Origin of the sequence: Streptomyces sp. WAC05292 (assembly GCF_003949955.1) — a bacterium.
Lineage (GTDB): Bacteria > Actinomycetota > Actinomycetes > Streptomycetales > Streptomycetaceae > Streptomyces > Streptomyces globosus.
In genome coordinates, this window is sequence record NZ_RPSE01000021.1 from 1 (window position 1) to 41,188 (window position 41,188).

Here is a 41,188-nt window from a genome sequence, read left to right on the forward strand (position 1 = left end):
GTCTTCCTCCGGCTCCGGTGACCTGCGGGGGCGGGGGCGGCCCGGCGACGGGTCGCGGAGGTACGAGGCGTCGCCGCCCGGCGTGGGGCCCGGCTCCGCGGAGGGGTCCCGGCGCCGGAGGTAGCGTTCGAATTCCCGGGCGATGGCGTCCCCCGACGCCTCCGGCAGGTCGGCGGTGTCCCGCGCCTCCTCCAGCGTCTGCACGTACTCGGCGACCTCGCTGTCCTCGGCGGCGAGTTGGTCCACCCCGAGCTGCCACGCCCGCGCGTCCTCGGGCAGCTCGCCGAGCGGGATCCGTACGTCGATGAGGTCTTCGAGCCGGTTCAGCAGGGCCAGGGTGGCCTTCGGGTTGGGTGGCTGGGAGACGTAGTGGGGGACGGCGGCCCACAGGGACACGGCGGGCACCCCGGCGTGTGTGCAGGCTTCCTGGAGGACGCCGACGATGCCGGTGGGGCCCTCGTACTTGGTCTCCTCCAGGTGCATCGTCCGGGCGAGGTCGGGGTCGGAGGTGACCCCGCTGACGGGGACCGGACGGGTGTGCGGGGTGTCGCCGAGCAGGGCGCCGAGGATGACGACCATCTCGACGCCCAGTTCGTGGGCGAAGCCGAGGAGTTCGTTGCAGAACGACCGCCACCGCATGGACGGCTCGATGCCCCGTACGAGTACGAGGTCGCGCGGCTTGGGGCCGCCGATCCGCACCACGGACAGCCGCGTCGTCGGCCACGTGATCTTCCGGACGCCGTTGTCCAGCCACACGGTGGGCCGGTTGACCTGGAAGTCGTAGTAGTCCTCGGCGTCGAGCGCCGCGAAGACCTCGCCCTTCCACTCCCGGTCCAGGTGCGCGACCGCACCGGACGCCGCGTCGCCCGCGTCGTTCCAGCCCTCGAACGCGGCCACCATGACCGGGTCGATCAGCTCGGGCACGCCCTCAAGCTCGATCACCCAGGTCTCCTTCCGAAGTTCCTTGCGTACGTGGGTCAGCCTAAGGCTTGCGGGGACGGCTTCCACAGCCCACGACGGAGGGGCGGTTCCCCTCGGAACCGCCCCTCTTCCCCACCGCGCGGGAGGCTATGCCTTGCGGCTCAGCATCTCCTCGACGCGGCCGCGGACCTCGGCGCTGTCGAGGCCGCGGATGGTGACGGTGGTGCGCCGGCGCAGCACGTCGTCGGCGGTCTCGGCCCATTCGAAGTCGCGGGCGTAGGCGACCTGCGCCCAGATCTCGGGGCCGTCCGGGTGGATGCGCTCGGCGAGGGCCGGGTCCTCGTTGGCGAGGCGGGCCACGTCGAAGGCGAGGGAGCCGTAGTGGGAGGCCAGGTGGCGGGCGGTCAGCGGGTCCATGCGGGCGCCGGGCTCGCGGTCGACGAGCAGGCGGTGGGCGACCGCGTTCGGGTTGGCGACGCCGGGCAGCGGGACCCGGCGGACCAGCGACTTGACGGGCTCCATGTCGTCGGTGAGGGGGCTGCCGGGCAGCTTGGCCAGCTTGTCCATGACGACGCGGCCGATGTGGCGGTACGTGGTCCACTTGCCGCCGGCCACGGACAGCATGCCGCCCGCGCCCTCGGAGACGACGGTCTCGCGCTTGGCCTTCTCGACGCCGCCGGGGCCGCCGGGCAGGACGCGCAGGCCGGCGAAGGCGTACGTCATCAGGGAGCGGTCGAGGTCGGCGTCCTTCACGGAGAAGGCGGCCTCGTCCAGGATCTGCTGGATGTCCTTCTCGGTGGCGCGGACGTCGGCCGGGTCGCCCTCGTACACCTCGTCGGTGGTGCCCAGCAGCAGCTGGTCCTCCCACGGCAGGGCGAAGGTGATGCGGTACTTGTCGATCGGGGTGGCCATGGCGGCCTTCCAGGGCGACTTGCGCTTCATGACGATGTGCGCGCCCTTGGACAGGCGGATCGACGGCAGCGCGTGCTTGTCTTCCATGCGCCGCAGGTGGTCCACCCACGGGCCGGTGGCGTTGAGCACGACGCGGGCGTCGATGCCGAACTCGGTGCCGTCGAGGCGGTCCTTGAGCTCGGCGCCGGAGACCCGGCCGCGCGTCGTGCGCAGGCCGGTGACCTCGGCGTGGTTGAGGACGACCGCGCCGGACTCGACGGCCGCGCGGACCGTCATGACGGCGACGCGGGAGTCGTTCATCTGGTGGTCGTAGTAGACCGCGACGGCCTTGAGGTTGTCGGTCTTCAGGCCGGGGTTGTCGGCGACGGCACGGGCGGGGGATATGACCTTGCCCATGCCGTCGCCGAAGGCCGAGAGGGCGGAGTAGGCGAAGACGCCCGCGCCCAGCTTGGCCGCGCCCACCGGGCCGCCCTTGTAGACCGGCAGGTAGAAGGTGAGCGGGTTGACCAGGTGCGGGGCCACGTCCTTGGCCAGCACCCGCCGCTCGTGGTGGTTCTCGGCCACCAGCTTGACCGCGCCGGTCTGCAGGTAGCGCAGGCCTCCGTGGACGAGCTTGGAGGAGGCGGAGGAGGTGGCGCCGGCGAAGTCGCCGGCGTCCACCATGGCGACCCGCAGGCCCGACTGCGCGGCGTGCCAGGCCACCGAGGTGCCCAGGATTCCGCCGCCGATGACCAGCAGGTCGTACGTGGCCTTGGCCAGCTGCTCGCGGGTCTCGGCGCGGCCCGGGTTCGAGCCGGCGGTCGGGTGCGTTCCCAGGGCGGGGACGCTCTGCAGGGTGCTCATGTCTCTTCAGCTCCTCATCGGTTCGTCGGCTGGTGCGGTCAGCCGGCGTTTTCCTCGTCGATCCAGCCCATGGACCGCTCGACGGCCTTGAGCCAGTTCTTGTACTCGCGGTCCCGCTGGTCGGCGGGCATCCGCGGGGTCCACTCGGCCGCGCGGCGCCAGTTGGCGCGCAGGGCGTCGGTGTCGGGCCAGAAGCCGACGGCCAGGCCGGCGGCGTAGGCCGCGCCGAGGCAGGTGGTCTCGGCGACCATCGGACGGACCACGGGGGCGTCCAGGAAGTCGGAGAGCGTCTGCATCAGCAGGTTGTTGGAGGTCATGCCGCCGTCGACCTTCAGGGCGGCCAGCTCGACGCCGGAGTCCTTGGTCATGGCGTCGGTGATCTCGCGGGTCTGCCAGGCGGTGGCCTCCAGGACGGCGCGGGCGATGTGCGCCTTGGTGACGTACCGGGTCAGGCCCGCGATGACGCCGCGGGCGTCGGCGCGCCAGTAGGGGGCGAACAGGCCGGAGAAGGCGGGGACGAAGTAGGCGCCGCCGTTGTCCTCGACGGAGGAGGCCAGCGTCTCGATCTCGGCCGCGGACTTGATCAGGCCCATCTGGTCGCGCATCCACTGGACGAGCGAGCCGGTGACGGCGATGGAGCCCTCCAGGGCGTAGACCGGCTTCTGGTCGCCGATCTGGTAGCCGACGGTGGTCAGCAGGCCGCTGTAGGAGTTGATGATCTTGTCGCCGGTGTTCATCAGCATGAACGTGCCGGTGCCGTAGGTGGACTTGGCCTCGCCCTCGGAGAAGCAGGTCTGCCCGAAGAGGGCGGCCTGCTGGTCGCCGAGCGCGGAGGCGACGGGCACGCCCGCGAGGACGCCGTCCTTGACGTGCCCGTACACCTCGGCGGAGGAGCGGATCTCGGGGAGGACCGCGAGCGGGACGTCCATGGACTCCGCGATGCGCTCGTCCCAGGCGAGGGTGTGCAGGTTCATCAGCATGGTGCGGGACGCGTTGGTCACGTCGGTGACGTGGACGCCGCCCTGCGCTCCGCCGGTCAGGTTCCAGATGACCCAGGAGTCCATGGTGCCGAAGAGGATGTCGCCGGCCTCGGCGCGCTCGCGCAGTCCCTCGACGTTGTCGAGGAGCCAGCGGACCTTCGGGCCGGCGAAGTACGAGGCGAGCGGCAGGCCCGTCTCGCGGCGGAAGCGGTCCTGGCCGACGTTGCGGCCGAGCTCCTTGCAGAGGGCGTCGGTGCGGGTGTCCTGCCAGACGAGCGCGTTGTGCACCGGCTCGCCGGTGTTCTTGTCCCACAGCACGGTGGTCTCGCGCTGGTTGGTGATGCCGATCGCCTTGACGTCGGCGGAGGTGATCTCCGCCTTGGCGATGGCGCTGGCGACGACCTCCTGGACGTTGGCCCAGATCTCGGTGGCGTCGTGCTCCACCCAGCCGGGCTTCGGGAAGATCTGCTCGTGCTCCTTCTGGTCGACGGCGACGATGCGGCCGTCGCGGTCGAAGACGATGCAGCGGGAGGAGGTGGTGCCCTGGTCGATCGCTGCGATGAAGGGGCCGGTGCTGCTGGTCATGGTGGCTGCTCCTGGCAGGTCGTGAGGAGTGCGGATTCAGTGGGGCGGTGCGGATCCTACGAGCGCGGGGCCGTGCTGATCAGGCGAACGCGATGTTGTAGAGACCGCCGGCGAGCACGGCGCCGACGAGCGGGCCGACCACCGGGATCCAGGAGTAGCCCCAGTCGGAGCCGCCCTTGTTGGGCAGCGGCAGCAGGGCGTGGACGATGCGGGGTCCGAGGTCGCGGACCGGGTTGATGGCGTAGCCGGTGGGGCCGCCGAGGGAGAGGCCGATGCCGACGACCACGAAGGACGTGATCAGGACGCCTATGACGCCGAGGCCCTTGCCGTCGTCCTGGAGGCCCTGGGTGAGGATGGCCAGGACGAGGACGGCGGTGCCGATGATCTCGGTGGTGAGGTTCTGCACCACGTTGCGGATCTCGGGGCCGGTGGAGAAGACGCCGAGGACGGGGCCCGCCTGGTCGTGCGGGTGGGGGTCCTCGGGGCCGAGCTTGGCGTCGCGGATGTTCTCGGGGTCCGCGAGGTGGGCGCGGAACTGTCCGTAGTAGGTGATCCACATCAGGACGGCGCCGAGCATCGCGCCGAGGAGCTGTCCGGCGAAGTAGACGGGGACGTCGCCCCACTCGCCGTTCTTGACGGCCAGGCCGACGGTGACCGCCGGGTTCAGGTGCGCGCCGGAGAGGGGAGCGGAGACGTAGGCGGCGATCAGGACGGCGAAACCCCAGCCGAAGGTGATCGACAGCCAGCCTGCGTTCCGGGCCTTGGAGCTCTTGAGCGTGACGGCGGCGCAGACACCACCGCCGAGCAGGGTGAGCAGGGCGGTACCGATGGTCTCGCCGAGGAAGATGTCGGAGCTGGGCACCCGCGACTCCTTTGTCTTGCGTCCAATGGTGGGCGGACACGGGGTCCCGCCCGTGGTCCGCGCACTCGGTGAGTGCTTCACCGGTCCTTGGCCTGTCCACACCCTAACGCGTATTGCCGGTAGGTGTTCGACAATGCCGACCGATGAACGGCAGTTTTCCGCCCTGGTGAAGAACGCGTCAAGGGTTGGCCAGGCCAAATGCCGGATCGTTACCGCGCCGTGGGATCGGCCACATCAAGCCACTCTTCGGCCGGAATATGGCGAAAAGAGGGCAGAAAGCGGCCATGAAGTGGCCTGAAGGGGGTCAGGAAGCGGCTAGAAGCGGCCGGCGCCGAGGTCGCGCGAAACGGCCCGCGCGCAGTCCCGTACGGACGCCACCAGCGCGGCCCGGGGCTCGCCGCCCTCCCCGCACACCCGCTCCACGGCGCCGGCGACCGCCACCGCGCCCACCGGCATCCGGCGCCGGTCGTGGATGGGCGCCGCCACCGAGGCGATGCCCTCCCAGGTCTCCTCGACGTCGGCCGCCCAGCCGCGCGCCCGGGTCAGGTCGAGGACCTCCTCGAAGCCGGCCGCGTCCGTGACGGTGCGGGGCGTGAACGCCTCGCGCTCCGCCTCCACGGCCTCGGTGTGCGCGACCGGGTCGTACGCGGAGAGCACCTTGCCGAGGGCCGTCGAGTGGAGCGGCTGCATGGCGCCCACCTCCAGCACTTGACGGCTGTCGTCCGGGCGGAACACGTGGTGCATGATCAGCACCCCGCTCTTGTGCAGCACGCCCACGTAGACGCTCTCGCCGCTGGCCCGGGCCAGGTCGTCCGTCCACACCAGCGCCCGCGCCCGCAGCTCGTGCACGTCCAGGTAGCTGTTGCCCAGCCGGAGCAGCTCCGCGCCCAGCTGGTAGCGGCCGGAGGCGGCGTCCTGCTCGACGAAGCCCTCGGCCTGCAGGGTGCGCAGGATGCCGTGCGCCGTGCCCTTGGCCAGGCCCAGGGAGGAGGCGATGTCCGACAGGCCCAGGCGGCGCTCGCCGCCCGCCAGGAGCCGCAGCATCGCAGCGGCTCGTTCGAGCGACTGGATGTTCCGTGCCATGGCGCAGCCTCCTGCTGACGTAGTTCGACAATGCTGAACACTATCGGCCCATGCCGACCTTCCGCATGGTCAGGCGACGTGTTCAAGCCGCAACGTGTCCTGGACCCGCCCCGCCGACCCCCGCGGACAGCATGCAGTCCGCCACGTGGGACACCCGCACCGGGGCTCCCGCTGCGCGGTTACCCTGACCGCGTGCACCCTTGGAACGGCAAGGGTGCAAAGCCGACAGCCGTCGCATCCCAGGGAGCTCTCCATGGCCTCGTTGCCCAATCCGCCCGCCGACACCCAGAACCGGGCCGATGCCCTCCGAGAGGCGCTCGCGACCCGCGTGGTCGTCGCCGACGGTGCCATGGGAACGATGCTCCAGGCCCAGGAGCCCACCCTGGAGGACTTCCAGCAGCTCGAAGGCTGCAACGAGGTCCTCAACGTCACCCGCCCCGACATCGTGCGCTCCGTCCACGACGCCTACTTCGCCGTCGGCGTCGACTGCGTCGAGACCAACACCTTCGGCGCCAACCACTCCGCGCTGGGCGAGTACGACATCCCCGAGCGCATCCACGAGCTCTCCGAGGCAGGCGCCCGCATCGCCCGCGAGGCCGCCGACGCCGCGACCGCCGCCACCGGGCAGCAGCGCTGGGTGCTGGGCTCCATCGGCCCCGGCACCAAGCTGCCGACCCTGGGCCACATCGCGTACGCCACCCTCCGCGACGCCTACCAGGCCAACGCGGAGGGCCTGCTCGCCGGCGGCTCCGACGCCCTCCTCGTCGAGACCACCCAGGACCTCCTGCAGACCAAGGCCTCCGTCATCGGCGCCCGCCGCGCCATGGAGGCCCTCGGCGTCTCCGTCCCGCTCATCTGCTCCGTCACCGTGGAGACGACCGGCACCATGCTGCTCGGCTCCGAAATCGGCGCCGCGCTGACCTCCCTGGAGCCGCTCGGCATCGACATGATCGGCCTGAACTGCGCCACCGGCCCCGCCGAGATGAGCGAGCACCTGCGCTACCTCGCCCGCAGCGCGCGCATCCCCCTGTCCTGCATGCCGAACGCGGGCCTGCCGGTCCTCGGCAAGGACGGCGCGCACTACCCGCTGTCGGCGAGCGAGCTCGCCGACGCCCAGGAGACCTTCGTCCGCGAATACGGCCTCTCCCTGGTCGGCGGCTGCTGCGGCACCACCCCGGAGCACCTGCGCCAGGTCGTCGAGCGGGTCCGCGGCCTGGCCCCCGCCGTCCGCGAGCCGCGCCCCGAGCCGGGCGCCTCCTCGCTGTACCAGACGGTGCCCTTCCGCCAGGACACCTCCTACATGGCGATCGGCGAGCGGACCAACGCCAACGGGTCGAAGAAGTTCCGCGAGGCCATGCTGGAGGCCCGCTGGGACGACTGCGTCGAGATGGCCCGCGACCAGATCCGCGAGGGCGCGCACATGCTCGACCTGTGCGTGGACTACGTCGGCCGCGACGGCGTCGCCGACATGCGGGAGCTGGCCGCCCGCTTCGCGACCGCCTCCACCCTGCCGGTGGTGCTGGACTCCACCGAGGTCGACGTCATCCGGGCCGGCCTGGAGGCCCTGGGAGGCCGCGCCGTCATCAACTCGGTGAACTACGAGGACGGCGACGGCCCCGAGTCCCGCTTCGCGAAGGTCACCCGCCTGGCCCAGGAGCACGGCGCGGCTCTGATCGCCCTCACCATCGACGAGCAGGGCCAGGCCCGCACCGTCGAACACAAGGTCGCCATCGCCGAGCGGCTGATCGAGGACCTCACCGGCAACTGGGGCATCCACGAGTCCGACATCCTCATCGACTGCCTCACCTTCACCATCTGCACCGGCCAGGAGGAGTCCCGCAAGGACGGCATCGCCACCATCGAGGCCATCCGCGAACTCAAGCGCCGCCACCCCGAGGTGCAGACGACCCTCGGCCTGTCGAACATCTCCTTCGGCCTCAACCCGGCCGCCCGCGTCCTGCTGAACTCCGTCTTCCTCGACGAGTGCGTCAAGGCCGGCCTGGACTCGGCGATCGTCCACGCCTCGAAGATCCTGCCCATCGCCCGCTTCGACGACGAGCAGGTCTCCACCGCCCTCGACCTCATCTACGACCGCCGCGAGGGCGACTACGACCCGCTGCAGAAGCTGATGGCCCTCTTCGAGGGCGTCAACACCAAGTCCCTCAAGGCCGGCCGCGCCGAGGAACTCCTCGCGCTGCCCCTGGAGGAGCGCCTGCGGCAGCGCATCGTCGACGGCGAGAAGAACGGCCTGGAGGCCGACCTCGACGAGGCCCTGCAGACCCGGCCCGCCCTCGACATCGTCAACGACACGCTCCTGGAGGGCATGAAGGTCGTCGGCGAGCTCTTCGGATCCGGCCAGATGCAGCTGCCGTTCGTCCTCCAGTCCGCCGAGGTCATGAAGACGGCGGTGGCCTACCTGGAGCCGCACATGGAGAAGTCGGACGCGGAGGGCAAGGGCACCATCGTCCTGGCCACCGTGCGCGGCGACGTCCACGACATCGGCAAGAACCTCGTCGACATCATCCTCTCCAACAACGGCTACAACGTCGTCAACATCGGCATCAAGCAGCCGGTTTCGGCGATCGTGGAGGCCGCCCAGGAGCACCGCGCCGACGTCATCGGCATGTCCGGCCTCCTCGTGAAGTCCACCGTGATCATGAAGGAGAACCTGGAGGAGCTGAACCAGCGCAAGCTGGCCGCCACGTACCCGGTCATCCTCGGCGGCGCCGCCCTCACCCGCGCCTACGTCGAACAGGACCTCCACGAGATCTACGAGGGCGAGGTCCGCTACGCCCGCGACGCCTTCGAGGGCCTGCGCCTGATGGACGCCCTCATCGCCGTCAAGCGCGGCGTCCCCGGCGCCGCCCTGCCCGAGCTCAGGCAGCGCCGCGTCCCCAAGCGCGACACCCCGCTGCCGGAGGCCGCCGAGCCGGAGGAGCCCGCGGGCCGCTCCGACGTCTCCGTCGACAACCCGGTTCCGACGCCGCCGTTCTGGGGCACCCGCGTCGTCAAGGGCATCCCGCTGAAGGACTACGCCTCCTGGCTCGACGAGGGCGCCCTCTTCAAGGGCCAGTGGGGGCTGAAGCAGGCCCGCGCCGGCGGCCCCACCTACGAGGAGCTCGTCGAGACCGAGGGCCGGCCCCGGCTGCGCGGCCTGCTGGAGCGCCTGCACACCGAGAACCTGCTGGAGGCGGCCGTCGTCCACGGCTACTTCCCGTGCGTCTCCAAGGGCGACGACCTGATCATCCTCGACGAGGCCGGCAACGAGCGGACCCGCTTCACCTTCCCGCGCCAGCGCCGCGGCCGCCGCCTGTGCCTCGCGGACTTCTTCCGCCCCGAGGAGTCCGGCGAGACCGACGTCGTCGGCCTCCAGGTCGTCACCGTCGGCTCGAAGATCGGCGAGGCCACCGCCAGGCTGTTCGCGTCGGACTCCTACCGCGAGTACCTGGAGCTGCACGGCCTCTCCGTCCAGCTCGCCGAGGCCCTCGCCGAGTACTGGCACGCCCGCGTCCGCGCCGAGCTCGGCTTCGGCGGCGAGGACCCCGCCGACGTCGAGGACATGTTCGCCCTGAAGTACCGGGGCGCCCGCTTCTCCCTCGGCTACGGCGCCTGCCCAGACCTGGAGGACCGCGCCAAGATCGCCGACCTGCTCCGGCCCGAGCGGATCGGCGTCCACCTGTCGGAGGAGTTCCAGCTCCACCCGGAGCAGTCCACCGACGCGATCGTCATCCACCACCCCGAAGCGAAGTATTTCAACGCACGCTGACGCAGACCGACGTACACTGGTCGGTCCCAAACAGGCCGGTCGCCTGTTCCCCGGGGAGCGCCCCGCGCTGGAACAGGCGACCGGCCTTCTCGTCCCCACCGAGAGGCGCGCGCATGACCAGTACCGTTCCCGTCTCCATCGCCCGCACGGCCGACGGCTCGGCCCTCCAGGCGGTGCTGCTCGACATGGACGGGACGCTGGTCGACACCGAGGGCTTCTGGTGGGAGGCCGAGGTCGACGTCTTCGCGGAGCTCGGCCACCGCCTGGAGGAGTCCTGGCGCGACATCGTCGTCGGCGGCCCCATGACCCGCAGCGCCGGCTTCCTGATCGAGGCCACGGGCGCCGACATCGGCATCGGCGAGCTCAGCGTCCTGCTGAACGAGCGCTTCGAGGCCCGCATCGCCGAGCAGGTGCCGCTGATGCCCGGGGCCGAGCGGCTGCTGTCCGAGCTCGCCCGACACAACGTGCCCACCGCCCTCGTCTCCGCCTCGCACCGGCGCGTGATCGACCGCGTCCTGGGCTCCCTCGGCCCCGAGCGCTTCGCCCTGACCGTCGCCGGCGACGAGGTCCCGCGCACCAAGCCCCACCCCGACCCGTACCTGCTGGCCGCCCGCGCCCTCGGCGCACACCCCTCCCGGTGCGCCGTCATCGAGGACACCGCCACCGGCGTGGCCGCCGCGGAGGCGGCCGGCTGCCGCGTCGTCGCCGTCCCCTCCGTCGGGCTGATCGCGCCCGCGCCCGGGCGGACGGTGGTGGGCTCGCTGGAGGACGTCGACCTCGCCTTCCTGCGCTCCCTCATCACCCCGATGAACTGATCCGCCACGCTGCGTGGCAGCACGCGGCACCGCAGCCCGCGAGCGGACTTCCGTTCCTTGGCTGACGCGCCGAAATCCCATCCATTCCCTGGCGCCGGGCCCGGGTGACCTTCGTCACCCGCAACGCCCCTTACGGACCGTTAGGGACCCCGGGTCCGGTTCCCTTGTGTCCGGATTGATGATCTCCTGACCGCATCTGCGATGGCCTCGGCACTGACAGGCAGTCCCCTCCCATCACCGTGCGATTACACCCCAAGTCCGGCCAGTTCAAGCCATCCGGTCCAAGGCCACTAATGTCGACGCGGGCACTCCGCACCGCAGCAGTCCCGGACACACACCCCTGTGCCGGGTACGTGTGGACCGATCGTCACAAAACCGGCCCGATCGTTCCGCCCAGAACGGGCGACCGCCGCGAAGTGCCCTCTACGCCGCTTTGAACAAGTGCCGGTCAAGGGAGTACTTCCAGCATGAACCGCAAGACCCTGGTGCTGACGGCCGCGGCCGGACTGCTCACCCCCACCCTCGCTGCCTGCGGCAGCGCGACGGGCGGCGGAGCGGGAACCGGAGCGATCGTCGTCGGCACCACCGACCGGTACGAGGCGGCGGACTACGCCCCCGCACCGTTCGACCCGGCGTACGCCTACGACGCCGGAGCCTGGAACGTCCTGCGGCAGACCGTCCAGACCCTGATGCACACCCCCCGAGGCGGCGGCCAGCCCGTCCCCGAAGCGGCCTCCGCCTGCCACTTCACCGACACGGGCAACGAGAGCTACCGCTGCACCCTGCGCCCCGGCCTGAAGTTCGCGAGCGGCGAGCCGCTCACCGCCAAGGACGTCAAGTTCTCCATCGACCGCGTCCGCGCGATCAACGCCGAGAACGGCCCCGCCTCGCTCCTCTCCACCCTCGACACCGTCGAGGCCAAGGGCGCCGACACCGTCGTCTTCCACCTGAAGACCCCGGACGCGACCTTCCCGTACAAGCTCTCCACCCCGGCCGCCGGCATCGTCAGCGAGAAGGCCTACGACGCCGGGAAGCTCCGCGAGGGATTCACCGTCGAGGGCTCCGGCCCCTACACGATGAAGGCCGAGGTCAAGGGCAACCGCCTCGTCCGCGCCGTGTTCAGCAAGAACCCCCACTACAAGGGCGACCTCAAGCTGCAGAACGACAAGGTCGAGCTGCGCACCTTCGACGACACCGCCGCCATGGGCAAGGCGCTCACCGACGGGCGGATCCACATGGTCTCCCGCACCCTGTCGCCGACCCAGATCAACGAGTTCTCGGCGAACCCGCCCAAGGGCGTCCGCCTCGTCCCGATGCCCGGCCTGGAGATCCGCTACATCGGCTTCAACACCGAGGCGCCGGTCGTCAAGGACAAGGCCGTCCGCCAGGCCCTCGCCGCCGCCGTCGACCGCAACGCGATCGTCTCCAAGGTGTACGGCAAGACAGCGCAGCCCCTGTACTCGCTGGTCCCCACCTCGGTGACGGGCCACGTCAACTCCTTCCGCAACAAGTACGGCGAGGCCAACACGGCCAAGGCCGCGCAGCTGCTGAAGGACGCCGGCATCAAGACGCCGGTCAAGCTGACGCTCACCTACACCAAGGACCACTACGGCGACGGCACGGCCGCCGAGTTCGAGATCCTGAAGAACCAGCTGAACTCCACCCAGCTGTTCGACATCACCGTCCAGGGCGCCGACTGGACCGAGTTCCGCCCGGCGCAGAAGAAGGGCGACTACGCCGCCTACGGGCTCGGCTGGTTCCCCGACTACCCGGACGCCGACAACTTCCTCGCTCCCTTCCTGGAGCAGGACAACTTCCTGGGCACGCCGTACGCCAACAGCACGGTGCGCACCAAGCTCATCCCCGAGTCGCGCAAGGCCGCCGACCGCAACGTCGCCGCCCCCGCGATCACGGAGATGCAGGACATCGTCGCCGAGGACGTGCCCGTCCTGCCGCTGTGGCAGGGCAAGCAGTACGTCGCCGCACGCGACGGGATCACCGGAGTGGAGTGGTCGGTCAACGCCATCTCCGACCTCCAGCTGTGGGAGCTCGGCCGCGGAGTCAGCGGCTGAGACCGGCAGGACCGGCGGCGGGTGTCCGCGGGCCGGTGCATCGATTCAGCAAGACTGTGAAGGACGTTCGCGTGATGAGACGTAACCAGTGGTTGGCAGCCCCGCTCGGCGCAGCCACCGCCGCAGCGCTGCTCAGCGGTTGCGGTTCGACCGACGGCTCGCCCGCCGAAGGCGGCAAGGGCGTGGTCATGGGCATATCCGACAAGGTGAAGTCCACCGACCCCGCCGCGGGCTACGACCCGGGCTCCTGGCTGCTCTTCAACAACGTCTTCCAGTCGCTGCTGAGCTTCCCCAAGGGCGCCACCACCCCGGAGCCCGACGCCGCGCAGTCCTGCGCCTTCGAGGGCGGCGACAGCAAGGTGTACAAGTGCACCCTGAAGCCGGACCTGAAGTTCAGCAACGGCCACCGCCTCACGTCCGAGGACGTGAAGTTCTCCTTCGAGCGCACGCTCAAGATCAACGACCCGAACGGCCCGGCCGTCCTGCTGTCGTCGATCGCGGGCATCGACACCCCCGACGACAAGACCGTCGTCTTCCGCCTCAAGACGTCCGACGCGACCTTCCCCAGCAAGATCGCCTCGGGTGCGGGCTCCATCGTCGACCACACCGAGTACCCGGCCGACAAGCTCCGCACCGACGGCAAGGCCATCGGCTCCGGCGTCTACAAGCTCGACTCGTTCAACGAGAAGAGCGCCAACTTCTCGGTCAACGAGGCCTACACCGGCAAGGCCAAGCCGAAGAACACCGGCGTCACGCTGAAGTTCTTCAACCAGGACCAGGCCGCCCTGAAGAAGGTCCTCGAAAGCGGCGACGTCGACTTCGCCTTCCGCGGCCTGGCCGCCAAGGACATCGCCGGCCTCGCCTCGACCAAGACCGGCAACAACAGCATCGAGGTCGTCCAGGGCACCGGCGCCGAGGTCCAGCACCTCGTCTTCAACATGAAGGACGAGGTCGCCGGCAAGCTCCCCGTCCGCAAGGCCATCGCCTTCCTCGTGGACCGCGAGGCGCTCGTCAAGGACGTCTACGAGGGCACCGCGACCTCCCTGTACTCGGTCGTCCCCGCCGGCATCGGCTCCCACAACACCGCCTTCTTCGACCGCTACGGCGGCAGCCCGCAGCCGAAGAAGGCCGAGGCGGTCCTCCGCGCGGCCGGCATCAAGGACAAGGTGAAGATCACCCTGTACACGACGCCGACCCGCTTCGGTCCCGCCACGGACCAGGAGATGGCGCTCATCGCCAAGCAGCTGAACGACAGCGGCCTGTTCGAGGCCGACGTCAAGTCCGTCGAGTACGAGCAGTACGAGAAGGACATCGCGGCCGGCAAGTACGGCGTCTACATCCGCGGCTGGGTGCCCGACTACCCGGACGCCGACAACTTCACGCAGCCGTTCTTCGGGCCGAACAACGTCCTGAACAACAACTACGACAACAAGGAGATCTCCCAGACGATCATCCCGGCGACCTCCGCCAAGGCCGACCGCAGCGCGGCCACGCCGGACTACACCCGCCTCCAGGACATCGTCGCCGACGAGATCCCGCTCCTGCCCCTGTGGCAGAGCAAGCAGTACGCGGTGACCCGCCAGAACGTCACCGGCCTGCAGTGGTCGCTCGACGCCTCCACCGTCTTCCGCTTCTGGGAGATCAGCAAGGGCTGAGCAGCCCCCGCAGACACGGCGACGGCCCGTGCCACCCCCTCCGGGGCGGCACGGGCCGTCGCCGTGCTTGTGGGGGCGGGGGAGCGGCTAACGGGCGGCGCCCGGGCGGACCAGGCCGCTCTCGTACGCGTACACCGCCGCCTGCACCCGGTCCCGCAGGCCCAGCTTCGTCAGCACGTGGCCCACGTGCGTCTTGACCGTCGTCTCGCTGACGAACAGGTCCGCCGCGATCTCCGCGTTCGACAGGCCCTTGGCCACCAGCTTCAGCACCTCGACCTCCCGCTCGGTCAGCGTCCCGAGCGAGTCCGGGACGCGCTCCTCGCCCGACGGCAGGTGCACCGCGTACTTGTCCAGCAGCCGCCGCGTGATGCTCGGCGCGAGCATCGCCTCGCCACCCGCCACCACACGGATCGCCTGCACCAGCTCGACCGCCGGCGCGTCCTTCAGCAGGAAGCCGCTCGCCCCCGCCCGCAGCGCCTCCACCACGTACTCGTCCAGGTCGAAGGTGGTCAGCACCAGCACCTTCGCCGGGCCGTCCCGGCCCGGTCCCGTGATCTGCCGGGTCGCCTCGACCCCGTCCATCCGCGGCATCCGGATGTCCATCAGCACCACGTCGGGCTGGAGCGCGCGCACCTGGTCCAGCGCCTGGAGGCCGTCTCCGGCCTCGCCGACCACCGCCAGGTCCGGTTCGGCCTCCAGGATCATCCGGAAACCGGTGCGCAGCAGCGGCTGGTCGTCGACCAGGAGGACGCGGATCGCCACAGGGGACACCTCGTGTTTCGGTTGGGCGGCTTCGGCGCGGACGCCCTCATTGTGCCCTGATCGGACGATCAGGAGTCCGCCGTCCGGTCCGGGCCGTCCGCCGGACGCGGCACCGCGGCCCGCGGCACCACCGGCAGCGGATAGACCGGGGGAGTGCCGCCGAACTCCGGACACACCGCCCGGTGGTCGCACCAGCCGCACAGCTTCGTCGGCCGCGGCCGCCAGTCGCCCGTCTCCGTCGCCTCACGGATCGCCTCCCACAGCGCGTGCAGCTTGCGCTCCACCCGCTCCAGGTCGGCCGGCACCGGGTCGTAGGTCAGCACGTCGCCGCTGCCCAGGTACACCAGCTGCAGCCGCCGCGGCACCACCTGCCTGAGCCGCCACACCACCAGCGCGTAGAACTTCATCTGGAACAGCGCGCCCTCGGCGTACTCCGGACGGGGGGCCTTGCCCGTCTTGTAGTCGACGATCCGGACCTCGCCCGTCGCCGCCACGTCCACCCGGTCGATGATCCCGCGCAGCCGGAGCCCCGACTCCAGCTCCGCCTCCACGAAGAACTCCCGCTCCACCGGCTCCAGCCGCGTCGGGTCCTCCAGCGTGAACCACCGCTCGACCAGCGCCTCGGCCTCCGCCAGCCAGCGCGCCAGCGCCTCGCCGCCATCCCCCTGCGGGAACAGCTCCGCCAGCTCCGGCTTCGCCTCCAGCAGCCGCTCCCACTGCCCCGGAACCAGCGCCTTCGCCCGCGGAGCCGTCCGCTCCGCCGCCGGGTGGTCGAACAGCCGCTCCAGCACCGCGTGCACCAGCGTGCCCCGCGTCGCCGCCGCGCTCGGCTTCTCCGGCAGCCGGTCGATCACCCGGAACCGGTACAGCAGCGGACACTGCATGAAGTCGCCCGCCCGCGAGGGCGACAGCGAAACGGGGGCCGCGGCGCCCGGCGCCGCACCGGCATCCGCAGCGCCGGGAAGGGGACCGGGGCTCGTCATCATGCACAGAACCCTACGGCCCGCCGCGGACAGCCACACGCATACCATCGACGCCGGGCCCCCTCGCACTGCATGATCGGAGCATCACACCGCGCTACCGCGGGAGCCCCGGCCGCACCCACCCGGCCCGTGGAACACACTGGACAGCACCAGCCGGGGGGCACCCCGCCCCGGACAGCACCGACCGAAGGACAGCCGTGGCAGAAACCGACCACAACGGCGAGCGCCCGGACAAGCGCCCCGGACCGGGCGGCGGAATCCTCATGGGCCGCCCCTTCGGCGTCCCCGTCTACGTCTCCCCCAGCTGGTTCCTCGTCGCCGCCCTCATCACCTGGGTCTTCGGCGACCAGCTCGACCGCGTCCTGCCCGACCTCGGCCCCGCCCGCTACCTCGTCTCCCTCTTCTTCGCGGTCGCCTTCTACGGCTCCGTCCTCGTCCACGAGCTCGCCCACACCGTCGCCGCCCTGCGCTACCGGCTCCCCGTGCGCCGCATCCAGCTCCAGTTCTTCGGCGGAGTCTCCGAGATCGAGAAGGAGTCCGAGACCCCCGGCCGCGAGTTCGTCCTCGCCTTCGTCGGCCCGCTCCTCTCCCTCCTCCTCGCCGGCGCCTTCTACCTCGGCATGAACGCCGTCGAAGCGGGAACCGTCCCCGGCGTCCTCCTCGCCGGCCTGATGATCTCCAACCTGCTCGTCGCCGCGTTCAACCTGCTGCCCGGCCTCCCCCTCGACGGCGGCCGCATGCTCCGCGCCGTCATCTGGGGCATCACCGGCAAGCCCATGGCCGGCACCGTCGCCGCCGCCTGGGTCGGCCGAGGCCTCGCCGTCGCCGTACTCCTCGGCCTCCCGATGATCACCCACACGGGCATCCTCGGCACCCCCGGCGAAGAGGCCGGCGGCATGAGCACCGTCATGGACGCCCTCCTCGCCGCGATCCTCGCCGCGATCATCTGGACCGGAGCCGGCAACAGCCTCCGCATGGCCCGCCTGCGCGAGCACCTGCCCGAACTCCGCGCCCGCGCCCTCACCCGCCGCGCCGTACCCGTCGAGCACGCCACCCCGCTCTCCGAGGCACTGCGCCGCGCCAACGCCCACGGCGCCCGCGCCATCGTCGTCGTCGACGGCCAGGGCGAGCCCAACGCCATCGTCCGCGAGAGCGCCATCGCCTCCGTCCCCGAACACCGCCGCCCCTGGGTCGCCGTCAGCTCCCTCGCCCAGGACCTCACCGACGGCATGAAGGTTTCCGCAGAGCTCGCCGGCGAGGAACTCCTCGACCGCCTGCGCGCCACCCCCGCCACCGAGTACCTGGTCGTCGAGGCAGGCGGTGAGGTCTACGGCGTCCTGTCCACCCTGGACGTCGAGAAGGCCTTCGTGAAGGCCATGGCACGGCCCCGCCCCTGAAGCCAATACACTGGTCACATGTCCGAACCGACCGGTGCCGCCCGCCGTCGCGGGCCCTTCAAGGTCGGGGACCAGGTCCAGCTCACCGACCCCAAGGGACGCCACTACACGTTCACGCTCGAAGCCGGGAAGAACTTCCACACCCACAAGGGTTCCTTCCCGCACGACGAGCTGATCGGCGCTCCCGAGGGCAGTGTTGTCCGTACCACGGGGAACGTCGCGTACCTCGCGCTGCGACCCCTGCTCCCCGACTACGTCCTGTCCATGCCCCGCGGCGCCGCCGTGGTCTACCCCAAGGACGCGGGCCAGATCCTGGCCTTCGCCGACATCTTCCCCGGCGCCCGCGTCGTGGAGGCGGGGGTCGGCTCCGGGTCGCTGAGCAGCTTCCTGCTCCGCGCCGTCGGCGACCAGGGCATGCTCCACAGCTACGAGCGCCGGGCGGACTTCGCCCAGATCGCGCAGGAGAACGTCGAGCGCTACTTCGGCGGCCCGCACCCCGCGTGGCAGCTGACCGTCGGCGACCTCCAGGACAACCTGTCCGACACGGACGTCGACCGCGTCATCCTCGACATGCTCGCCCCCTGGGAGTGCCTGGACGCCGTCTCCAAGGCCCTCGTGCCCGGCGGCATCCTCTGCTGCTACGTGGCCACCACCACCCAGCTCTCCAAGACCGTCGAGTCCATCCGCGAGATCGGCTGCTTCGCCGAGCCCCAGCCGTGGGAGTCGATGATCCGCAACTGGCACGTCGAGGGCCTGGCCGTGCGCCCCGACCACCGGATGATCGGACACACCGGCTTCCTCGTCACCGCCCGCCGCCTCGCGGACGGCGTCGAGCCCCCGATGCGCCGCCGCCGCCCCGCCAAGGGCGCGTACGGCGAGGACTACGAGGGACCGGGCAGCGGCTCGGGCGGCTCCTCCGACCGCGGCTGACCGCCACACGGGACCGCACCCGCACAACACGAAGGCGCTGCGGCGCAGTTCCCCGGACCGACAGGGAACTGCGCCGCAGCGCCTTTCCGTTGCCCCTGCGGGCCCGCGCCGCCACCGGGAGGGCTTCCCGTACCGGCCCGGCCGGACCCGCCCGTTCCGTCCCGGTGTGAGGTGTGGCACGATGCTGGCTCCCCGTCATCCCCCGCTCAGGAGACCCCCCGCGTGCCGCACCGCACCGCCGCGCCGGAACCCGCGCACCGCAGCAGCAGGCCCGTCCACTGGCTCGCCACGGCCTGCGCCCTGGCCGCCGCCGTCGCCGCCGCGGGGCTGCTCCAGCCCGCCGCCGCCGGCCCCGCGACCGGTGCGGAAGCCCGTACGGCACCCGGCGGCGCTGCCGCCCCGCAGGCCGCCGCCCCGGACGCCGCGGCAGCCGCCTACCCCCTCGACTGCAAAGGCGCCCCCGTGGCCGTCACCGCCACCGCGCAGGGCGACCTCGACGGCGACGGCCGGCCCGAGACCGTCGCCGCGGTCCGCTGCGACGCCGGCTCCGGCACCCCGCCGCACGCCCTCTACGTCCTCACCGCCGGCCGGGAGCCCGGGGCGGCGCCGCGCATCGTCGCGACTCTGCTGGAGGCCGCCGCCCGCAACAGCGCCGACGACCTCACCGTCCGGGACGGCGTCGTCACCGCGCGGCTCCTCGGCTACTCCTCGCCCGAGGTCCCCCGCTCCAGCCCCGACGTCCACCGGCTCGCCAAGTGGCGCTGGACCGGCGGGAAATTCCGCCAGGAGCTGACGAACATCTCCACCGGGAGTGTTTGAACCGTCACTCGGCGTCAGGGCCGTACACCTCGACGCCGTCCGAGACGCGCCGCACGTGGATGCAGTCGCCCGGGCACTCCTTCGCCGAGTCCACCACGTCCTGGAGCAGCGGCAGCGGAACCGGAGTGGTCGCCCCCGGGTCCACCAGGAGCTCGTCCTCCGGGCTCTTCACATAGGCCAGACCGTCGATGTCCAGCTCGAACACCTCCGGCGCGTACTGCACGCAGATGCCGTCACCGGTGCAGAGGTCCTGGTCGATCCAGACCTCGAGCGGCTCGCCCGCCTGCCCGGCGCCGTCTGCGCCACCGGCGGTTGCCTCCTGCTGCACGGTCATATCCCCTGCCGTTCCCTGCCCTGAGTGACCCGTTCCCGCCACATGCCGCCGGCAAGTCGCGCCAGCTCTGACGGGTGTTGAACGCTTCGACCTTACAACCGGCCGCTTTCCGATGTTGAAGGGTGGGTATTTCCCTGGCGTGAGGGAGTACGCAAGGGTGAAGATCGGACACACCCCTACCGTCTTTGTGATCTAGGGGTTTCAATCACCACCAGCCCAGGTAGGGTCAGGAAGCGTCCAGCTCCCCTTGGAGGAGGTGAGGACCGTGGCAGCCCACGACGACGACATCAACCGCGGCATCCGGCCGGGGCGGGGGTCCGATGACCCCGCCGGCCAGGTTGCCTATCTCGAGCAGGAAATCGCCGTCCTGCGACGTAAGCTCGCCGACTCTCCGCGGCACACGAGGATTCTCGAAGAGCGGATCGTCGAGCTCCAGACAAACCTGGCCGGCGTCTCCGCACAAAACGAGCGACTGGCAAATACGCTCCGTGAAGCGCGCGACCAGATCGTGGCGCTCAAGGAGGAAGTGGACCGGCTCGCGCAGCCGCCGGCCGGATTCGGTGTTTTCCTCCAGGCGAACGAGGACGGCACCGTCGACATCTTCACGGGGGGCCGCAAGCTCCGCGTGAACGTCAGCCCCAGCGTCGACCCGGAAGAGCTCCGGCGCGGCCAGGAGGTCATGCTCAACGAGGCCCTCAACGTGGTCGAGGCCATGGAGTTCGAGCGGGCCGGGGACATCGTCACCCTCAAGGAGATCCTCGAGGACGGCGAGCGCGCCCTGGTGATCGGGCACACCGACGAGGAGCGGGTGGTCAGGCTCGCCGAGCCGCTGCTGGACGCCACCATCCGCCCCGGCGACGCCCTCCTGCTCGAACCCCGCTCCGGCTACGTCTACGAGGTCGTCCCGAAGAGCGAGGTCGAGGAACTCGTCCTCGAAGAGGTCCCGGACATCGACTACGACAAGATCGGCGGCCTGGGCGACCAGATCGAGCTGATCCGCGACGCGGTCGAGCTCCCCTACCTCCACCCGGACCTGTTCAAGGAGCACGAACTGCGGCCGCCGAAGGGCATCCTGCTCTACGGCCCGCCCGGATGCGGCAAGACGCTCATCGCCAAGGCCGTCGCCAACTCCCTTGCCAAGAAGGTCGCCGAGGTGACCGGCCAGCCCGCCGGGAAGTCCTACTTCCTGAACATCAAGGGCCCCGAGCTCCTCAACAAGTACGTCGGCGAGACCGAGCGGCACATCCGCCTCGTCTTCCAGCGGGCCCGCGAGAAGGCCAGTGAGGGCACCCCCGTCATCGTCTTCTTCGACGAGATGGAGTCCCTCTTCCGCACCCGCGGCTCCGGCGTCAGCTCGGACGTGGAGAACACCATCGTCCCGCAGCTGCTCGCCGAGATCGACGGCGTGGAGGGCCTGGAGAACGTCATCGTCATCGGCGCCTCCAACCGCGAGGACATGATCGACCCGGCGATCCTGCGGCCCGGCCGCCTCGACGTGAAGATCAAGATCGAGCGCCCGGACGCCGAGGCCGCGAGGGACATCTTCGCGAAGTACCTCAAGGCCTCGCTGCCGCTGCACGCCGACGACCTCGCCGAGCACTCCGGCTCGCCCGAGGCCGCCGTCCACAGCATGATCCAGACGGTCGTCGAGCAGATGTACGCGGAGTCCGAGGAGAACCGCTTCCTCGAGGTCACGTACGCCAACGGCGACAAGGAAGTCCTCTACTTCAAGGACTTCAACTCCGGAGCCATGATCCAGAACATCGTGGACCGGGCCAAGAAGATGGCGATCAAGGCCTTCCTGGAGCACCAGCAGAAGGGCCTGCGGGTCGCCCACCTCCTCCAGGCCTGTGTGGACGAGTTCAAGGAGAACGAGGACCTGCCCAACACGACCAACCCGGACGACTGGGCCCGGATCTCCGGCAAGAAGGGCGAGCGGATCGTCTTCATCCGCACCCTCGTCACCGGAAAGCAGGGCGCCGACACCGGACGCTCCATCGACACGGTGGCGAACACCGGTCAGTACCTCTGACCGGAGGGCGGCTGCGGGTGCCCCCACCGGGCACCCGCAGCCGACTGCGTTACCGGCCGCTTTTCAGCCGTGACAGGGCGGAGCCGATGACGGAAATGATCTCCCGAGCGGCGTGGAGTGGTTCTAGGCTCGTCCGTACCGCCGCATCCGCAACAGCAGTGCGGTGACGGGCACCGCACACGCACCGGACCACCAGCGGTACTTGAGCGCCGCTCCCGAACGGGGGCGCCGCCGGGCAAGGAGGGCCGCATGACCGTACGGCGAGTAATGGGGATCGAGACGGAGTACGGGATCTCCGTCCCCGGTCACCCGAACGCCAATGCCATGCTCACCTCGTCCCAGATCGTCAACGCCTACGCGGCGGCGATGCACCGGGCGCGACGCGCCCGCTGGGACTTCGAGGAGGAGAACCCGCTGCGGGACGCCCGCGGCTTCGACCTCGCCCGCGAGGCCGCCGACAGCAGCCAGCTGACCGACGAGGACATCGGCCTGGCCAACGTCATCCTGACCAACGGCGCGCGGCTCTACGTCGACCACGCGCACCCCGAGTACAGCTCGCCCGAGATCACCAGCCCGCTCGACGCGGTGCTCTGGGACAAGGCCGGCGAGCGGATCATGGCCGAGGCGGCCGTCCGGGCGGCCCAGCTGCCCGGCGCCCAGCCGATCCACCTCTACAAGAACAACACCGACAACAAGGGCGCCTCCTACGGCACGCACGAGAACTACCTGATGAAGCGGGAGACCCCCTTCTCGGAGATCGTGCGCCACCTGACGCCCTTCTTCGTCTGCCGCCAGGTGGTCACCGGCGCCGGCCGCGTCGGGATCGGCCAGGACGGCCGCGAGCACGGCTTCCAGATCAGCCAGCGCGCGGACTACTTCGAGGTCGAGGTCGGCCTGGAGACCACGCTGAAGCGGCCCATCATCAACACCCGCGACGAGCCGCACTCCGACGCGGAGAAGTACCGCCGCCTCCACGTGATCATCGGCGACGCGAACCTCTCCGAGATCTCCACCTACCTCAAGCTGGGCACGACGGCCCTGGTCCTGTCCATGATCGAGGACCAGTTCATCACCGTCGACCTGGCCGTGGACCAGCCGGTGCGCACCCTGCACCAGGTCTCCCACGATCCGGACCTGCGCCACCTGATCACGCTGCGCAGCGGCCGCACCCTGACCGCCGTACAGCTGCAGATGGAGTACTTCGAGCTGGCCCGGAAGTACGTCGAGGAGCGCTTCGGGGCCGATGCCGACGAGCAGACCAAGGACGTGCTGGCCCGCTGGGAGGACGTCCTCGGGCGCCTGGAGCGGGACCCGATGAGCCTCTCGGGGGAGCTCGACTGGATCGCCAAGCGGGAGATCCTGGAGGGCTACCGCCGGCGGGACGGGCTGGACTGGGACGCGGCCCGGCTGCACCTGGTCGACCTCCAGTACGCGGACGTCCGCCCCGAGAAGGGCCTGTACAACCGGCTGGCGGCCCGCGGGAAGATGAAGCGGCTGGTGTCCGAGGAGGACGTGGAGCGGGCCGTCGGCAAGCCGCCGGAGGACACCCGGGCCTACTTCCGGGGGCGCTGCCTGGAGCAGTACGCGGACGACGTGGCCGCAGCCTCCTGGGACTCGGTGATCTTCGACCTGCCGGGGCGCGACTCCCTCCAGCGCGTCCCGACGCTGGAGCCGCTCCGGGGCACCCGCCAGCACGTCAAGGAGCTCCTGGACCGCTGCCGCACGGCGGAGGACCTGGTGCGGGTTCTCAGCGGGAACTGAACGGCCGGGTCCCGGTGATCCCGGGGCCCGGATGGGGGCTGAAATCCCCCGCTCCAGGGAATCATGGAGACACCCGGACGTTGTGAAAGTACCGGGACGAACGCCGGGCCCGCCTTGTAGGGTCCGACGTAGGGTCTGATCTTGAGGGATCCCGATCCCGGGGTCCCTCGTCACGAGCGCGCGAACCGAGCGGGGTGAGGTAGACATGGCGACCAAGGACACCGGCGGCGGACAGCAGAAGGCCACTCGCTCGACCGAGGAGGTCGAGGAGCAGGCCGCGGAAGCGCAGTCCGACCTCAAGGAGCGGCAGGAGAAGCTCTCCGACGACGTCGACTCCGTGCTGGACGAGATCGACGACGTACTCGAAGAGAACGCTGAGGACTTTGTTCGAAGCTTCGTGCAAAAGGGTGGCCAGTAAGGCCTTTTGACCTTCGAATCGAAGGTCTGGGGGGTGTGCGGTGCAGTGCACCACGAGCGGCTTGGCGGGCGGTGCGGGGCAGCGGCCCCGCACCGTCCGACCGCAGGCGGCGCCACCCCTGCCGTGCGGAGCAGCGGATCGCGGGGTGGATCCCGATCTTCGGGCGGGTAAGGTCCGAGGCGTACCGCGCTCCGGCCGCACGGCGGCAGCGGGGCAGTTCAAGGGTCGGCCGGACGCCGCGAGGCGTGCAGCCGCTTACGTGGAAGGAAACCTGTGGAACCCAACACTCGTGGCACAGGGCGTCTGCCGGCAGCCTTCCTGACGCCGGGGTCGTCGTCCTTCATGGACTTCCTGGGCGCGCAGGCGCCCGAGATGCTGCCGGGCAACCGGAAGCTCCCGGAGGGGATCGTCGAGGCGCCGCACGGCACGACCATCGTCGCCGCCACCTTCCCCGGCGGGGTCGTCCTCGCCGGCGACCGGCGCGCGACGATGGGCAACATGATCGCGCAGCGGGACATCGAGAAGGTGTTCCCGGCGGACGAGTACAGCGCGGTCGGCATCGCCGGCACCGCCGGCCTGGCCGTGGAGATGGTCAAGCTGTTCCAGCTGGAGCTGGAGCACTTCGAGAAGGTGGAGGGGACGACCCTCTCCCTGGAGGGCAAGGCCAACCGGCTCTCCACCATGATCCGCAGCAACCTCGGCATGGCCATGCAGGGCCTGGCCGTGGTCCCGCTCTTCGCCGGCTACGACGAGGGCAAGGAGAAGGGCCGCATCTTCTCCTACGACGTGACCGGCGGCCGCTCCGAGGAGCACGGGTACGCCGCGACCGGTTCCGGTTCGATCTTCGCGCGGGGCTCGATGAAGAAGCTCTACCGCCCCGACCTGACGGAGGAGCAGGCCACCACGCTGGTCGTCCAGGCGCTGTACGACGCCGCCGACGACGACTCGGCCACCGGCGGCCCCGACCTCTACCGCAACATCTACCCGATCGTCACCGTCATCACCGACGAGGGCTTCCGGCGGCTGACCGAGGACGAGTCCCAGGAGATCGCCCGCAAGGTCACCGACCGCCGCCTCCAGGAGCCGGACGGCCCGCGCGCCGCCCTGCTCTGATCCGCCACAGTCCTCCAGGAGCCCAGAAGAAAGGGACGGTCAGCCGGTGTCGACTCCGTTCTACGTCTCTCCCCAGCAGGCGATGGCCGACCGGGCGGAATACGCCCGCAAGGGCATCGCCCGCGGTCGCAGCCTCGTCGTGCTGCAGTACGCCGACGGCATCGTGTTCGTCGGCGAGAACCCGTCCCGCGCGCTGCACAAGTTCAGCGAGATCTACGACCGGATCGGCTTCGCGGCCGCCGGCAAGTACAACGAGTACGAGAACCTGCGGATCGGCGGCGTCCGCTACGCCGACCTGCGCGGATACACGTACGACCGCGACGACGTGACGGCCCGTGGGCTCGCGAACGTCTACGCGCAGACGCTGGGCACCATCTTCTCCAGTGCCGGCGAGAAGCCGTACGAGGTGGAGCTGGTCGTCGCCGAGGTCGGTACGACGGCCGCGGGCGACCAGATCTACCGGCTGCCGCACGACGGCTCGATCGTGGACGAGCACGGCTCGGTCGCGGTCGGCGGGAACGCGGAGCAGATCAGCGGCTTCCTCGACCAGCGGCACCGGGACGGGATGACCCTGTCCGAGGCGCTGAAGCTGGCCGTGCAGGCGCTGTCGAGCCAGGCGAACGGCGCCGAGAAGACCATTCCGGCCGAGCGGCTGGAGGTCGCGGTGCTGGACCGCACCCGCTCGCAGCAGCGCAAGTTCAAGCGGATCCGGGGCCGGCAGCTGTCGCGGCTGCTGGAGGCGGACGTTCCGGCGGCGGCCCAGGCCGATGCCGTCTCGAACGACGAGGCTCCCGAGGACGCCGAGGAGTAGGAGTTGCGGCCCCGCGGCCGAGTGGTCGCGCGGGAAGACAGCAGTACGGGCGCGGGCCGCCCGGGTCCGTCCCGCGGGAGGGGCGGACCCGGGCGGCCCGCTTCCGTTCCTCAGGGGCGGGCGGCAGTCGGCGGCGGGGCCGTGGAGCCCCGTACGACCAGCTGGACGGGGATGTCGGGGGCGGTCCAGCCGCTGCCGTCCAGCACCGCGAGGAGGGCGGACATGCCCTGTTCGCCGACCTGCTCGGCGGGCAGCCGCACGGTGGTGAGCTCCGGTTCGACGGCGGTCGCGAGGGCGAGGTCGTCGAAGCCGGTGACGGAGAGGTCCTCGGGGACGCGCAGGCCGAGGCGGCGGGCTGCCTTGCAGGCTCCGGCGGCCAGGAGGTCGTCGTCGCAGACGACGGCGGTGGGGCGCTCCCCGGGGGCGGCCAGGGCGGCCTCCATGGCCGTGCGGGCGTCGGGGACGGACAGCGGGGCCCGCACCGTGCGCAGCTCGGCATGCGGGCCCAGGAGGGCGGCGAGGGTCTCGGCGCGGACGTCGAAGGTCCAGCTGTCGACGTCCGCGGCGAAGTGCAGGAAGCGGCGGTGGCCGAGGCCGAGGAGGTGTTCGGCGACCTGGCGGACGCCGTCGGCCACGGCGAGGTTGACGCGGGCGGCGGCCCGGCCGCCGGAGGGGTCGCTGTCGAGCATGACCAGGGGCAGCTCGGCGCCGCCGATGGCGTCGAGGGCGCCGGCGGCCATGGAGGAGGCGATGACTCCGTCGAGGGCGGCCCGGGCCGAGGGGAAGGGGTCGCGGGCGGGGCCGATGCCCTCGGGGGACGGGTAGAGGACGACGCCGAAGCCGTGCTCGGAGGCGACGCGGGCGGCGCCGGTGTAGACGCGGGCGAAGAACTCGCTGGTCAGGGCAGGGACGACGAGCAGGGCGGTGCGGGTGCTGCCGAGGCGCAGGTTGCGGGCGGCGAGGTTGGGCCGGTAGCCGAGTTCGGCGGCGGCCTCGCGGACGAGTCCCGCGGTGCGCTCGGAGACGCGGCCGCGCCACTTGCCGCCGAGGACGAGGGAGACGGTGGCCTGGGAGACCCCGGCCGCGCTCGCGACGTCCCGGCTGGTGGGTCTCGTCACACGGAGCTCCTGGAGTACGAGGTCGGCGGGGTGCGGCCCGCCGACCGGGTGGACCCGCGGGCTGCCGCCATGGTACGTATGACGCGTCTAGTTATACGTATTACCCCGGCGGGATCCGGGCAGAAGGGGGCAGAAGATGGCCGCGGGATACGCGGAGCTGCTCAGGACCCGGCACGCCGCGCGGCTGCTGGCGGGTACGCTCGTCGGCCGCCTGCCGAACGCCACCGCGGCGATCGCGATCGTGCTCTTCGTCCGCGCCGAGGGGGGCAGCTACAGTCTCGCGGGCGCCCTCGCCGCGGTCTACGGCGTCGCGAACGCGGTGGGCCAGCCCCTGCTCGGCCGGGCCGTCGACCTCTTCGGGCAGCCCCGCGTGCAGTTGCCCGCCGCCGTGGTCTCCGCGCTGGGCACTGCCTGGCTGGCCCTTGCCGGCACCGGCTCGGCCGCGGTCGCGTACGGCGCCGTCGTGGTCGCCGGCTTCTTCACCCCGCCGCTGGAAGGCGGCCTGCGAGCCCTGTGGCCCTCGGTGCTCGGCGGCCGCGAGGACCGCGTGCACGCCGCGTACGCCCTGGACGCCGTCGCGCAGGAGGTCATGTACACGGTCGGTCCGCTCCTGGTCACGCTGTCCGTGGCCCTGTGGAGCCCGGCCGGGGCCCTGCTGGTCATCAACGCCCTCGGTGTTCTCGGGGCCCTCTCCGTCGTGCTCAGCGAGCCCTCCCGCACCTGGCGCTCCGAGCCCCGCGAGGCCCACTGGCTGGGCGCCCTGCGCTCCCGGGGCCTGCTGGCGCTGCTCGGCGCCTTCTTCTTCGTCGGCACGGCCCTCGGCTCCATCACGGTGGCCGCCATGGCGTACGCCGACGGCCACGGCGGCCAGGGCGTCTACGGCTGGCTGATGGCCGCCCTGGGCCTGGGCGCCCTGCTCGGCGGCGTCGCATACGGGGCGCGGCAGTGGAGCGGCCCGGCCGAGCGGCGGCTGCTGTGGCTGGTGGCCTTCCTCGCGCTGGGCTACCTGCCGCTGCTGCTGACCCCGGGCCCGGTGGCCATGACGGCGCTCACGGCCCTGGCGGGCGTCTTCCTTGCGCCGACCATCGCCTGCGCGTTCATCGTCGTCGACCGGCACGCCCCGGCGGGCACGGTGACGGAGGCCTTCTCCTGGCTGGTGACCTTCTTCGGCGTGGGCGCGGCGGCGGGCACGGCGGCGGCCGGTCCGGCCGTGGAACTGGGCGGGGTGACGTCCGGGTTCGCGGTCGCCTGCGGGGCCGGCGTCGCCGCTCTGGCGGTGCTGACGGCCACTCAGCGGATCCTGTCCGCGCCGGGCCGGTCCCGGACCGTGACGGGCTCCGCGGAGCCCGTCAAGGGGGCCGGCGGGGCGCTGCTCGTCGACAATTGATCGAAACGGCGTTCTCGAACCCGGTTTCAGGAGAGGTCCAGAGGCGTAATGTTCAGTCATGGACCGCCGCATTTTCGGGCTGGAGAACGAGTACGGCGTCACGTGCACGTTCAGGGGACAGCGCCGACTGTCTCCTGACGAAGTGGCGCGCTACCTCTTCCGCCGTGTCGTGTCATGGGGCCGCAGCAGCAATGTCTTCCTGCGGAACGGCGCCCGCCTGTACCTCGACGTGGGATCGCATCCGGAATATGCAACTCCTGAATGCGACAACGTGACCGAACTGGTCACCCACGACAAGGCCGGCGAGCGCATTCTCGAGGGCCTCCTCGTCGACGCCGAGCGCCGTCTGCACGAGGAGGGAATCGCAGGCGACGTCTACCTCTTCAAGAACAACACGGACTCGGCGGGGAACTCGTACGGCTGCCACGAAAACTATCTGGTGGCGCGGCACGGGGAATTCTCCCGCCTCGCGGACATCCTGATTCCGTTCCTGGTCACGCGGCAGCTGATCTGCGGGGCGGGCAAGGTGCTCCAGACGCCGCGGGGCGCGGTGTACTGCGTCAGCCAGCGGGCCGAGCACATCTGGGAGGGCGTCAGCTCCGCCACGACGCGCTCGCGCCCCATCATCAACACCCGCGACGAGCCGCACGCGGACGCCGAGCGCTACCGCCGCCTGCACGTGATCGTCGGCGACTCGAACATGTCCGAGACGACCATGCTGCTCAAGGTCGGCTCCACCGACCTGGTGCTGCGCATGATCGAGGCGGGCACGGTGATGCGGGACCTGACCCTGGAGAACCCGATCCGGGCGATCCGCGAGGTCAGCCACGACACCACCGGCCAGCGCAAGGTGCGGCTGGCGAGCGGCCGCGAGGCCTCCGCCCTGGAGATCCAGCGCGAGTACTACGACAAGGCGGTGGACTTCGCCGAGCGCCGCGGGATCCGCACCGGCACGGTGGACCAGGTGCTGGAGCTCTGGGGCCGCACGCTGGACGCGATCGAGCAGCAGGAGCTGGGCCGGATCGCGACGGAGATCGACTGGGTCATGAAGCACCAGCTGATCGAGCGCTACCGCGCCAAGCACGGCATGACCATGTCGAACCCGCGGGTGGCGCAGATAGACCTCGCCTACCACGACATCCACCGCCGGCGCGGCCTGTACTACCTGCTGGAGCGCAAGGGGCAGGCGGCGCGGATCTGCAACGACCTCAAGATCTTCGAGGGGAAGTCGGTTCCCCCGCAGACCACGAGGGCGCGGCTGCGCGGCGACTTCATCCGCCGGGCGCAGGAGCAGCGGCGCGACTTCACGGTGGACTGGGTGCACCTGAAGCTGAACGACCAGGCGCAGCGGACCGTGCTGTGCAAGGACCCGTTCCGGGCGGTCGACGACCGCGTCGAGAAGCTGATCGCCGGTATGTGACGTACCACCGATCCGGCCCGGGGCCCCGTACGGATCTCGTACGGGGCCCCGCGCACGCCTTAGAGTGGCGACGACCGTTGCCGTCTGAGATCTGAGGAACACGTGCGCCGACTTGCCGGCCTGCTGGTCGTACCCCTTCTGCTGCTGTCGACAGCAGCCTGTGGCGACAGCGGCTCCGACTCCGCCGACACCAAGGCCGAGATGAAGAACGGGGTGCCCGCGATCACCAAGGGCGCCAAGTTCGGTGAGACCCCGACCCTCTCCAAGGGCGAGGGCCAGCCGCCGAAGGAACTGAAGGTGGAGACCATCAGCGAGGGCACCGGCCCCGCGCTGAAGAAGGGCGACGTCGCCCAGGTCAACTACCTCGGCCAGGTCTGGGACGGCACCGAGCCGTTCGACCAGAGCTTCGGCAAGGGCAAGCCCTTCGAGGTGACGATCGGCGCGGGCGCCGTCATCAAGGGCTGGGACCAGGGCCTGGAGGGCCGCAAGGTCGGGAGCCGCCTCGAACTGGTCATCCCGCCGGACCTCGGCTACGGCGAGAAGGGCTCCCCGCCCAAGATCAAGGGCGGCGCCACGCTCGTCTTCGTCGTGGACATCGTCAAGGGCACCAGCATCCCGGCCTCCGCCGCCGGCAAGGAGGTCCCCCAGGGCGACAAGGCCCTGCCGCAGATCGGCACCAACACGGACGGCAAGGAAGTCTCCGTGGCCGTCCCGAAGGACGCCGAGCCGCCGGCCAAGCTGGTCTCCAACTACGTGCTGGAAGGCGACGGCCCGGCCGTCAAGGACTCCGACAGCGTCGTCGTCAAGTTCCACGGCAAGACGTGGAAGGACGACAAGACCTTCGAGAGCACGTACGCCCTCGACCAGACCGTGACGTGGCCCATCGGCGACATCTCCGTCAAGGGCCTGAAGGAGGGCCTGGTCGGCAAGAAGGTCGGCAGCCGCATCCTCCTCGTCATCCCGCCGGACCAGGGCTTCGGCGACAAGCAGCAGGGCACGATCCCCGCGAACTCGACGCTCGTCTTCAGCCTCGACATCCTCACAGTGATGTAAGACTGTCCCGGTTGTCCCTCCAGCCACCGCTGGAGGGGCCCGTTCACCGTTTTGAGGAGCAGTTCCGTGAGCGACAAGCTCGAGAAGCCCGAGATCGACTTCCCCGAGGGCCCGGCCCCGGCCGACCTCGTGATCGAGGACATCTGGGAGGGCGACGGCGCCGTGGCCACGGCCGGTTCCAAGGTCTCCGTGCACTACGTGGGCGTCGCCTTCTCCACCGGCGAGGAGTTCGACGCCTCCTGGAACCGCGGCGCCCCGCTCCAGTTCATCCTGGGCATCGGCCAGGTCATCAAGGGCTGGGACAAGGGCGTCGAGGGCATGAAGGTCGGCGGCCGCCGCAAGCTGACGATCCCCGCCCACCTCGCCTACGGCGACCACAGCCCGACCCCGGCCATCAAGCCGGGCGAGACGCTGATCTTCGTCTGCGACCTGATGGGCGTCTGACCCGTCACCCGCAGCACAGCAGGGGCCCCCGCCGCGAGGCGGGGGCCCTCGCTTTTGCCGGGGAGCGCCGGGGCGGTACGGTCAACGGTCACGGAACCCGCACCACGCGGGAGCAGGAGAAGGGCGGAAGGGCGTCGATGGCGATTGCCAAGGCCGAGCGGCTGATGAACCTGGCGCTGTGCCTGTTGGGGACCCGTCGGCCGCTGAGCAAGCGCGAGCTCCGCGGTTCCATCGAGGCGTACATGGAAGCGGGCAACGACGAGTCCTTCAACCGCATGTTCGAGCGGGACAAGGACGATCTGCGCGAACTCGGCCTGGTCATCGAGACCGTGGAGAACCTCGACGGCGAGACCGGCTACCTGGCGCGCCGCGACAGCAACCGCCTCCCGCCGGTCTCCCTGGACGCGGAGGAGGCCGCCGCCCTGGGCCTGGCCGCCAAGGTGTGGCAGCAGGCCCGCCTCGCCGGCGCCGCCAGCGGCGCGCTGCAGAAGCTGCGCGCGGGCGGCATGCCCGAGGCGGACAACCCCTTCGAGGGGCAGCACAGCGCCATCGAGCCGCGCATCCCGGTCCACGAGGCGGCGTTCGAGCCGCTCATGCTGGCCTGCCGCGACCGCCGGCCCGTCGTCTTCGACTACCGCAAGTCCACCGCCGCCCGGCCCGAGACCCGGCAGGTGGAGCCCTGGGCGCTCGAATGCTGGCGCGGCCACTGGTACCTCGCCGGACACGACCGCGACCGCGGTGCGGAGCGGGTCTTCCGGCTCTCCCGCATCACCGGCAAGGTCCGCTCCCGGGCCGGCAGGTACACCGCCGACGTGCCCGACGTGGTCACCGTGCGCGAGACCGTGGCCGCCTGGGCGGGGGAGAGCGCGGAGCGGTCCGCCGTCATCCGGCTCCGGGCGGGCGCCGGCTACCCGCTGCGGGCGAAGGCCACCGCCGTCCGTGAGGGCGCCGACGGCTGGGACGAGCTGGAGATTCCGTACGGGCACGGGCTCGACGCCTGGCTCGTCGAATTCGGGCCGGACGTCGTGGTGGTGGAGCCGGCCGACCTGCGGGCCGACGTCGTGGACCGGCTCCGCGCGGTCGCCGCGGGCTGAGAACCGCCCGTCCGTCCGCGGCCGGCCGATCCGTCCGGCCGCGCCGAGGAGCCCGCACCGCCTGCGCGCCGGGCCGCCGCACCGGCCGCCACCCGCGCCCGCACCGTACGCACACCGCACCCCGCCTCCCGCGGGTGCCCTGAGGGGGAGACCTACCAGCATGGCCGCCAACGCCATCGACCAGACCCGCCGGATGCTGTCCCTGGTGACCTACCTGCGCGAGCGCCCCGGAGCGCACGTCGCCGACGTCGCCCGCGCCTTCGGCATCACCGAGGACGAGCTGATCTCGGACCTCGACGTGCTGCCCATGTGCGGGACCAGCTTCCGCGGCGGCGACCTCCTCGACATCGACACCGACGGCGAGCGCATCTGGTGGCACAACGCCGACGCCTCCGGCGAGTCCACCGCCGAGCCGCTGCGCCTCGCCGCCGACGAGGCGACCGCCCTGCTCGTCGCGGCCCGCGCCGTCGCCACCCTGCCCGGCCTGCGCGAGAGCGACCGCGACGCCCTGCTACGCGCCACCGCCAAGCTGGAGGCCGCGGCCGGCGAGGCCGCCGGGGCCAGCTCCCGGCTCTCGGTGACCTTCGAGGCCGAGGGCGGCGTCTTCGCGGACGTCGACCGCGCCATCTCCGAGCGCCGCCGGCTCTGGCTGCGCTACTACTCGCCCGCCCGCGACGAGCTCACCGAGCGCACCGTCGACCCGATCCGGCTCTTCGCCGTGGGGCACACGTACATGGAGGGCTGGTGCCACCTCTCGGAGGCGCGCCGCACCTTCCGCCTCGACCGGGTGGCCGAGATCCGCCTCCTCGACAAGCGCTCCGAGCCGCCCGCCATCGAGCCGCGCGACCTGTCCGTCGGGCTGGTGCAGCCGGCCGCAGAGGACCCCGAGGTCGTCGTCGAGGTCGGTCCGGCCGGCCGCTGGGTCGCCGAGTACTACCCCCACGACAGCGCCGAGGAGCTGCCCGACGGCGGCCTGCGCATCACCCTGCGCAGCCCCGACCCGGCCTCGCTGCGCCGCCTCGCGCTGCGCCTCGGCCGCGACGGCCGGATCGTGTCGCCGGAGGCCCTCGCCGACAGCGCCCGGCAGGCGGCCCGCGAGGCGCTCGCCGGCTACGGCGAACCGGCCTGAGCCGCATCGCGCCGCGCGGCGGCGCGGGCGGTGGGGCCGCAGTGCAGTGAAGACGTACGGGTGAGGGGAGCGCCGAGGATGTCGCCAATGTCTGGGCCGAGGGGCGGGCACGCGGGTGCCGGGTCGCCGGGCCGGTCCGCCGCGGCGGCCGGACCGGTCGCGTTCAAGGCGGCCTGCACCGAGTGCCGGGCCCGCTTCGAGCTGGACGCGGCCGCCCTGCGGCTGGTCATCGGCGGCAGCCGGCGGACCACGTTCTACTCCTTCACCTGCCCCCGGTGCGGGTCGACCGTGCGCAAGCCGGCCGGGGAGCGGATCGTCGAGCTCCTGACCGGCGGCGGCGTGAGCACCCTGCGCAGCGTGTGACGCCGCCGGTGGCCTAGGCTCGTCCCCATGCTGTGGCCGATGCTCGCAATCGCCCTGGGATTCCTCGGGCTCACCGTCCTCGCCGTGATGGCCCTGCGGGTCTTCGCCGAGGTGCGCCGGCTCTCCGGCCAGGTCGCCCTGGCCAGCCGCCGCATCGCCGAGGCCTCCGGGGACCTGGAGCAGGCGGCCTCCGACCTGGCCCGGGCGGGTCGGACGGCGGGCCGCTGACCGGCGGGCGGCGCACGGCCGGACGCCGGAGGGCCTCTGGCATGCACGGATCAGCCCGTACCGTCCGTCGGGGCGGTGCGCAAGACGGGATACGCCGGGGGATTGCCGGACGTTAACCCCAGGGGGTTACGATCCTTGCAGCGGCCGTGTCGGATCACCCTGCGCGTCCGCCCGACCACAACCAGCCGTCCGGTGAGAAGGAAGACACACATGATCGGCAATCTGAAGCCCCTCGAGATCCTTCTGATCATCGCTGTCATCGTCCTGCTGTTCGGCGCGAAGAAGCTTCCCGAGATGGCCCGCTCGCTCGGCAAGTCGGCCCGCATCCTCAAGAGCGAGGCCAAGGCCATGAAGAACGAGAACGCCGCCGACGACGCCGCGCGCACCGCCGACCCGGCGCCGCAGCAGGCCGCCCCGCGCACCATCAAGGCCGCGCCCGGCGACGTGACCAGCTCCCGTCCCGTCGGCGAGCCGAACCACACCGCCCAGGGCTGATTCCCCGGAACCGGCCGCGGTCACGACCGGGCCGCGATCACGGGACAACGGTCATCGATGCGAGACGAGGGACGTGGGTTGCTCAAGTCTGCCCGCAAGCAGGAGAAGCAGGACAAGCAGGCCAAGGACGCCGAAGGGCGCATGCCGCTGGTCGAGCACCTGCGTGAGCTGAGAAACCGCCTGCTGAAGTCGGTCCTGGCGATCCTCGTGATCACCATCGCGGCGGCCTTCTTCTACAAGGACGTCATCGACTTCCTGCTGAAGCCGATGCTGGACTCCGTCGGCTGCACCAACGGCGTGGTCTCGCAGCGCAACGGCCGGCCCTGCGCCGACATGACGGTCAACGGCCTCATCGCCCCCATCTCCATCGCCCTCAAGGTCTCCCTCATGGCCGGCGTGGTGCTCTCCGCCCCGGTCTGGCTGTACCAGCTGTGGGCGTTCGTCGCACCCGGCCTGCACAGCCACGAGAAGAAGTACGCGATGGGCTTCGTCGCCCTCGGCGCGCCGCTCTTCGGCGCCGGCGCCGTCCTCGCCTACCGCCTGCTCCCGCAGACCGCGACGATCCTCCTCGACTTCACCCCCGAGCACGCCCGCAACCTGCTCCCGGTCGACGACTACCTCGACCTGGTCACCCGCATGGTCATCGTCTTCGGCCTCGCCTTCGAGCTGCCGCTGCTGCTGATCCTGCTGAACTTCACCGGCGTCGTCACCGCCAAGCGCCTCGCCGGCTGGTGGCGCGGCATGATCCTCGGCATCACGGTGTTCGCCGCGTTCGCGACGCCCACCGGCGACCCGCTCACCATGCTCTCCCTCGCCGCGCCGATCGTCGCCCTGTACTTCCTCGCGCTCGGCGTCTGCCTGGTCAACGACCGCAGGCGGCGCCGCAACGACCCCAACGCGCGGCTCTCCGACGACGAGGCCGCCGACCTGGACCTGACCCCCGCCCCGATCGGCGCCGTCGAAGCGGTCCCGGCCCCGGCCGCCCTGCCCGAGCAGGCCGACGGTGGCACCCGCCGGGTCAACGGTTACGACGACGCGACCTGACAGGTACATTCACCGGGGTGACCGCCGAGATCACCCTCTTCGTCAACCCGGCCGCGGGCCGCGGCCGGGGCGGGCACGCCGCGCAGCCGGCCGCCGCCGCGCTCCGAGCCGCGGGGTTCCACGTCCGCACGGTCGTCGGCACCGACGCCGGGGACGCCCTGGCCCGGCTGCGCACCGCCGTCCGCGGCGGCACCGGAGCGGTGGTCGCCGTCGGCGGCGACGGCGTGGTCTCGCTCGCCCTGCAGGCCCTCGCCGGGACGCTCGTCCCGCTCGGCGTCGTCGCGGTCGGGACCGGCAACGACTTCGCCCGCTCCCTCGGGCTCCCCGTCCGCGAGCCCGCCCGCGCGGGCCGGCTGGCCGCCGAGGCGCTCAAGGGGAGCCGCTTCCGCGAGATCGACCTGGGCCGGGCCGCCGGCACCTGGTTCGGCACGGTGCTGTGCTCCGGCTTCGACTCGCGGGTCAACGACCGCGGCAACCGGATGCGGCTGCCCGCCGGCCGCTTCAAGTACGACCTCGCCATGCTGGCCGAGCTGGCCGCCTTCCGGCCGTTCCCGTACCGGATCACCCTCGACGACGGCCCCGCCCTGGAGACCGAGGCCACCCTCGTCGCCGTCGGCAACGGGCCCTCCTACGGCGGCGGGATGCGGATCTGCGCCGACGCCGCCCCCGACGACGGGCTCTTCGACGTCGTGGTCGTCGGCGACTGCAGCCGCACCACCCTCCTCACCGTCTTCCCCAAGGTCTACCGGGGCACCCACCTCGGCCACCCCGCCGTCACCGTCCACCGCGCGGCCAAGGTCACGCTGGAGTCCCCGGGGCTGACCGCCTGGGCCGACGGCGAGCCCGTCGCCCCGCTCCCCGTGACCGCCGCCTGCGTCCCCGGAGCCGTCCGCGTCCTCGTGTGACCGGGGCCCGCCGCCGAGGGTGCGGGAGGCCCCGGAGCGGGCATAAAGATCGCGACTGTTGTCCGAGGCGACGGGTAGGCTCGACTACAAGATGACCGAGGAACTCTCACCCGCCGAGCGGTACGCCGCCGCCCGGATCCGCGCCGCCGAAGAGGCCACCGCGCTGGCCCCCTTCCGCGAGCTGTACGACTTCGACCTGGACGGCTACCAGGTCGACGCCTGCAAGGCGCTGGAAGCCGGCAAGGGCGTGCTGGTCGCCGCCCCCACAGGCTCCGGCAAGACCATCGTCGGCGAGTTCGCCGTCCACCTGGCCCTGCGGCAGGGCCGCAAGTGCTTCTACACGACGCCGATCAAGGCGCTGTCGAACCAGAAGTACACGGACCTCGTCAAGCGCTACGGCGCCGACAAGGTCGGCCTGCTCACCGGCGACAACAGCGTCAACTCCGAAGCGCCCGTGGTCGTCATGACGACCGAGGTGCTCCGCAACATGCTGTACGCGGGCTCCCAGTCGCTGCTCGGCCTCGGCTACGTCGTCATGGACGAGGTCCACTACCTCTCCGACCGGTTCCGCGGCGCGGTCTGGGAGGAGGTCATCATCCACCTCCCCGAGTCGGTGACCCTCGTCTCCCTCTCCGCCACCGTCTCCAACGCGGAGGAGTTCGGCGACTGGCTCGACACCGTCCGCGGCGACACCGAGGTGATCGTCTCCGAGGAGCGGCCCGTCCCGCTGTGGCAGCACGTCATGGCCGGCCGCCGCATCTACGACCTCTTCGAGGAGGAGACCGACCACGGCGGCCGCGGCTCCGCCCGCCGCGAGGTCAACCCCGACCTGCTCCGCATGGCGCGCGAGGAGAACAGCCGCACCTACAACCCGCGGGACCGGCGCCGCGGCAAGATGGTCCGCGAAGCCGACCGCGAGCGCGAACGGCGCTCCCGCAGCCGCATCTGGACTCCCGGCCGCCCCGAGGTCATCGCCCGCCTCGACGGCGACGGCCTGCTCCCCGCCATCAACTTCATCTTCAGCCGCGCCGGCTGCGAAGCCGCCGTCCAGCAGTGCCTCTTCGCCGGACTCCGCCTGAACGACGAGGCCGCCCGCCTGAAGGTCCGCACCCTCGTCGAGGAGCGGACCGCCTCCATCCCCGCCGAAGACCTGCACGTCCTCGGCTACTACGAATGGCTCGAAGGCCTGGAGCGCGGCATCGCCGCCCACCACGCCGGCATGCTCCCCACCTTCAAGGAGGTCGTGGAGGAGCTCTTCACCCGAGGCCTGGTCAAGGTCGTCTTCGCCACCGAGACCCTCGCACTCGGCATCAACATGCCCGCCCGCACGGTCATCCTGGAAAAGCTCGTCAAGTGGAACGGCGAGCAGCACGCCGACATCACCCCCGGCGAGTACACCCAGCTGACCGGCCGCGCCGGCCGCCGCGGCATCGACGTCGAGGGCCACGCCGTCGTGCTCTGGCAGCGCGGCATGGACCCCGCCCAGCTCGCCGGCCTCGCCGGCACCCGCACGTACCCGCTGCGCTCCAGCTTCAAGCCGTCGTACAACATGGCCGTCAACCTCGTGCAGCAGTTCGGCCGGCACCGCTCGCGGGAGCTCCTGGAGACCTCGTTCGCGCAGTTCCAGGCCGACCGCTCCGTCGTCGGGATCTCCCGCCAGGTCCAGCGCAACGAGGAGGGCCTCGACGGCTACCGGGAGGGCATGACCTGCCACCTCGGGAACTTCGAGGAGTACGCGCAGCTGCGCCGCGACCTGAAGGACCGCGAGACGGAACTCGCCAAGCAGGGCGCGGCCCAGCGCCGCGCACAGGCGGCTTCCTCCCTGGAGCGGCTCAAGCCGGGCGACGTCATCCACGTCCCGACCGGCAAGTTCGCGGGGCTCGCCCTCGTCCTCGACCCGGGCGTTCCGGCCGGGCGGGTCCACGGGCACCGCGGCCACGAGTACGCCGAAGGGCCGCGCCCGCTCGTCCTGACCGCCGAGCGGCAGGTCAAGCGGCTCGCCTCCATCGACTTCCCCGTCCCCGTCGAGCCCATCGACCGGATGCGGATCCCGCGGACCTTCAACCCCCGCTCCCCGCAGTCCCGCAGGGACCTGGCGTCCGCGCTGCGCGCCAAGGCCGGGCACGTCACCGTCGAGCGAAGCCGCCGCGGCCGCTCCGCCGCCGCCGACGACCGCGAGATCACGCGGCTGCGCGCCGCACTGCGGGCACACCCCTGCCACGGCTGCGACGAGCGCGAGGACCACGCCCGCTGGGCCGAGCGCTACCTGCGGCTGGCCCGTGACACCAAGGCCCTGGAGCGGCGCATCGAGGGCCGCACGAACACCATCGCCCGCACCTTCGACCGCATCCACGCGCTCCTGACGGAACTCGACTACCTGCGCGAGGACGAGGTGACCGAGCACGGCAAGCGCCTGGCCCGGCTCTACGGCGAACTCGACCTGCTCGCCTCCGAGTGCCTCCGCGCCGGCGTGTGGGAGGGCCTGACCCCCGCGGAGCTGGCTGCCTGCGTCTCGGCGCTGGTCTTCGAGGCCCGGCAGTCCGACGACGCGGTCGCCCCGAAGGTCCCGGGCGGGGCCGCGAAGGCCGCGCTCGGCGAGATGGTCCGCATCTGGGGCCGGCTCGACGCGCTGGAGGAGGAGCACCGCATCAACCAGGCCGAGGGCGTCGGCCAGCGCGAGCCCGACCTGGGCTTCGCGTGGGCCGCGTACCAGTGGGCGTCCGACCGGAGCCTGGACGAGGTGCTGCGCGAGGCCGACATGCCGGCCGGCGACTTCGTGCGCTGGTGCAAGCAGGTCATCGACGTCCTCGGGCAGATCGCCGCGGCGGCGCCGCCCGCCGGACAGGGCGGCAGCACCGTCGCGCGCAACGCCCGCAAGGCCGTCGACGCACTGCTGCGGGGTGTAGTGGCCTACAGCTCGGTCGGATAGACCCCTTTGGGGCTTCCTCCGAAGCGGACGTGGCGGGATCTGATCTCCTGCCGTGATCGTTCCGGGGCGGCCCCGTGCGACGATCGGGCCATGACCAGGGCGATCGGCGAGGGGCCGAAACGGGTCGGCCGGCCGCGCGCGGACCGGCGAAGACCGCACACGGGGCGGCCGCCGCGCGAGGAACTGCTGTGCGCGGCGGCCGAGTTGTTCACCGTCCGCGGGTACGCGGCCACCACCACCCGGACGGTGGCCGAACGGGCCGGACTGCGCCAGGCGACGCTCTACCACTACTTCGGCGGCAAGGAGGAACTCCTCGCCGAACTGCTGGAGTCGACGGTCGCCCCCTCGCTGCGGCTGGCCCGGCCGCTCCTCGCGGACCGCGCCCGGCCCGCCGCGGAGCGGCTGTGGGAGCTGTGCCGCTCGGACGTGCTCCTGCTGTGCGGGGGCCCGTACCACCTCGGTGCCCTCTACCTGCTGCCCGAGGTGGCCGGATCGCGGTTCGCACGCTTCCGGCGGATGCGCGCGGAGCTGCGCGAGGCCTACGGGTCGCTGCTCGCCGCGACTCCGGCCGGCGCCGAACTCGCCGCGGACCGGGCGGCCCTGGCCCTGCGGGGGGACCTCGTCTTCGGGCTGGTCGAGGGCGCCATGCTGATCCGCCGGTCGGACCCGGCCCGCCCGGTGGCGGCCTTCGCGGAGGCCGTCGCGGACGCCGCGCTGCGGATCGCCGGTGCGGAGCGCGAGGGGGACCGGGCGGAGGCCGGTGCGGGCGTCCCGGCTTAGGCCGGCTGCCCCGGGGCGGTGCCGCCGGCTCCGGTTTCCCAGGCGGCGCGGTCGTCCCATGCGGTGAGGCGCAGCCCGCTCTCGAAGCGGTGGACGGCGCCGGTGACCGGGTCGGTGAACGCCAGGGTACGGGCCAGGAGTTGCAGGGGGCGGCGGAAGTCGTCCGGCGCGGGGTCGGTGATCCGCGGGTACACCGGGTCGCCGAGGATCGGCAGGCCCAGGGCGTTCATGTGGACGCGCAGCTGGTGGGTGCGGCCGGTGTGCGGGGTGAGCCGGTAGCGGCCGAGCCCGCCGCGGGTGGCGGTGAGTTCGACGGTGCTCTCGGCGTTCGGCTCGCCGGGGACCTCGCTCGCGCCGATGACCCCGCGGACCTTCTCGATGCGGGAGCGGACCGTGCGGGGCAGCTCCACGGCAGGGTCGTGCACGGCGAGGGCCTCGTACCCCTTGCGGACGCGCCGCTCGGCGAACAGCTGCTGGTAGGCGCCGCGGTCCTGGGGGCGGATGCTGAACATCACCAGACCCGCGGTGAGCCGGTCCAGCCGGTGCGCCGGGCTCAGCTCGGGCAGGTCGAGCTCGGCGCGGAGCCGGGCCAGGGCGGTCTGCACGATGTGGCTGCCGCGCGGGGTGGTCGCGAGGAAGTGCGGCTTGTCGACGACCAGCAGGTGCGCGTCGCGGTGGACGATACCGATCGGGAACGGCACCACCGGCTCGGGGTCCATGTCCCGGTGGAACCACAGGTGGGAGTGCGGCTCGTACGGGTCGCCGGCGCGCAGGACGCGCCCGCCCGCGCCGAGGATCCGCCCGGCGGCCAGCAGCCGGGCCACGGATTCGGCGCCGCGGGTGCCGGCGTACCGCTCGGCGAGGTAGCTGCCGAGGTCGGGCCACCGGCCCTCGCGGTCGGCGGGCAGCCGCAGCCGGACGGGGTCGATGCCGGCGACCTGGGGG

34 protein-coding genes and 1 pseudogene are annotated in these 41,188 nt (G+C 71.6%); 25 read left to right on the forward strand and 10 right to left on the reverse strand.

Going from position 1 to position 41,188, the window contains the following annotated elements; genetic code table 11:
- The 5 genes from EF903_RS04650 to EF903_RS04670 form a co-directional block, all read right to left on the reverse strand.
- Positions 1-942, reverse strand: a 942-nt coding sequence (locus EF903_RS04650; RefSeq protein WP_148142502.1) for a PAC2 family protein, incomplete at its 3' end; no start/stop codon positions are given.
- A gap of 126 nt (positions 943-1,068) precedes the next feature.
- Positions 1,069-2,676, reverse strand: coding sequence for a glycerol-3-phosphate dehydrogenase/oxidase (locus EF903_RS04655; RefSeq protein ID WP_125541300.1), 1,608 nt, complete (start codon positions 2,674-2,676; stop codon positions 1,069-1,071).
- Between the two features lie 38 nt (positions 2,677-2,714).
- Positions 2,715-4,241 (reverse strand): glycerol kinase GlpK, encoded by a 1,527-nt coding sequence (gene glpK / locus EF903_RS04660; RefSeq protein WP_185902515.1) that lies wholly within the window; start codon positions 4,239-4,241, stop codon positions 2,715-2,717.
- Between the two features lie 79 nt (positions 4,242-4,320).
- Positions 4,321-5,103, reverse strand: coding sequence for an MIP/aquaporin family protein (locus EF903_RS04665; protein ID WP_125541302.1), 783 nt, complete (start codon positions 5,101-5,103; stop codon positions 4,321-4,323).
- Positions 5,104-5,418: 315 nt separating this feature from the next.
- The gene (locus EF903_RS04670; RefSeq protein ID WP_125541303.1) at positions 5,419-6,186 is read right to left on the reverse strand and encodes an IclR family transcriptional regulator; all 768 of its coding nucleotides are present in this window, start codon (positions 6,184-6,186) and stop codon (positions 5,419-5,421) included.
- A 253-nt stretch (positions 6,187-6,439) separates the two neighbouring features.
- Here EF903_RS04670 and metH point away from each other — a divergent pair, with 253 nt between their 5' ends.
- The 4 genes from metH (at position 6,440) to EF903_RS04690 (ending at position 14,494) form a co-directional block, all read left to right on the forward strand.
- Positions 6,440-9,952: a methionine synthase gene (gene metH, locus EF903_RS04675; RefSeq protein WP_125541304.1), complete on the forward strand. Its 3,513-nt coding sequence runs from the start codon at positions 6,440-6,442 to the stop codon at positions 9,950-9,952.
- Positions 9,953-10,065: 113 nt separating this feature from the next.
- A complete protein-coding gene (locus tag EF903_RS04680; RefSeq protein ID WP_125541305.1) occupies positions 10,066-10,767 on the forward strand; it encodes an HAD family phosphatase in 702 nt (233 codons plus the stop codon).
- 467 nt (positions 10,768-11,234) lie between these two features.
- Positions 11,235-12,839: an ABC transporter substrate-binding protein gene (locus tag EF903_RS04685; protein ID WP_125541306.1), complete on the forward strand. Its 1,605-nt coding sequence runs from the start codon at positions 11,235-11,237 to the stop codon at positions 12,837-12,839.
- A 74-nt stretch (positions 12,840-12,913) separates the two neighbouring features.
- Positions 12,914-14,494, forward strand: coding sequence for an ABC transporter substrate-binding protein (locus EF903_RS04690; protein ID WP_399420114.1), 1,581 nt, complete (start codon positions 12,914-12,916; stop codon positions 14,492-14,494).
- 87 nt (positions 14,495-14,581) lie between these two features.
- Here the strand turns inward: EF903_RS04690 and EF903_RS04695 are convergent, their stop codons facing one another.
- Positions 14,582-15,256, reverse strand: coding sequence for a response regulator transcription factor (locus tag EF903_RS04695; RefSeq protein WP_125541308.1), 675 nt, complete (start codon positions 15,254-15,256; stop codon positions 14,582-14,584).
- A gap of 68 nt (positions 15,257-15,324) precedes the next feature.
- Positions 15,325-16,239, reverse strand: coding sequence for a RecB family exonuclease (locus EF903_RS04700; protein ID WP_260614816.1), 915 nt, complete (start codon positions 16,237-16,239; stop codon positions 15,325-15,327).
- A gap of 197 nt (positions 16,240-16,436) precedes the next feature.
- Here EF903_RS04700 and EF903_RS04705 point away from each other — a divergent pair, with 197 nt between their 5' ends.
- From EF903_RS04705 to EF903_RS04715, 3 genes are all read left to right on the forward strand, one after another.
- A complete protein-coding gene (locus EF903_RS04705) occupies positions 16,437-17,636 on the forward strand; it encodes a site-2 protease family protein (RefSeq protein WP_260614809.1) in 1,200 nt (399 codons plus the stop codon).
- A gap of 18 nt (positions 17,637-17,654) precedes the next feature.
- A complete protein-coding gene (locus tag EF903_RS04710; RefSeq protein WP_125541310.1) occupies positions 17,655-18,566 on the forward strand; it encodes a tRNA (adenine-N1)-methyltransferase in 912 nt (303 codons plus the stop codon).
- 222 nt (positions 18,567-18,788) lie between these two features.
- On the forward strand, positions 18,789-19,385 hold the full coding sequence (locus EF903_RS04715) for a hypothetical protein (RefSeq protein WP_125541311.1): 597 nt from the start codon (positions 18,789-18,791) through the stop codon (positions 19,383-19,385).
- Between the two features lie 4 nt (positions 19,386-19,389).
- On the opposite strand, the gene EF903_RS04720 is transcribed toward EF903_RS04715, so the two are convergent.
- Positions 19,390-19,719, reverse strand: a complete 330-nt coding sequence (locus tag EF903_RS04720) for a ferredoxin (protein ID WP_125541312.1) — start codon at positions 19,717-19,719, stop codon at positions 19,390-19,392.
- A 265-nt stretch (positions 19,720-19,984) separates the two neighbouring features.
- Between EF903_RS04720 and arc the strand changes: the two genes are divergently transcribed.
- The 5 genes from arc (at position 19,985) to prcA (ending at position 25,854) form a co-directional block, all read left to right on the forward strand.
- Positions 19,985-21,751, forward strand: coding sequence for a proteasome ATPase (gene arc, locus EF903_RS04730; RefSeq protein ID WP_125541313.1), 1,767 nt, complete (start codon positions 19,985-19,987; stop codon positions 21,749-21,751).
- A gap of 249 nt (positions 21,752-22,000) precedes the next feature.
- Positions 22,001-23,512, forward strand: coding sequence for a depupylase/deamidase Dop (gene dop, locus EF903_RS04735; RefSeq protein ID WP_125541314.1), 1,512 nt, complete (start codon positions 22,001-22,003; stop codon positions 23,510-23,512).
- 205 nt (positions 23,513-23,717) lie between these two features.
- Positions 23,718-23,930, forward strand: coding sequence for a ubiquitin-like protein Pup (locus EF903_RS04740; protein WP_042803062.1), 213 nt, complete (start codon positions 23,718-23,720; stop codon positions 23,928-23,930).
- A gap of 273 nt (positions 23,931-24,203) precedes the next feature.
- Positions 24,204-25,043: a proteasome subunit beta gene (gene prcB, locus EF903_RS04750; protein ID WP_125541315.1), complete on the forward strand. Its 840-nt coding sequence runs from the start codon at positions 24,204-24,206 to the stop codon at positions 25,041-25,043.
- Between the two features lie 46 nt (positions 25,044-25,089).
- Positions 25,090-25,854 carry a proteasome subunit alpha gene (prcA, locus tag EF903_RS04755; RefSeq protein WP_125541316.1) on the forward strand — a complete coding sequence of 255 codons (765 nt, stop codon included), beginning with the start codon at positions 25,090-25,092 and terminating at the stop codon, positions 25,852-25,854.
- Between the two features lie 110 nt (positions 25,855-25,964).
- On the opposite strand, the gene EF903_RS04760 is transcribed toward prcA, so the two are convergent.
- Positions 25,965-26,972, reverse strand: a complete 1,008-nt coding sequence (locus tag EF903_RS04760) for a LacI family DNA-binding transcriptional regulator (protein ID WP_125541317.1) — start codon at positions 26,970-26,972, stop codon at positions 25,965-25,967.
- Between the two features lie 136 nt (positions 26,973-27,108).
- Here EF903_RS04760 and EF903_RS04765 point away from each other — a divergent pair.
- The 13 genes and pseudogenes from EF903_RS04765 (at position 27,109) to EF903_RS04825 (ending at position 40,243) form a co-directional block, all read left to right on the forward strand.
- Positions 27,109-28,408: pseudogene (locus EF903_RS04765) on the forward strand (MFS transporter).
- 9 nt (positions 28,409-28,417) lie between these two features.
- Positions 28,418-29,779: a Pup--protein ligase gene (gene pafA, locus EF903_RS04770; protein WP_125541319.1), complete on the forward strand. Its 1,362-nt coding sequence runs from the start codon at positions 28,418-28,420 to the stop codon at positions 29,777-29,779.
- Between the two features lie 102 nt (positions 29,780-29,881).
- On the forward strand, positions 29,882-30,832 hold the full coding sequence (locus EF903_RS04775; RefSeq protein WP_125541320.1) for an FKBP-type peptidyl-prolyl cis-trans isomerase: 951 nt from the start codon (positions 29,882-29,884) through the stop codon (positions 30,830-30,832).
- A 66-nt stretch (positions 30,833-30,898) separates the two neighbouring features.
- Entirely contained in the window at positions 30,899-31,276 is a 378-nt protein-coding gene (locus tag EF903_RS04780; protein WP_114056878.1) for an FKBP-type peptidyl-prolyl cis-trans isomerase, read from the forward strand.
- 137 nt (positions 31,277-31,413) lie between these two features.
- Positions 31,414-32,370 carry a YafY family protein gene (locus EF903_RS04785; protein ID WP_125541321.1) on the forward strand — a complete coding sequence of 319 codons (957 nt, stop codon included), beginning with the start codon at positions 31,414-31,416 and terminating at the stop codon, positions 32,368-32,370.
- A 160-nt stretch (positions 32,371-32,530) separates the two neighbouring features.
- Positions 32,531-33,499 (forward strand): YafY family protein, encoded by a 969-nt coding sequence (locus tag EF903_RS04790; RefSeq protein ID WP_125541322.1) that lies wholly within the window; start codon positions 32,531-32,533, stop codon positions 33,497-33,499.
- An 87-nt stretch (positions 33,500-33,586) separates the two neighbouring features.
- On the forward strand, positions 33,587-33,862 hold the full coding sequence (locus EF903_RS04795; RefSeq protein ID WP_125541323.1) for a hypothetical protein: 276 nt from the start codon (positions 33,587-33,589) through the stop codon (positions 33,860-33,862).
- 27 nt (positions 33,863-33,889) lie between these two features.
- Complete coding sequence (locus EF903_RS04800) at positions 33,890-34,090, forward strand: hypothetical protein (RefSeq protein ID WP_125541324.1); 201 nt, start codon at positions 33,890-33,892, stop codon at positions 34,088-34,090.
- Positions 34,091-34,300: 210 nt separating this feature from the next.
- Positions 34,301-34,585: a Sec-independent protein translocase subunit TatA gene (gene tatA / locus EF903_RS04805; protein WP_125541325.1), complete on the forward strand. Its 285-nt coding sequence runs from the start codon at positions 34,301-34,303 to the stop codon at positions 34,583-34,585.
- 78 nt (positions 34,586-34,663) lie between these two features.
- Complete coding sequence (gene tatC, locus EF903_RS04810; RefSeq protein WP_125541326.1) at positions 34,664-35,629, forward strand: twin-arginine translocase subunit TatC; 966 nt, start codon at positions 34,664-34,666, stop codon at positions 35,627-35,629.
- A gap of 17 nt (positions 35,630-35,646) precedes the next feature.
- Entirely contained in the window at positions 35,647-36,534 is an 888-nt protein-coding gene (locus EF903_RS04815) for a diacylglycerol kinase (protein ID WP_125541327.1), read from the forward strand.
- A 91-nt stretch (positions 36,535-36,625) separates the two neighbouring features.
- Positions 36,626-39,463: an RNA helicase gene (locus tag EF903_RS04820; protein ID WP_125541331.1), complete on the forward strand. Its 2,838-nt coding sequence runs from the start codon at positions 36,626-36,628 to the stop codon at positions 39,461-39,463.
- Positions 39,464-39,553: 90 nt separating this feature from the next.
- Entirely contained in the window at positions 39,554-40,243 is a 690-nt protein-coding gene (locus EF903_RS04825; RefSeq protein WP_125541328.1) for a TetR/AcrR family transcriptional regulator, read from the forward strand.
- Here the strand turns inward: EF903_RS04825 and EF903_RS04830 are convergent.
- A partial coding sequence (locus tag EF903_RS04830) for a pseudouridine synthase (RefSeq protein ID WP_125541329.1) occupies positions 40,240-41,188 on the reverse strand: 949 nt, incomplete at its 5' end. The genes EF903_RS04825 and EF903_RS04830 overlap by 4 nt on opposite strands.

What these genes read in the sequence shown, in the direction of transcription:
- EF903_RS04655 (WP_125541300.1), bottom strand. Translation starts at nt 2,676, where the DNA reads ATGAGCACCCTGCAGAGCGTCCCCGCCCTGGGAACGCACCCGACCGCC.
- glpK (WP_185902515.1), bottom strand. Translation starts at nt 4,241, where the DNA reads ATGACCAGCAGCACCGGCCCCTTCATCGCAGCGATCGACCAGGGCACC.
- EF903_RS04670 (WP_125541303.1), bottom strand. Translation starts at nt 6,186, where the DNA reads ATGGCACGGAACATCCAGTCGCTCGAACGAGCCGCTGCGATGCTGCGG.
- metH (WP_125541304.1), top strand. Translation starts at nt 6,440, where the DNA reads ATGGCCTCGTTGCCCAATCCGCCCGCCGACACCCAGAACCGGGCCGAT.
- EF903_RS04680 (WP_125541305.1), top strand. Translation starts at nt 10,066, where the DNA reads ATGACCAGTACCGTTCCCGTCTCCATCGCCCGCACGGCCGACGGCTCG.
- EF903_RS04685 (WP_125541306.1), top strand. Translation starts at nt 11,235, where the DNA reads ATGAACCGCAAGACCCTGGTGCTGACGGCCGCGGCCGGACTGCTCACC.
- EF903_RS04690 (WP_399420114.1), top strand. Translation starts at nt 12,914, where the DNA reads ATGAGACGTAACCAGTGGTTGGCAGCCCCGCTCGGCGCAGCCACCGCC.
- EF903_RS04700 (WP_260614816.1), bottom strand. Translation starts at nt 16,239, where the DNA reads ATGACGAGCCCCGGTCCCCTTCCCGGCGCTGCGGATGCCGGTGCGGCG.
- EF903_RS04710 (WP_125541310.1), top strand. Translation starts at nt 17,655, where the DNA reads ATGTCCGAACCGACCGGTGCCGCCCGCCGTCGCGGGCCCTTCAAGGTC.
- EF903_RS04720 (WP_125541312.1), bottom strand. Translation starts at nt 19,719, where the DNA reads ATGACCGTGCAGCAGGAGGCAACCGCCGGTGGCGCAGACGGCGCCGGG.
- dop (WP_125541314.1), top strand. Translation starts at nt 22,001, where the DNA reads ATGACCGTACGGCGAGTAATGGGGATCGAGACGGAGTACGGGATCTCC.
- EF903_RS04740 (WP_042803062.1), top strand. Translation starts at nt 23,718, where the DNA reads ATGGCGACCAAGGACACCGGCGGCGGACAGCAGAAGGCCACTCGCTCG.
- pafA (WP_125541319.1), top strand. Translation starts at nt 28,418, where the DNA reads ATGGACCGCCGCATTTTCGGGCTGGAGAACGAGTACGGCGTCACGTGC.
- EF903_RS04785 (WP_125541321.1), top strand. Translation starts at nt 31,414, where the DNA reads ATGGCGATTGCCAAGGCCGAGCGGCTGATGAACCTGGCGCTGTGCCTG.
- EF903_RS04790 (WP_125541322.1), top strand. Translation starts at nt 32,531, where the DNA reads ATGGCCGCCAACGCCATCGACCAGACCCGCCGGATGCTGTCCCTGGTG.
- EF903_RS04795 (WP_125541323.1), top strand. Translation starts at nt 33,587, where the DNA reads ATGTCTGGGCCGAGGGGCGGGCACGCGGGTGCCGGGTCGCCGGGCCGG.
- EF903_RS04800 (WP_125541324.1), top strand. Translation starts at nt 33,890, where the DNA reads ATGCTGTGGCCGATGCTCGCAATCGCCCTGGGATTCCTCGGGCTCACC.
- tatA (WP_125541325.1), top strand. Translation starts at nt 34,301, where the DNA reads ATGATCGGCAATCTGAAGCCCCTCGAGATCCTTCTGATCATCGCTGTC.
- EF903_RS04820 (WP_125541331.1), top strand. Translation starts at nt 36,626, where the DNA reads ATGACCGAGGAACTCTCACCCGCCGAGCGGTACGCCGCCGCCCGGATC.
- EF903_RS04825 (WP_125541328.1), top strand. Translation starts at nt 39,554, where the DNA reads ATGACCAGGGCGATCGGCGAGGGGCCGAAACGGGTCGGCCGGCCGCGC.